Consider the following 57017-nt stretch of genomic DNA (forward strand, 5'->3'; position numbering starts at 1 on the left):
CGATTGGATGGCGATGCCCGGGGCTCCCGCGGCAAAGGAATGCCGGGTGCCCGGACGCTGCACCAGTGCCGTCGTATGCCGCGGCTCCACGGTCAGCAGCGTCACGCAGTCGTGCTGGTCCCAGACCGCGACAAAGGCCGTCATCATCAGGTCGTTGGCCAGTGCTGTCAGCTCCGGCAGCGCCGCCGACTGCAGGTCCCGCGAAACACCCCGGGCCAGCGCGGCCAGGCCGGGCCCCGCCTGCACCCTGCCAGCCGAATCGCGCATCAGCAGCGAATGGTCCTCGAGCGTGCGCAGGATCCGGTAGGCGACCGAGCGGTGTACCCCCAACGCCTCGGACAACTCGGCGATCGTCATCGGCGACGGCGCCTCCGCCAGGATCTCCAGGGCCCTGATGCCGCGCGACAGGGTCTGCGAGTGCGCCGGGGCGGGTTTGATGGGGGTCTGGCTCATCGGTACATCCTCTGGAAAGTCCTGCACGGGAAATGCGGCGGGAACCGGTCACAGTGCTTGTGCCGGCCCTCACAGGTCCCATTGTTCTATATCGGGACAAAGCGTCCAACTATAGAACGCAGCGCCGTGCTTGGCAGCTTCTTTGGAGTGAGGGGCGCTCACGGGCTCCGGTCGATCCCGCAGGAGAGCGCCGTCGTGGCGCACCCCGGCAGCGTTTGGGCGTTATGGAAATGATATGGCGGCGCTATGTGTGGCCCGTCACTGTCCGGTAATATGGCTCCAGTCACATTACCGACCGTTCGGTAACCGTTCTGTGAATTCAACGGAGAAAATATGTCAACGTCAGAAGAGCTGGCAGGCAACCTCAGCCCAGCAGCCCGCCGTGAAGAGCGCAAGGTGCTCGCGGGCACCTTGGTCGGTACCACCATCGAGTGGTACGACTTCTTCATTTACGCGCAAGCCGCCGGCCTGGTGCTGGCTACGTTGTACTTCGCGCCGCTGTCCCAGGAGAGCGCCGGCCTGGCGCAGATCGTTTCCTGGGCCTCGCTGGGTATCAGCTTCCTGTTCCGCCCGCTTGGCGCCATCGTCGCCGGCCACTTGGGCGACCGTTTGGGCCGGAAGATGATGCTGGTCTTCACGCTGGTGCTAATGGGCGCCGCGACATTCCTGATCGGCGTGCTGCCGACCTATGGGGACATCGGGATCACGGCCCCGATCCTGTTGGTGTTCCTGCGCATCCTGCAGGGATTCTCGGCCGGCGGCGAATGGGGCGGCGCCGCGCTGATGTCCGTGGAGCACGCGCCGGTCAACAAGCGCGGCTTCTTCGGTGCCTACCCGCAAATCGGTGTTCCCATCGGCATGATCCTTGCCACCGGTGTGATGTGGCTGATGACCACTATCCTCAGCGAGGATGCCTTCCTTGCGTGGGGCTGGCGCGTACCGTTCCTGTTCTCGGTCGTGCTGATCCTGGTCGGCTACTTCATCCGTCGCTCCGTGTCCGAGTCCCCGGTCTTCAAGGAGATGCAGGAGCGCAAGAAGGAATCGGCCGCTCCGCTGGGCCAGCTGTTCAAGCACAACTGGAAAGAGGTCATCCTCACCGCGCTGATCTTCATTGCCAACAATGCCGCCGGATACCTGCTGATCGCGTTCTTCGCTTCCTACGCCACCAAGCCGGCGGACGCCGGAGGCCTGGGGATGGACCGCCCGTCGGTCCTGCTGGCCACCACGCTTGCTGCTTTCGGCTGGTTGATCTTCACCATGTACGGCGGAATCCTCTCCGACAAGATCGGCCGCATCCGCACCTTCCAGATTGGCTACGTGTGGGTCCTGCTGTGGCAGATTCCCATGTTTATGCTCATCGACACCGCGAGCATTCTGCTGATGGGCATTGCGATGTTCGTGCTGACCATCGGCCTGGGCCTGTCCTACGGCCCGCAGTCGGCCCTCTATGCCGAAATGTTCCCGGCCAACGTCCGATACTCCGGCGTTTCCATCGGCTACGCCATTGGTGCCATCCTCGGCGGTGCCTTCGCTCCGTTGATCGCCGAGTTGTTGTTGGGCCGGACCGGAAGCACGATCTCCATCGGGATCTACATCATGGTGCTGTGCGTCATCTCGCTCGTGGCGGTCTCCGTGGTCAAGGAGACCAAGGGCAAGAACCTGCGCGTGGAGGAAGCACACCAGGAGTACCTGCAGCAGCACCCCGAAGCGCGCGAGAACCGCTAAGTCGCGCCAGTCACCAGAGGCCACCAACTAAGGCCTCCGCGGGACTGCAGAGACGGACCGCCGCCGGCAGGGATGCCGGCGGCGGTCCGCTGTTCTTTAACCTGGCGGCGGCAGCCGCTACCGGGGCAGCGCTGCCATGACCTCGTCGTCGCTGACCTGGCCAAAGTATTGGTAGGCCTCGCCTACGGCTCTGAAATTGCGTGGCTGGCGCAGGCAGATCACGGCATCGGCCAGTTTCTGGAGCTCGGCACAGGCCTGCGGCGGGCCCACCGGCACCGCGACGACGATCTCGCGGGGGTCGCTCTGCCGTACGGCGTTGATCGCAGCCTTCATGGTGGCGCCGGTGGCCAACCCGTCATCGCAGAGGATCGTGGTCCGGCCGCGCACCTCTGCCGTCCGGCCCTGGAGATACGCTTCCTGCCGCCGCTTCAGTTCGGCCCGTTCCCTGTCCTGGACCTCCTGCAGCCGCTGTTCGCTGTAATTGCGGCGGCGCAGTTCTGCCACTATCGGTTCCACCATGACGACGGCGGTGTGCCCGCCATGGGCGGCCAAGGCACCGAAGGCGACCTCCGGCTGGCCCGGAATGCCTAGTTTGCGGACGATGAGCGCGTCGAAGTCGGCGGCCAGTTCTTTCGCCAACACCGCGCCCACCGGGACGCCGCCGCGCGCCAGGCCGAGCACGGTGACGTCGTCGCGGCCGCGGTATGCTGCCAGTTCGGCCGCCAGTTGCCGGGCGGCATCGGGTCGATCGGCGAAAGGGGCAGGTGCTCCGCTCAACAGTCCCACAATTTCAGTATCCTCTTGCGTTTCCCGGCTCGCGAGGGGGAGCGAACGCCCGCCGCGGCGGCGAAACGTGACGTGGCGGGCGTTCGGCCGGCCCAACGAAGCGGCTATTGCTCGACAGCCTGATAGACCGCTTAACCTGCATGGGTAGTTCTCCCCATCGCGGGTCGAATGCCCGCGGGATATGCTCGTGACAACGGTGGGGCTCGGAACGGGGGCCCGCATCGCGTCGGCTGGACTTGGGTCCGGCCGTGGAAGAGCCGGACCCGCAGGATTCCCCCAACGCCTGCCGCTCCGGCTCTTTCGTTTAACGCGACTGTCGCCGCAGGCGCGCGGTTTGGCAGCGGAGCCGTCCCGGCGTATGAATGGTAGGTGACCCAAGCCTCCGACCCCGCTCCCGAGAACCGATCAGCGCCCCGACCGGCCGGCCCCGACGGCACCGAGGCCGGCTTCGTCCCCGACCCCGGCCGGTGGCGGATCCTGGCCGTGCTGCTGGTGGCCATCTTCATGTCGCTGGTGAGCGTGAGCATCGTCAACGTGGTGCTGCCGTCCATCCAAACCGGACTGGGCGCGTCGGACTCGGACCTCCAGTGGGTGCTCTCCGGCTATGCGCTGACTTTTGGGGTGGTGCTGGTGGCCGCCGGACGGGCGGGCGATATTCTGGGCCGCGGCCCGCTGTTCATCGCCGGCGTCGCGCTCTTCACGCTCTCCTCGGTGGCCGCCGGACTCGCTCCGGATCCGCTCAGCCTGAACATCACCCGCTTCGTGCAGGGCCTGGGGTCGGGGCTGCTGAATCCTCAGGCCGTGGGGATGATCCAGCAGTATTTCCGCGGTGCGGAACGCGGCCGTGCCTACGGGGCACTCGGCAGCGTGATTGGCGTGTCGGTGGCCGTCGGGCCCCTGTTGGGCGGAACGATCATTGAGTTCGCCGGTGTCCAGGACGGGTGGCGCTGGACCTTCCTCGTGAATGTACCGGTCGGGATCCTGGCCATCGTGCTGGCGCTGATGTGGTTCAAACCGCGGCACACTGCCGTTGACCCTCCAGGGGAAGCAGACCGCGAAGGCGCCCCCGGCCTGCCCCGGGTAGCCAAGCCCGAACGCGACCTCGATCCCGTCGGGGCCGTGCTGCTGGGCCTGTCGGTGCTGGCGCTGCTGCTGCCCTTCGTCGAACGCGGGGCCGGTGCATGGATCTGGCTGCTGCTTCCCGGCGGCGCGGGACTGCTGGCGCTGTGGGCGTGGTGGGAACATACTTACAGCCACCGCGGGCGCAGCCCGATGGTCGACCTGCGGATCTTCCGCACCCACAGCTTCTCCGCCGGCTCGCTGATCGCCGGCCTGTACTTCATGGGCGTGACCAGCGTGTGGGTGCTGGTGGCGCTCTACATCCAGCAGGGGCTGGGCGGCAGCGCTCTGGAGGCGGGGTTGATCGGGCTGCCTGCCGCGCTGCTCGGCGCCTATTCGTCGCACTGGTCCGGCAAGCGGGTGCTGGAGCGTGGGCGGCAAATGATCGTCGCCGGGATCCTCTGCGCGTTGCTGGGGCTGGCGTCGACCATCGCCGTCATCCAACTGGAGGCAGCCGGGTTGCTCAGCATCTGGTGGATGCTGCTGACGCTGTCGTTCATCGGCATGGCGCAGGGCCTCATTATCACCCCCAACCAGACGCTGACTTTGGCCGACGTGTCGTTGGAGTACGCGGGGAGCGCCGGGGGAGTGCTGCAGACGGCCCAGCGCATCGGCACCGCCGTGGGCATCGCGGTCATCACCGCCGTCGCCTTTTCCGTCCAGGCCCGGTCAGGCTGGACCGAGGCGATCACCGCCGGACTGGCCGTCACCGCCGCGTCCGTTTTCGCCACGCTCGTCATCGCCGGAACCGACGCCCGCCGCGCCTCCCGCAGGTCCAGGCCGCGGCGGGGCTGAGCCGGTCAGCTCAGCCGGACCTCGACCTGCCCCTCGCGGACGCGTGTTTCGTAGGCTGGCTGCTCGGAGCTGGCGGGGCCCCTGACGATGCTGCCGTCTGCCAGGCGGAAGCGGCTGCCGTGCCAGGGGCAGGTGATGCACCCGTCGTCGACCTGTCCTTCTGCCAGCGGCCCGCCCATGTGGCTGCAGACGCTGTCCAGCGCCCGGACGGTGCCATCGCTGCGAAACAGGACCAGCGACACGTCGCCGGCGTGCGCCAGCTGCGGCCGGCCCTCGGCCAGTTCGCTCTCCGCCAGGACGGGGGTCCACTCGACGGGACCTTTCCGCCACGCCGTGTGGTTGACGTTGACGCCGCGGGCGTAGCTCAGGTGGCCGCCCAGGTAGCCGCCGGACATCACCAGCCCGAAGCCGCCCAGCGCGAGCACCTTGGCCAGCCCCCGGCGCTCGCCGCGGCGGGCCAGGAAGGAAGCGGCGAAGCACACCAACGCAGCCGAGTTGGATGCGGCGTGCACGATGCCGAGCCGGCGGTCCTCGCCCTGCGTGTCCGACCAGTCGTTGAGCCCGGCCCACGCCGTGGGTACGGCCGTGAGAATTCCGGCGGCCACCAGGAGGTCGGCCGCGGGCTCGGCACGGCGGCCGCCCACCGTGTCCAGCAGCGTGGACATGGTCCAGGCACCGATGGGAAAGTCGGTCAACAGCGGATGCAGCGGGTGGCCCACGAAGCTGCCGCTGAGGACGTTCCTGATCGGCCGGGGTCTGACGATCCTGCCCACCAGCCCGGCCACCGGTTCGGCGACCTTGTCCAGAGCCTCGGTACGTTCTATCCGTGCAACGACGGTACGCAGAATACTCACGCCGTTTCCCCCATCCCCTAGAACGGTCGGCATCCCGGACCGCCCCGTCGGCCGGGCGCCGGCACCGCGTGTAGGTGCCAGTGTGGCATCCGGCGGCGGGGCGGGCAAGGCCACAGACGCCGCTGGGCGGCTTCCCTGCGGAAGCCGCCCAGCGGCGTCGTCATGCGGTCGAAGACCGGGACTAGACCTGGTTGCCGATCTTAAAGCCCTTCGACGCCTGGCCGCGGAAGGTGCCGTCCTCGTCGTCCGCCCGGGTGAAGGAGAACCCGTCGGCGCCGATGGTCACCTCCATCTCGGAGTTGTCGGTGCGCTCGATGACCTCCTGCGGGTTGCCGTCGAGGTCGAGCACAAGGGACGCCTCGGTGTACCAGGACGGAACCACCGGGTTGCCCCACCAGTCGCGGCGCTGGTTGTCGTGGACATCCCAGGTGATGACGGGGTTGTCCGGGTCGCCGGTGTAGTAGTCCTGGGTGTAGATCTCCACGCGGTGGCCATCGGGATCCAGGATGTACAGGTAGAAGGCGTTGGACACGCCGTGGCGGCCGGGACCGCGTTCGATCCGGTCGGACATGCGCAGGGCGCCCATCTTGTCGCAGATCTGGATGATGTTGTGCTTCTCGTGGGTGGAGAAGGCCACGTGGTGCATCCGCGGACCGTTGCCGCCGGTGAGGGCGGTGTCGTGCACCGTGCCCTTGCGGTGCATCCAGGCCGCGTAGGTCACGCCGTCGGAGTCCTTGATGTCCTCGGTGACGCGGAAGCCCAGGTCCTCCAGGTACTTGCGGCCGCGCGGGACGTCCGGGGTGACCTGATTGAAGTGGTCCAGGCGCACCAGCTCGCCGGCCGAGTAGAGGTCGTAGCGCATGTGCAGGCGCTCCACGTGGTCCACCTCGTGGAAGAACTCGTACGGGAAGCCCAGCGGGTCCTCCACGCGGACGGAGTCGCCGATGCCCTTGACGAAGCCTTCCTTGCGGCGCTCGGTGCGGCAGCCCAGCTCCTGGTAGTAGGCCTCGGCGCGGTCCACGTCCTCCGGGGACCGCACGCGGTAGGCGAAGGCCGCCACCGCGGCGATCGGGCCCTTGCGCAGCACCAGGTTGTGGTGGATGAACTCTTCGAACGAGCGCAGGTAGATTGCCTCGTCGTCTTCGTGGGTCACGTGCAGGCCCAGCAGGTCCACGTAGAAGGCGCGGGACTTGGCCAGGTCGGTGACCACAATCTCCATGTAGGCGCAGCGCAGGATGTCCGGGGCCGGAACCGAGGGCTTGGGGATTTCGTTGCTCATAATTCTCTCCTTCGAGCGGTAGGGGTAGGTGTCAGGCGTCCGGGATGGCGGCAGCGTCTTCGGCCTTGCCGAAGACCGGGTTGTGCACCTCGCCGAGGTTGATGTGCACGGCCTGCTGGTCGGTGTAGAAGTCGATGGAACGGTAGCCGCCCTCGTGGCCCAGGCCGGACGCCTTCACGCCGCCGAACGGGGTGCGCAGGTCGCGGACGTTGTTGGAGTTCAGCCACACCATCCCGGCCTCGACATTCTGGGCGAAGTTGTGGGACCGCTTCAGGTCGTTCGTCCAGATGTAGGCGGCCAGTCCGTACTTGGTGTTGTTGGCCAGTTCGAGGGCCTCCTCGTCCGTATCAAACGGGGTGATGGCCACAACCGGACCGAAGATCTCCTCCTGGAAGATCCGGGCGTCCGGTGCCACGTCGGCGAAGACGGTCGGCTGGATGAAGTTGCCCTCCGGGAACTCCGCGGGACGGCCGCCGCCGGCGGTCAGGCGGGCCTCCTGCTTGCCGATCTCCACGTAGGACATGACCTTCTCGAAGTGCTCCGGGTGGACCAGGGCGCCGACCTCCGTCGTCTCCTCGTGGGGGAGTCCGACCTTGACCCGCTTTGCCTGGGCGGAGTAGCGCTCGACGAATTCGTCGTAGATGCTCCGCTGGACCAGGATGCGCGAGCCCGCGGTGCAGCGTTCGCCGTTGAGCGAGAAGACGCCGAAGATCGTTGCGTCGATGGCCGCCTCCAGATCGGCATCCTCGAAGACGACGGCGGGGGACTTGCCGCCCAGCTCCATGGAGAGGCCCTTCAGGTACGGCGCCGCGTTCGCGAAGATGATCTGGCCCGTGCGGGATTCGCCCGTGAAGGAGATCAGCGGGACGTCCGGGTGCTTGACCAGGGAGTCCCCGGCGTAGCCTTCCTCGCCGTAGCCGTGGACGATGTTGAAGACGCCCTCGGGCAGGCCGGCCTCTTCGAAGATTCCTGGCCACAGGGACGCGGAGAGCGGGGTGAACTCGGCTGGCTTCAGGACCACGGTGTTGCCGGTGGCCAGCGCCGGACCCAGCTTCCAGGACTCCAGCATGAACGGGGTGTTCCACGGCGTGATCAGGCCCGCGACGCCGATCGGCTTGCGGTTGACGTAGTTGGCCTGGCGGCCGGGAACCTTGAAGGCGTCGTCGTGCTGGGCGACGATGAGGTCGGCGAAGAAACGGAAGTTCTCCGCCGCGCGCTGGGCCTGCCCCAGGGCCTGCTTGATGGGCAGCCCGGTGTCGAAGCACTCCATCTCGGCCAGTTCCTGGCCGCGGGACTCGACGATGTCGGCGACCTTGTGCAGCACGCGGGAGCGCTGGCGCGGCAGCATGGTGGGCCAGGGGCCGTTCTCGAAGGCGTCCTTGGCGGCGGCAACGGCCGCGGCAACGTCGGCTACCTTGCCGGAGGCAGCCTTGATGTACGGCTTGTTGGTGACCGGGTCCAGCACGTCGAAGGTGTCGCCGTCGATGGAGTCGACAAGCTTGCCGCCGATGTAGTGCTGCAGGTGGGTGGGCAGGTTGTCCGGGACAAAGTGCTCGGCCATGATGGTCCTTTCCATGGGGGTTGAATGGTCGGTAGTCGGTGAGGTCTGGGCTGTGTGTGGTGCTTGGCCGCTGACGACGGCGGGGTGTCGCCGTCGGCAGCGGTCGCGGCCTACAGGGGCGAGGGCGGCAAGCCGTCCGCGGCCAGGTAGGCGTTGAGCGTGTTGGTCCGGTGTGCCCGGGCCGCCTTCTCCACTTCGCCGGCGCTGGCACCGGCGTCGATCAGATCCAGCAGTTGCTCGTGTTCCTCGACGGAGGAGCGGGCACGGCCGGGGATGTGGCTGAAGCTGGAGGCCCGCATGGCGTTGAGCCGGTTCCAGCCGCGGTGCACCAGGTCCAGGATGTGCGGGTTGGGGCAGCGTTCGTACAACCCGGCGTGGAACCGGTCGTTGAGCTGGGTGAAGCGGCGCGGATCGAAGTCTTCCAGGCAGCGGCGCAGCTCGGCGTTGACCGCTCGCGCCTCGGCCAGGTCCGCGGCGGAGAGCAGCGGCGCGGCCAGGGCCGTCGCCGCGCCCTCGATCACGGCCAGCGTCTGCATGGTGTGCAGGTACAACTCGGCGTCGACGGCCGCGACCGTCGCCCCGATGTTGCGCTCGAACGTCACCAGGCCCTCGGCCTCCAGCCGACGGATTGCCTCGCGCACCGGTACGGTGCTGCAGCCAAGCTCCGCGGCGATGGTCCCGAGGACCAGCCGGTAGCCGGGCACCAGCTCGCCCTTGGCGATCCGCTCGTGCAGCAGCTCGTAGGCCTGTTCCGACTTGCTGGGGGCCAGGGTCGTCACTTCGGCTGCTCCGCGACCCATGCCTCGTAGCGGGCGCGCCATTCGGCGTTCATCGGGAACAGGCCCTCGATCTTGTGGCCCTCCTTGACCATCTCGAAGACGAAGCTGTCCTGGCGTTCCTGTTCGACGACCTCGTCCGCGATCTCGGCGGCCAGGGCCGGCGGAATCACCAGGATGCCGTTGTCGTCGGCCACGATGATGTCGCCGGGCTGGATGGTGGTGCCGCCGCAGGCGACCGTCACGTCGGTGTCCCACGGCACGTGCTTGCGTCCCAGCACCGCCGGGTGGGCACCGTTGTAGAACGTCGGGATGTCCAGCGCCGCCACCTCGGAAAGGTCGCGGACCCCGCCGTCGGTAATGATGGCCTCTGCGCCGCGTACCTGGGAGCGCAGGGCGAGGATGTCCCCGAGGGTTCCGGATCCCTTCTCGCCGCGGGCCTCCATGACCAGGATCTCGCCCGGACCGAGCGCGTCGATGATGCGCTTCTGCGCGTTGTAACCGCCGCCGTGCGACTTGAACAGGTCCTCGCGGTTGGGCACGTAGCGCAGGGTACGGGCGGTGCCGATGACCTTCTGGCCCGGCTTGGTGGCCAACAGGCCGTCGACGCTGACGTTGTTCAGCCCGCGCTTCCGCAGCGCGCCGGAGATGGTGGCGGTGGCGACCGACAGCAGCTTGGCCTTGACGTCCTCGGTCAGCGCGGACTTGCCGGTGATTGCCGGCGCCAGCCCGGCCGCTTCCTCGCTGCCGAAGGCATCGATCCGGTCGGCGTCGGTGATCTTGGGAGTGTTGCCGAAGGACGCGAATTCCGCTTCGCCCTGGGTGACGGTGGTCGACAGGCGGCCGGTGCTCAGCCCTGCGGCTTCGTCGGAGACCTCGACCTCGACGACGTCGCCCGGCACGATTACGGAGGAGCCGGCCGGGGTTCCGGTAAGGATGATGTCCCCCGGATGCAGCGTCATCAGCTGCGACAGGTCGGCGATAATCCGGGCGAAGGAGAAGATCAGGCCCGCGGTGGTGTCGTCTTGGACGACCTCGCCGTTGACCCAGGTGCGGATCCGGAGGGCGTCCGGGTTGACCGACGCCGCGGGCAGCAGGGACGGGCCGATCGGTGTGAAGCCGTCGCCGGACTTGGAGCGGACGTTGGAGCCCTTGTCGGCGTACTTGATGTCGTAGACGCCCAGATCATTGCTGGCGGTCACGTGACCCACATGATCCCAAGCCTCGTCGATGCTGATACGGCGGGCAGGCTTGCCGATGATCAGGGCAATCTCGCCCTCGAAGGCCAGCAGTTCGGTGCCAGCGGGGCGCTCCACGGTGCCGCCCGAGAGGGCCAGCGAGGAGGAGGCCTTCATGAAGTAGGAGGGGTGCGCCGGAACCCGTCCGCGCTGTGCCGCCCGGGAGTTGTAGGACAGGTGTACGGCCAGCACTTTGCCGGCGTCCTCCAGGATCTGGGTATCCACCGTTTGCAGCGTGCCCGCGGACTGGGTGACGTTGGCTTCGGACAAAGCTTCCTCCTGTGAAGTACGAAATCGTATATGATCCATCATGGCCTGTGGCGAGGGCCACGTCAAGAACGTGGGGGACATTTTCTTGAACGACCGGTCGGCCGAACCCGATGTGCTGCGTGCCTGTCTGCGAAGGTCACGGTGGGAGCAGTTACCCGTCAGAAATGCCAACCCGCATATCTTGCATCTCCCGGGGAACCGCCTAGAGTAAATGCATATGCATGGATTTGCGTGCGTACCGCTCAAGGAAGTGATTGTGTAATGAAGGCTTGGCAGTTTACAGAAATCGACACACCTCTCTCGCTCAATGAAGTTGCCGCACCGGAACCTGCTGCGGATGAAGTTGTCCTGGACATCAAGGCCGCCGGGCTGTGCCACAGCGATGTTGGATTCATTGACGGCACCTTGACGTCGCTGCTTCCGTTCCGGCCTATCACGCTCGGCCATGAGATCGCCGGTATCGTCTCAGCGGTCGGTGCGGATGTCACGACCTTCTCGGTGGGGGACCGAGCCGTTATTCCCGCCGCGATCGAAGGCCCCGGCACCTCGCTTGACGGGGGCTTCGCAGAAAAGGTGAAGGCCCCCGCACGGTTGGTGGCACCGTTGCCGGACGGCGTCCCGTTTGATCAGGCGGCGGCCGCGACGGATGCCGGTATGACTTCCTACCACGCCATGATGGTTCAGGGCAGACTCAAGCCGGGGATGAAGGTCGGGGTTATCGGCCTGGGTGGTCTGGGATCACTCGGAGCGCAGACGGCGATAGCCAACGGCGCAGAACTTTACGTGGCCGAAGTCAATGAGAAGGTGCACCCGATGGCACTCGAGATCGGTGCCACAGCAGTAGCCAAGGACATTCGGGATTTTGCCGACAAGGAACTGGACCTGGTAGTCGACTTTGCAGGCTTCGGCACTACAACCGCCGGTGCCGTCGACATCGTTCGTCGCGGTGGCCGCGTCGTCCAGGTGGGGCTCGGACGGAGCGAAGGCACCATCAACCTCCAGCAGCTCACGCTGAACGAAGTCGAGCTGGTCGGTTCCCAGGCAGGAACACTGCAGGACTGCGCCGACGTGCTTCAGCTGATGGCGGATGGAAAACTGTCGGCCCACATCAGCCAGATTTCCTTCGACGAAATCGGAGAAGGCATCGGCAAGTTGGCTCGCGGCGAGGTTATTGGCCGGCTGGTCGCTTTGATCGACTGATCCAGCGAAGTCCGCGGTTCCTGGACACACAACACAAGGCACCTCCAGCCCAAGTTGGAGGTGCCTTGTGTTGCGTTCAATGCCTCGTTTAACCCACGCTGGGAGCGCGGTTCGGCGGTGCGGGGATAGCCACGTTCCCCGTGATGTGCCCGCCGGTACGCTCTTCGATCGCCCCGGCCGAGTCCGAGCCGGTCGTACCGTTCAACAGCGCAGGTGACGCCAACGCAGGGGATGACAACACGGGTGCCGTCGCTACGATCTGCTCCGGCAGCGGCGCCTCCGCCAGGTTCCGCAAACTCAGGGCCACTTCGTGCGCGGTCGGACGAGCCTCCGGGTCGCGGCGGGTCATCCGGGTCAGCAGGTCCGCCCAAGCGGCGGGGAGGGCGTCCGGAATCTCGGGGTCGCGCAAGAGCCGGGCAAGGGCCGCTTCCATCGGTGTGCCGGAGAATGCCTTTTCGCAGGTAAGGCATTCGAGCAGGACCAACGCCAGCGAGTACACGTCACTGGCCGCGGTGACGGGGTTGCCCAAGGCCTGTTCGGGGCTGAGGTAGTTCGCGGATCCGATGGTCGCACCCTGGGCGGTGGCCATGGTGGCTTCCACCATCCGGGCGATGCCGAAGTCGGTGAGCTTGGGGTGGTGCCGCGTATCTTCTGTGTGGCCGTTGGCCAGCAGAATATTGGCCGGCTTCACGTCCCGGTGCACGACACCCTGACTATGGATGTAGTTCAGCGCGTCGGCCAAATCTGCCCCGATCTGCGCGGTCTCCACCTCGGAGAGAGGCCCGCCTTTCAGCCGCCGCCGCAGGTCGGACCCTTCAATCAGTTCCATCACCAGGTAACTGGTGGTCGCGCCATCGTCGGCTGTGTGCAGTCCGGCATCCAGCAAAGTCACCAAACCGGGGTGGTTCAGCGTGGCCAGCAGCAGGGTTTCGGTGTGCTGCCGCCGGTACTCGTCATCGTCCGGCGTCGTCGGTGCGAACATCTTGACCGCCACGTCGCGGCCCAAAGATTCGTCCACGGCCCGATACACGGACGCTGCCCCGCCGGTGCCTATGAGCTCCCGTGTCCTGTAGCGCCCGCCCAGGAATACCTCCATCAAGCCTCCACGCCCCAGGAATTTACGTTCATCGAGAATTGTACCGACCAAAAGCTCCGTTGGCGGCACCGAAAAATGCGCGAACGGTTAACCAGCGAGGAATTCGATGGCGGCGGTCTTGAAGGCCCGGGAGGTCACGGCATTGGCGTGCGTACGTGCGGGCAGCCACATCAGCTCCGCCGCGTCGGAGAGTGCAGCCAGCTCCGGTGCGGTGACCGCCAGATCGTCCTTGTCGCCGGCCACCAGGAGCACCGGCATCCTCGGCACGGCCTCGGTCGGGACGAAGGGTTCGGTTTTGATCGCCTCAATCATGGTCATCAGCGCGAAGATGTCGTTCGACGGCACCAGCTTGGCCATCCGCAAAAGCTCGGCGGTGTTGACGTCCTCGATGGGCGTCCCGTCCGCCAGGAAGCGCTGGGCAGCGCGCAGGTCGAAGTCCGCCAAGGGGTCGCTGCTGCCGGGTCCGCCGAGCACCATCCGCCGGACGAGTTCCGGCTGGGTGGCGCCGAACTCCCACGCCAGCCGCGCTCCCAGGGAGTAGCCGATCAGGTCAACCCCGGTGTCGGCGTCGTTCTCTTTCAGCGGACGGACCTTGGCGTCCTGGACCAACTGCAGCAGGTCGGCGCGGATCCGGCTGGGGGCGTAGGCGTCCATTTCTTCGGGAGCGGCGCTTTCGCCGTGGCCGGGAAGGTCCACCGTGACCACGCGCCGGCCGGCCTGGGTCAGCGCCGTAATCCAGCCGGCGTCCTCCCAGTTGAGTTTGCTGGAGGAAGCGAAACCGTGCAGCAGGATCACCGGGCGGCGCGGGCCCTCGGTCCTTTCGGCGGCCTCGTGCACCTGGACGTGCAGGCGCGGATCGAGGCCTTCAACGGTGTGCTGCGGGGTGTTTCCCATGCTCAGTCCTCGTCGTCGAGCGCCGCCGTCAGGCGGACGCGGCGCTTGGGCGCTTCTTCCTTCGGTACGGTGCCCACAATACCGGCGGTGTCATCGGGAACCTCGAAAACGATCAACGGTTCGCCCACCTTGATGATGTCGCCGGGTTCCCCATGGATTTTCACCACTTTGCCCGCCTGCGGGGAGGGCAGTTCAACGGCGGACTTGGTGGTCTCCACCTCGACCAGCGGGTGGTTGCGCTCGACCTGCTCGCCCTCGGAGACGAGCCATTCCAGCACGGTTGCCTCGATCAGGCCCTCACCAAGATCCGGCAGGGGGAACGTAATTTCAGCCACGGCGATACTCCAATACTCGCTGGATCCCGAACAGGATGCGGTCAATGTTGGGTACGTACTCGTCTTCCAGGTCTCCCGAAGGGTACGGTACGTCGAATCCGGTCACGCGCTCAACAGGTGCCCGCAGGGTGTTGAAGCAGCGCTCGGTAATCAGCGCGGCTACTTCCGCACCCAGGCCGGAGGTCAGCGGTGCCTCGTGCACGACGACGGCGCGGCGCGTCTTGGCCACGGAAGCGGCCAGTCCTTCGGCATCGATTGGCTTCAGCCAGCGCAGGTCCAGCACCTCGATCTCGATGCCGTCCTCGGCGGCGAGCTCGGCGACCTGCAGGCAGCGGGCCACCATGGCGCCCCAGGCCACCAGGGTCAGGTGCCTGCCTTCGCGGACGATCCGCGAGCCTTCGGGGGAGTAGCCGTCCGGCTCGGGGGAGGTGTCCACCGGCCCCTTCTGCCAGTAGCGGGACTTCGGCTCCATGAAGATCACCGGGTCGGGCCGCGTGGCCGCGTGCTTGAGCAGGTGGTACGCCTCGTTCGGGCTGGACGGGGAGACCACCTTCAGGCCGGGTACGTGGGCGAACAGCGATTCCAGCGACTCGCCGTGGTGTTCGGGAGCGCGGATGCCGCCGAAGCTGGGTACCCGCAGCGTGATGGGCATCGGCATGGTGCCGCGGCTGCGGTAGTTCATTCGGCCCACCTGGCAGACAATCTGGTTGATCGCCGGGTAGGCGAACCCGTCGAACTGCACCTCGGGGATCGGGTGGTAGCCGGCCATGGCCAGGCCCACCGACATGCCGAGAATGCCGGATTCGGCCAGCGGGGTGTCGAAAACCCGAGCTTCGCCGAACGTCTTTTGCAGGCCATCGGTGATGCGGAAGACGCCGCCGAGCTGTCCGACGTCTTCGCCCAAAACCAGTGCCTTGGGGTTGTCCTCCAGCACCTCTGCCAGCGCGCGGTTCAGTGCCTGCTGCATGGAGAGCTGTTCGACGGCGGTGACGTGGCCGGGTTCCACCACGTCCGCGGATTCCTGCTGGGCGCTGGTTTCTGTGGTGTTGTCGAAGGCGGCTTCAAGGTCGCTCAGGGTCTTGTGCTCAGACATGCTCGGACTCCTCCCGCCAGGCGCGTGCCTGGGCCTTCAGCGCGTGTGTGGGTTCCTGGTAGACGAAATCGAACATCTCCGTGCCGGGACGGGAACCAAGTGCCGCCACGCCTTCCCGGATCTGTTCTTCTTCCGCCTTGGCGGCCGCGAGCACCTCGGCGAAGAAGTCCTCGCCGGCGATGCCCTCGGCTTCCAGCCGGGCCCGCATACGCAGCAGCGGATCCTCGCCGCCGTCGGCGCGTTCCTCGGCCAGGGTGCGGTAGCGGCCGGGGTCGTCGCTGGTGGAGTGCGGGCCCCGCCGGTACGTCATGGCTTCCACGACGGCCGGCCCGTTGCCCGCCCGGGCATGGGCGAGGGCGGCGGCCGTCGCCTGGTGGACAGCCACGGCGTCGTTGCCATCCACCTGGAGTGACGGCATGGCGTAGCCGGCCGCCCGGGCGGCAACCGAGCCCCCGGCCACCTGGCGCTCCGTCGGCACCGAGATTGCAAAGCCGTTGTTCTGGATGAAAAAGACCACGGGAGCCTTCATGACCGCGGCGAAGTTCATGGCTTCGTGGACGTCGCCCTGCGAGCTGGCGCCGTCGCCGAAGTAGGTGATGGCCACGCCGAGTTCTCCGGCCGGGGCGCCGGAAAGCGTCTGCCCGTGCGCCCAGCCGACGGCGTGCAGCACGGAGCCTGCCACGACGGCTTGGATCGGGGCGAAACGGGTGGCCTGGGGATCGTAGAGCCCGCCGTGCCAGGTCGCCTTGTGGGTGGACATGTACTCGACCATGTCCACGCCCACCGTCCGGGCCACGCCCATCTCGCGGTAGGTCGGGAAGACGAAGTCGCGGGACATGTCCAGCGCATACCCGCTGCCCACTTGGGCGGCTTCCTGTCCGAGTTCCGGTGCGTAGCCGGGAATCAGGCCCTGGCGCTGCCACCGAATGGCCGATTCGTCCAGGTGGCGGACCGACACCATCAGCCGGTAGAGCTCCTTGAGGTCCTCTGCGGACAGGTCGGGCCGGGCCGACGGGTCCAGGGAAAGAACGCTGCTCATGCCTGCTCCTCCACGTAGTTATGGTGCCGCCGCCTCCCCGCGGGGGAGGAGCGCGACGGCTTCACTTGCTTACGGTGACACTAATCACCCGACGTGGAGTGCGCAATCTGCCATGCGATCACCAAACAGTGTGCACAGTTAGCTGCCCCTGATGGCAAAAGCTATAAACAGGTTGCATACCGCTAACGGCGAGGTGAACTTTCGGCTGGTGTTCGGCGCGCGGCAATTTTTGCAGCTGCAGCTATCGCGGCGATCAGCACCAGGGTCGAGAGCAGCTGGATTCCCGTTGTCGGGGAGAAGAAGCCCAGCACCAGGATTGCGGCCAGCAGGGCAAGGCCCGCGTACGTCATCGCCGGGAAGCCGCGCATCCGGAACGGCAGTTCCGTGCCTTCGCGGTCGGCCCGGCGGCGCAGCACCAGTTGGGACAGCAGGACCATTCCCCAGACCACCAGGCACGTGGACCCGACGACGTTTAGCAAAACCGGCAAGACGCGCTCGGGGAACAACAGCTCGAGTACGGCCGCCACAAAACCAAACGCCACGGACGCCATGACCGCCCTGACGGGAACCCGCCGGGTGCTGAGCCTCCCGAGGGAAGCGGGCGCCTCGTTCCGTTCCGAGAGGGAAAAGATCATCCTGGATGCGCCGTACAGGTTGGCGTTGAGCGCCGAGAGCAGCGCTACCGCGGCGACCAGGGTGATGGCCACATCCGCACCGGGGATCTGGGCGATCGAGAGCACCGCTGCAAAGGGTGAGGCCAGTGCCTCCGAATCCCAGGGCACCGTCAGCGCGATCACCAGCACCGAGCCGAAGTAGAACACCAGAATGCGCCAGACGACGGTCCGGATGGCCTTCGCCACGCTAACTCCCGGGTTTTCCGTTTCCGCGGCGGCAACGGCGACGATCTCGGTCCCGCCAAAGGCGAAGATCACCACCAGCAGCCCGGCACCGATGCCGGCGATGCCGTTGGGGGCGAAGCCGTCCTCGCCGAAGATGACGCCCAACCCGGGCGACGGGACGTTGGGCAGCCAGCCGAACAGCAAGGCCGCGCCGATGGCGAGGAATGCGAGGATGGCGATGACCTTAAAGATGGCGAACCAGAACTCGAATTCTCCGTAGTTGCGCACCCCGAACAGGTTGACCGCGGTGAAGACCACCATGAACACCAGCGCGAGCAGCCAGACGGGCAGCGCCGGCCAGACCGTGGCCAGCAAGCCCGCGGCGCCCACTGCCTCGGCCGCGATCACCACCACCAGCTGCAGCCACCAGAGCCAGCCGATGGTGGCGCCGGCGGTGCGGCCCAGCGCCTTCTCGGCGTACGTCGAGAAGGCGCCGCTGCTGGGGTTGGCGGCGGCCATCTCGCCCAGCGCCCACATCACGATGATCACCAACGTGCCCGCGAGCAGGTAGGAGATCAACACGGCCGGACCGGCGGCCTGGATGCCCGCTCCGGAGCCCAGGAAGAGCCCGGCACCGATCGCGCTGCCCAGTCCCATCATGATCAGCTGGCGCTGCTTCATCCCGTGGCCGAGCCCGGCGGGCGGTCGGGCGCTCGGGTCGCGGTGGTGAGTGGCGGTAAAACGCGGCATCGACTGTCCTGTCGTTTGGCGAAAGCAGCCCGTAAGCTGACAATTTGTCTAGCAGTGTCCCACAACTGGCGGCACCGAACCCGAAAGGACGCACAGCGTCATGCAGATCGACTCTCTCGATGCCGACATCGTTACGCTGTTCACGGAGGACCCGCGGATGTCCGTTCTGGAAGCGTCCCGGGTGCTGAAAGTAGCGCGTGCCACAGTACAGGCCCGGCTGGACAAGATGCAACGCGCAGGCGTGACGGCGGGCTGGGGGCCGCGGCTTTCGCCCGAGGCACTGGGGTACGTGGTGCGAGCCTACTGTTCGTTCGTGATCCGGCAGGAGTCCGGGCACGACGCCGTGGCCGCCGCGCTCGCCGACATTCCCGAGGTGCTGGAGCTGCACACCGTCTCCGGTGAAAGCGACCTGCTGGCTTGTGTCGTCGCCCGGTCGAACGCGGATTTGCAGCGCGTGCTCGACCAGGTCATGGCGACCAATACGGTGCTGCGTTCGTCGTCCGTGATCGTGCTTAACAGCCACTTCCGGGAGCGGACCCTTCCGTTGGTTCAGGCCGCCGCCGATCCCCGCTGACCCCGGAGGAAAGGGCGGCGCCGCCGTCGTCGACGTCGACGTCCCGGATGACCGCCACACGGCCGAGCCCCGCGGCGGTTCCGGCCATCACCGCGCAAATGGCAGGCAGCGGAGCCGTGCCCGGAGCCAGCAGGGCGGCGGTTCCCCACGTGAGTGCGGCCAGCCCTGCTGCAAATACCAGCACATGCACCCACTGCCGGCGAACCGGGCGCAGCAGCAGGCCCAGCAGCAGCGCGAAGGGGGCGCCCAGCAGGGCGGCGAAGAAAAAGCTGATCGTCAGCACCAGGCCCCAGAAGCTGAGGGCAGCGGAGTGCGGCGACGACAGCTCGTCGATGATGCTCAGGACCAGCGAAATGACGAACCACGCCCCGACGGCGACCAGCCAGCCCTTGATGAAGGCGTAGCGGCCAAGGATGACGCGATGGTGCGGCGGGCGTTCCTTCCTGCCATACCTGCGCCTGAGGATTTCGTTGTTGTCCGGTGGTACGAACCGCCGCCGTCCCCGTGGGTGCATGGCTGAAGCCTAGCCCGGGGAGTCCGGCGCCACGAGGGCGGCCACGCCGGAATGCCGCCGTGCGTCCATTCCTTCGTGTCAGTCGGAGGTTGTCGGCTCCGGCTTTTCCAGGCCGGCGAAGGGCGCAAGGTCCCGTCGGAAGTTCTCGATGTCGCGTTCAGACAGCGCGGTGGCGCCGTAACCCAGCGTGATCGATCGAGGTGCCCACCCGTGCTCCGCGGCTTCTGCGGCTGCCTCGCCGTACGGGTCGCGGGACACATCCACCAGGGTGATCGACAGCCACTGGGAATCTGCCTGTGCCGCTCCGCTCCACACCCAGTACTCGTCCGGATCATCGGTTCCGAAGCGCTCACGCTGTTCCCGCTGCCAGGTTTCTTCGTCGCCGTGCGGCGATGACTGGTGATCGAAAACCAGCGCATCGAAATCATGGTCCGCGAGTATCCCGTTCACCATGTCAACGATGCGCTGCCAGTCTTCAGGCGCCGGGGGAGCGGACCCGCTGATGCGGTTGGTGGAGTTGTAGGTGGAATACGCGGACTTGCCGCCGTACCCGTTTCCCTCCTGCGGATACCAGCCCGCTTCCCCGTCGCCCCGCCAGCGCAGCCCGTACTCTCTGCTGAGCGCGGATTCCACGTCGGACAAAAGGGCTTCCGCCAGTGATTCGGCTTGCTCTCGGGTAGGCCCAGACAGTATTTCTTCGGCTGAAATGTGGGCGTGGCCCGGATAATCACGCCAGTCCACAGTCGTCTCACGACCGCTCGTGTCGATGTAGGTGGTGGTGGGCGAGGCCGAACAACCAACGAGCAGGGCGACGACGAAAAGCCAAAGACCCGTGGGCACGGGCGGCGCGGGCCGTGCTGTCTGCATCCAAACCCTTCGACGAGGTTTGCCAATAAGTTCCCACGGTAGCGGGGGAAAAGCAGTAGCGGTACGAACACGCGGGTCATCCAGAGATACAAGGGCGGGAGGCCTGCCCGGTCCGCCATGATCCCGGCGCCGTCACAAATCGCCGGCGTTGGGGTGTGATTGGGTCAACATGACCATAACCGGCTAGAATGAGTTCTAGTCACTGTGACTTTTACTCGAAACCGGGGAGGAGGCGGCCATGCCGATTCACGCGGCCAATGTGTCGGAGCGGGCGCAGCAGCCCCCTGAACTGGCCATCTCCACGGTCATCTTCGCCCTCCGTCCGGACCCGGAGGCGGGTCGCCCCACCTTGTGGCTGCCGCTGGTCCGCCGCACGCGGCAGCCGTTCCGGGACCTGTGGGCCCTGCCCGGCGGTCCGTTGAGTGCGGCCGAATCCCTCCAGGACGCCGCGGCCCGGAACCTAGAGGAGACCACCGGCCTGCAGCCGAGCTACCTGGAGCAGTTGTATGCGTTCGGCGGCCTGGACCGCTCACCGGCGCAGCGGGTGGTCTCCATCGTCTATTGGGCGCTGGTGAAGCCGGACGAGGCGGCACTGGCCCGCGAAACCGAGAACGTGCGCTGGGTCCGCGCCGATGAACTTGGCCAACTGGCGTTTGACCACAACCAGATCGTGGACTACGCGCTGTGGCGGCTGCGGAACAAGGTGGAATACAGCTCCATCGCGTATGCCTTCCTGGGATCCACTTTCACACTGGCCCAGGTCCGCGAAGTGTACGAGGCCGTGCTGGGCAAGCAGTTGGATCCCGCCAACTTCCGCCGCCAGCTGCGGGCGACCCCGGACATCGAACCGACCGACGAGTACCTGCAGGGCGGCCGGCACCGGCCGCCCCGGCTCTACCGCTACACCGGCAGCGCCGCGCAGCTCAGGGGCAGCCCGCCCGCCTAACCCGCTCCCCAGCGCACCCGTGGCAACAGTCCCGCGGCAACCGCCCCGCAGGCCGGCAAGGCCCCCGCACCCGCCACCCATACCCGCAGTCCGCCACGGATTTCCCCGACCTGACCCCCTGCCCAACAACGGAGAACACCATGTCATCGGTCAACAGCACCATCCAGCTGATCACCCGCGAGGAAGCGCTTGCCGGCTCCCGCGCGCCCGCCGCCTCCACCTGCACGCCCGATCTGGCCAAGGGCCCGTGGGCCTTCGACACCGCCGCGGGCAGCGGTGCCTGGGCGCCCTCCTACGGGCCGGGCGCGTCGATGGCCGATCCGGCGCCGGCCGCCACCCCGCGGCAGGGCGAAATCCCGGCAGAATACCGGCTGGCCGGCGATGCGGAGCTCGAGGAGCGGATCCTGGCCGCCAAGGCCAAGCTGGGCGACAAGCTGGTCATCCTCGGCCACTTCTACCAGCGCGACGAAGTGGTCAAATACGCCGATTTCGTGGGCGACTCGTTCCAGCTGGCGCGGGCCGCCAAGGAAAAGCCGGAGGCCGAAGTCATCGTGTTCTGCGGCGTGCACTTCATGGCGGAAACTGCCGACATGCTCTCCGGCGAAGACCAGGCCGTGATCCTGCCGAACCTGGCCGCCGGCTGCTCCATGGCGGACATGGCGGACATCGACTCGGTGCAGGCCTGCTGGGACCAGCTCGCCGGCGTGCTCGGCAGCGGTCCGGACGCCGACGGTAAGGTCCCAGTCATCCCGGTCACCTACATGAACTCGTCGGCCGCGCTCAAGGGCTTCTGCGGAGAGAACGGCGGGATCGTCTGCACCTCCTCCAACGCCGAAACCGTTCTGGAGTGGGCCTTCGAGCGCGCCCACCGGGTCCTGTTCTTCCCCGACCAGCACCTGGGCCGCAACACGGCCAAGGCCATGGGCGTGCCGCTGGAGCAGATGCCCATGTGGAATCCGCGCCAGTCCCTGGGCGGCAACGACGAGGCGGCGCTGCAGGAGTCGCGCGTGATCCTCTGGCACGGCTTCTGCTCCGTGCACAAGCGCTTCACCGTGGACCAGATCGAGAAGGCACGCGCCGACTACCCGGGCGTCCGGGTGATCGTGCACCCCGAATGCCCCATGCCGGTGGTGGACGCCGCGGATGAGTCCGGTTCCACCGACTACATCCGCAAGGCCGTGGCCGCCGCCACCGAGCCGACCGTCTTCGCGATCGGCACCGAGATCAACATGGTCAACCGGCTGGCCGCCGAGTACCCGCAGCACACCATCTTCTGCCTCGACCCGGTGATCTGTCCATGCTCCACGATGTACCGGATTCACCCGGGCTATCTGGCCTGGGTGCTGGAAGCCTACGCCGGAACCGGCCAGCTGCCCGGCGGTGAAGTCCTCAACCGGATCACCGTGCCCGATTCGGTGGCCGTTCCCGCCCGCGTGGCGCTGGAACGGATGCTGGCAGCCAGGCCGTGAACCTCGAACCGGCCAGGCGCGTGGCGGTGGTGGGGTCCGGCATCGCCGGGCTCTACGCCGCCGCGCTCGCCGCGGAACGCCCGGACACGGCCGTCACCCTGATCACCAAGGGCGGGCTGGCCGAGTCCAACACCTGGCACGCCCAGGGCGGAATCACCGCGGTCACCGCGCAGGGAACCGCGGCCGGCGATTCCGTCGCGGCGCACATCGCCGACACCCTCGCCGCCGGCGCCTTCATGAACGACGACGGCGCCGTGCGCCTGCTGTGCGCAGGTGCGGCGGCGGAAATCGCCACCCTGGAAGAGTGGGGCGTGGACTTCGACCGACACGGCGGTGAATTGTCGCTCGGGTTGGAAGGGGCCCACTCGGCGCCGCGGATCCTGCATGCCGGCGGTGACCGCACCGGGGCAGGCATCGCCGAAGTGCTGATCCGCGTGGTCCGCGGCCTGGCGGAGGCGGGCCGGCTGGAGATCCTTGAGCACACGATGGTGCGGCGGCTGCTCACGGCCGGCGCGCGCGTGGCGGGCGTGGAGCTGATGCCCATGGGAGCAGGCGCGGTGCCCGACTACCTGGACACCGACGTCGTGATCCTCGCGACCGGCGGCGCCGGGCAGCTGTACCCCGCCACCACCAACCCCGCCGCCGCTACCGGCGACGGCGTGGCGCTGGCCTGGGAAGCCGGTGCGGTCCTGGCTGACCTTGAGTTCATCCAGTTTCACCCCACCCTGCTGGACCCGGCGGCGACCGGCGGCAGGGCCTTCATGATTTCGGAGGCGGTACGCGGCGAAGGCGCCGTGCTGGTGGACGCGGCGGGGGAGCGGTTCATGCCGGCGCTGCATCCGGACGCCGAGCTGGCGCCCCGTGACGTGGTCTCGCGCTGCATCCACAACCAGCTCCGGCTGCAGGAGGACAACGGGCTGCTGCCGCAGGTCTTCCTGGACGCCACCGGACTCGAGCGGGAGAAGGGCGCCGGTTTCCTGGCGGCGAGGTTCCCGATGATCGACGCCACCGTCCGTTCCCTGGGCTTCGACTGGACGCGGCAACCGCTGCCGGTGCGTCCGGCCTCGCACTACTGGATGGGCGGCGTGCGGACCGACCACGAGGGCCGGACCTCGGTGCCCGGGCTGCTGGCCGTGGGCGAGGTCGCCTGCACCGGAGTGCACGGGGCCAACCGGCTGGCCTCGAACTCGCTGCTGGAAGGCCTGGTTTTCGCCCGCCGTGCCGTGCGCACGATGGACGGACCCGAGAGCGTGCCGGTGTTCGGTGCCGTCCCGCTGGACGTCGGTGCCCCGGCGGGCCGGCGGGTGCCTGCCGAGGCCCGCGCCGATCAACAAGACGCACCGGCCGGAACCACTGCGTGCACCCGGCAACAGATCCAGGCGGTGATGGCGGCCGCCGCCGGCGTGGTCCGCGACGGGCCAACGCTGCGGGAGGCCGCCCGGCAGTTGGCGCGGTGGCATGTGCCCGTCACCGACGCCGCCTCGGCTGAGGATGCCGCACTGCTGACCGTGGCCCGGCTGGTGGTGGCGGCCGCCGGTGCGCGGCGCGACAGCATCGGCGCCCACTACCGCAGCGATCACACCCAGGCCCCGGCGCACCGCCGGCATCTGGCCTATGTGAACGCCGCCGCGGTCCCCGTCCCCGCCGCCTTTTCCCCAATGTCTTCCCCCACGTCCCAGCCAGTCCTGCAGGAGCAGCCATGAACCATATCCAGCCGATCGACCGGACCGCCATGGAGCGGATCGTCGCCGGGGCGCTCTTCGAGGACGCGCCGTGGGGCGACGTCACCTCAGCTACGCTGATTCCGGCCGATGCCACTGCCACGGCGGAGCTGGCCGCCCGCGAGCCCGGCGTGTTCTCCGGCGGTCCGGTGCTGGCCGAGGTCTTCCGCCAGGTGGATCCCGACGTGCGGGTGGAGCTGAAAACCGGCGACGGCGCCGCCTTCGGGGCCGGCGAGGTGCTGGCCGTCCTGACCGGAAACGCCCGCTCCATCCTGCTGGGTGAACGGGTGGCTTTGAACCTGCTGCAGCGGATGAGCGGCATCGCCACGCAGACCGCGGCCTTCGTCCAGGAAGTGGCCGGTACGGCGGCCCGGGTGGTGGATACCCGCAAGACCACCCCCGGCCTGCGGGCGCTGGAGCGCTATGCCGTGCGCTGCGGCGGCGGACACAACCACCGCTATTCGCTCTCCGACGCAGTGATGGCCAAGGACAACCACCTGGCCGTGCTCACCGCCGACGGCAGCCGGGACCTGACCGAGGCGCTGCTGGAGGCGAAGGCCAGGCTCCCGCACACCGTCCACTTCGAGGTGGAGGTGGACAGGGCCGAGCAGATCGAGCCGGTGCTGGCCGCGGGCGTGGACACCATCATGCTGGACAACTTCAGCGTGGACGAACTCCGCGCAGGCGTTGCCCGGGTGGCCGGACGTGCGATCGTCGAGGCCAGCGGCAACGTGCGGTTGGAGACCGTCGGCCGGATTGCCCGGACCGGCGTGAACGTCATCTCGTCCGGCGCGCTCACCCACAGCGTGCGGTCGCTGGACCTGGGCCTGGACATCCGCATTGCCGCGGGGCAGGCGGCCGAAGGGGCATCGTCGTCGTGATCTATCTGGACGCTGCGGCGACCGCCCCGGTGCGCCGCGAGGTGCTGGAGGCCATGTGGCCGGCGCTGACGCAAGACTTCGGCAACCCCTCGAGCCATCACACCGTGGGAGAGGCGGCGCTGCGGGCACTCGATTATGCCCGGGGCACGGCCGCCGGGGTGCTGGGCTGCCGCCCCGGCGAGATCATCTTCACGTCCGGCGGGACCGAGTCCAACAACCTGGCGGTCAAGGGCATTGCGCTCGCTTCCCCGCGGGGCAGGCACGTCGTCACCAGCGCCGTGGAACACCCCTCGGTGCTGGAGGCGGTCGACTACCTGACCCGGTTCCATGGCTTCGAGGTCACCCGGGTGCCGGTCGATGCCGCGGGCATGGTCCGCGTGGACGAATTGGAAGCCGCGCTGCGCGACGACACCACGCTGTGCACGGTGATGTACGCGAACAACGAGGTGGGCACCATCCAGCCGGTGGGGCGCATCGGCAGGCTCTGCCGGGCCGCCGGGGTCCCGTTCCACACCGATGCCGTGCAGGCGGCCGGCTGGCTGGACCTGGACGTCGCGGCGCTCGGGGTGGACGCGCTCAGCGTGTCCGGTCACAAGCTGGGCGCGCCCAAGGGCTGCGGGCTGCTGTATGTCTCCGGCCGGGTCCCGCTGGAGCCGGTGCTGCACGGCGGCGGGCAGGAGCGCGGCAGGCGGTCCGGGACGGAGAACGTTGCCGGCGCGGTCGCCGTCGCCACCGCGTTGTCGCTGGCCGGGGGCGAGCGGGCGGCCGACGCCGACCGGCTCACGCGCTACCGCGACTACCTCATTGACACCGTCCTCCGGGAACTGCCCGGCACCATGTTGACCGGTCATCGCACCGAACGGCTGCCCGCCAGCGCCTCCTTCTGTTTCCCGGGAACCTCCGGCGAGGCGGTGCTGCTGGAACTGGAACGCCGCGGGGTGGTCTGCTCCAGCGGGTCGGCCTGCGCCGCCGGCTCGGACGAGCCGTCCGCGGTGCTGCTGGCGATGGGAATCGAACCGGCCGTGGCGCAGACCGCGGTGCGGCTGACCTTTACGGCCGGCGTGAGGGAAGCCGAGATCGCCCTGGCGGCCCGCTCCGTCGTCGCCGCCGTCCAGGAGGTCCAGGCGCTGCGGCGCTAAGGTTCCCGACGACGCCCCGGGACACGGCGCGGTCCTATACCGGACCGGTCCTCCCGCTGGGTACGGTGGAGTCCTCACGGACCGGAGGGGAGCGCAGCATGATCAGGCGAAGGATGCCGGGCCGGGGTGCCGCCGCGGCGCTGTGCGTGGCGCTCGTGTCCGGCTGCGGCCTGCTGCCCGACGACGGCGGCGCGTCGGCCGGAGCGAGTGCGTCGTCGTCGGGTGCGGCCGGCGGGGACGCAGCCGGACAACCCGCGGCGCCGCCCGGCAAGGAGCCCGTGCGGAAAGCGACGATCGACGGCTGGAAGGTCTACACCGATCCGGACCGAGTGATTAGTTTCGAGGTTCCGGGCGAGTGGGTGGTGCAGCGGCAGGTCAAGCCCACCCAGCCCTCGGACGACGGGCTGCACCTGGACATCCGGGACTCTTCCGGCAAGCTGGCCGCCGAACTGCACACCCGGCTCAAGCTGCCCAAGGCCGCCTGCGAGGGCGCCGTCACCGAACTGCGGGTGCTGGTCAGCGAGCCGGCGAAGGTGCCCGCCGTGCCGTCCGACGACACGGTCGAGCCGCTGTTCGTCTACCGGACGCTGCTGGGCTACCGGTACTTCGGGTCGATGGGGCTGACCGACAAAACGGCCGGCGACGGCTTCCAGGCCTGCCTGGTGGAAAACACCGTCAACGGTCCGGAACCGGTCGGCACCTACTCCTTCGGCACGGCCGTCCGCCACGGCACTCCGGCGCCCGGCGACGAGACCGGGCTGCTGGATGCCTACGGCCTCATCGCGGAGGCGGAGAGCTACGTCTCCGGCAAGCACTTCAAGACGCTGCGGCAGGTCATCATGACCCTGCAGGTCGCTGAAGATCCGCCCGCCTGAGCTGCCGGCACCCCGCCGGGTGGCTTCAATCGTTCGCCAGCCCGGCCCGAAGCTTGTCGGTCAGCTCCTGGAGCTGTCCGAATTCCTCCTCGGACAGCAGCGGGGCGAGCATCGAATGCAGGTGCTTGACGTGCTGCCGGCCGATCTCCTTCTGCAACGCGCGGCCCTCGTCTGTCAGCGAGATCTCGATGCCCCGCTGGTCGTTGCGGGCCGTGCGCCGGAGGACCAGGCCCTTCTTCTCCAAGCGGTCGACCATCCGGCTGAGGCTCGGCTGGCTGATCAACAGTGCCTCGTTCAGCTCGTTCAGCCGGCTCCAGCCGCCCGGGCACCGGCTCAGGTTGAACAGGACGTCGTACTCGCGCATGGCGAGTTTCCTGAACTCGGGCAGCTGCTGCATCCGGCGCATTACCGCCACTTGGGTGCGGAACAGCGATTCCCAAGCAGCCGCCGTCGTCCTGATCTCAGGACCGGATGAATCAGCCATGGGACACCGACTCGGCGGGCGCTTCCTTGGCGTCGCGGGCGGCCTTGCGGCTGGCGTGGGTCGGGGCTTCCGGTACATGCGCCGGCTTGCGGGCGGCGAACTCCTTCTTCAGCACCGGGAGAACCTCTTCGCCGAACAGGTCCAGCTGTTCCAGCACGGTCTTCAGGGGCAGTCCCGCGTGGTCGATCAAGAACAACTGGCGCTGGTAGTCGCCGAAGTAGTCGGCGAAGGCCAGGGTCTTCTCGATCACCTGCTCCGGGCTGCCGACGGTGAGCGGGGTCTGCGCGGTGAAGTCCTCCAGCGACGGTCCGTGGCCGTAGACGGGTGCGTTGTCGAAGTAGGGGCGGAATTCGTTGACCGCGTCCTGCGAGTTCTTGCGCATGAAGAACTGTCCGCCCAGGCCCACGATGGCCTGGTCGGCGGTGCCGTGGCCGTAGTGCTCGTAGCGCTCGCGGTACAGGCCGATGAGCTGCATGTAGTGCTCCTTCGGCCAGAAGATGTTGTTGGCGAAGAAGCCGTCGCCGTAGTAGGCCGCCAGCTCCGCGATCTGGGGCGTGCGGATCGAGCCGTGCCAGACGAAGGGTGCAACGCCGTCCAGGGGTTGGGGCGTGGAGGTGTAGTTGTGCAGCGGGGTGCGGTGCTTGCCCTGCCAGTTGACGACCTCTTCGTCCCAGAGCTTGCGCAGCAGGGCGTAGTTCTCCACCGTCAGCTCCAGCGAGTCCTGGATGTTCTTGCCGAACCAGGGGTAGACCGGGGCGGTGTTGCCGCGGCCCAGCACCAGGTCCACGCGGCCGTCGGCCAGCTGCTGGAGCATGGCGAAGTCCTCGGCGATCTTCACAGGATCGTTGGTGGTGATCAGCGTGGTGGCGGTGGACAGCGTGATCCGCTCGGTCTGCGCGGCGATGTAGGCCAGCAGCGTGGTGGGGGAGCTGGAGAAGAACGGCGGGTTGTGGTGCTCGCCGATGGCGTAGACATCCATGCCGATGTCTTCGACCTTCTTGGCAATGGCGACCGACGCCTTGATCCGCTCGCGCTCGGTGGGCATGCGGTTGGTGGTCGGGTCCAGGGTGACGTCGCTGACGCTGAATACGCCGAGTTCCATAATGTACCTTTCGTGGTGCTTGCTACGCATCAGTTTACATGCATTTGCATTCACTGTTGTTAACGGCAGGCACGCGGGAAAATTCCGGGACAGGTTGTCGGACCGGTCACCGTGCCACGGCTGGTCCCGGAATGGCTTTCCCGGCATGCGCACCGCCGGCTTGATGCGGCAAGGAGCGGGGCCGGGGTTACGTCGACGAGCGACCGAGCAGGGGGCCGATCGAGTTGTCGACCAAACCCAGCGCCGACGCTATGGCCATGTGCATGTCCAGGTACTTGTAGGTGCCGAGGCGGCCCCCGAAGAACACGTTCGGTTCCTGCCCCGCGAGGCGACGGTACGTCCTGAGCTTGTCCCGGTCCTGGCTGGTGTTGATCGGGTAGTACGGTTCGTCGTTCGCGCCCGCCGTCCGGGAGTATTCGCGGACGATCACGGTGCGGTCATCGGGGTACTGCCGTTCGGGATGGAAATGGCGGAATTCGTGGATGCGGGTCCACGGGACGTCTTCGTCGGCGTAATTCATCACGGGCGTGCCCTGAAAATCCGCGATCGGCAGGACTTCCTGCTCGAAGTCCAGGGTGCGCCAGGACAAGGCCCCGGCCGAGTATCCGAAGTAGCGGTCCAGCGGCCCCGTGTACACGACGGGCACGTCGGGCGGGAGGTGCGGACGGACGTGGAAAAAATCGGTGTTCAGTTGCAGGTCGATCAAGGGCGACCGGAGAAAGCCGCCAAGGAAGGTGCCGTAGCCCTCCGTCGGCAGGCCCTCGTAGGTGTCGGTGAAGTAGCGGTTGTCGAAGGTGTAGCGCACGGGCAGCCGCGTGATGATGTCGGGGCTCAGTTCCCGCGGGTCGGTCTGCCATTGCTTGGCCGTGTAGCCGCGCACCAGGGCCTCGTACAGCGGTCGGCCGATCAACGAGACGGCCTTCTCTTCCAGGTTGCCGGCCGCCGAGGCCGGTACTTCCTGCGCCTGGTGGCGGATCAACTCCCTGGCCTGGTCCGGCGAGAGGTGGCGGCCGAAATAGGCGCAGATCGTGCCCAGGTTGATGGGCATCGGATACACATTGCCCTTGAAGACCGTAAACACGCGGTGCTGGTAGCCGGTGAATGAAGTGAACCGGTTGACGTAGTTCCAGACCCGTTCATTCGACGTGTGGAACAGGTGCGCCCCGTACCGGTGGACTTCGATCCCGGTCTCCGGTTCCTCCTCGGACCAGGCGTTGCCGCCCGGGTGGGAACGGCGTTCAAGTATCAGCACGCGGGCCCCGTACTCACGTGCGGCGGTTTCGGCAACGGTCAGTCCGAAGAGGCCTGCGCCGACGACAATGAGGTCGGGACCGTGGTCTCCGGCCGCTACCATTTCAGCGCCTCGGCGGTCAGGCACGGGGCCGGGGTGCCGCAGGTTGCGCATTCTCCCTGTTCGTCGCCGGCCGGCGGATGAAGCATGAGGCCGGCGGAAATCCTCGCCAGCAACGGTGCCCGAAGGTACGGCGTGGCCGAACTAACGGCTGCCTCGGCGAGCGCCGGAACGGCAGGGCCGGTCAGGCGTCTCCTGCCCAGCGCGGCGTCCTGCAGGCCGGCTATTGCCGCGCCGACTCCGCGTTCGTGGGCGCGTTCCAAATCCTCCACGTCGGAGCGTTGGCGCTCGGCCCCCGAGCTCATGCCGTTTCTTCTTCCGCCAGTTCTCCTGCCGCGGCTCCCTGAGAGATCAAACGGTGCATTTGTCCGGCAATCGCATCCCAGCCGAGGAGTCTCTGCAAGGGCCGCATGCGCCGGTCCCGTTCGGCCGGGGAATCACCCGGCGCGGTCTGGATGGCATCGGCGAAGCCTGCGGCGTCCTCCTGGATGTGGACGAGCCCCCGGTACCCGGCGACCACATCCGGAACGGGCGTCGACACCACGGGAAGGCCGGCGGCCAGATACTCGAGGGTCTTCGTCGGGCTGATCGACCGTGTCGCCTCGTTCATGGCGAAGGGCATCAAGGCCACGTCGAATTCGGCCATGACGGCGGGCAACTCGGCGTATTCCGCCATTCCGGTGTACTCGATGTTTGGAGCCTGCGGCAGCGTGGCCGGATCGATCTTGGCGACCGGTCCCACGATCCGAAACAACCAGTCGGGAAGCATCGCGGCGAGCTCCTCCAGCAGGCCAAGATCGAGCCGCTCGTCGATGACGCCCACGTAGCCCGCCACCTTCCGGAGGCCGGGCGCCCGCTCCTCGCGGAGCAGCCGGGAGGTTTCATAGTGCGCGGCGTCCACGCCGCTGGGAAAGAGATGGCAGGAATCGCCCACGTAGCGGCTGACGCTGCGGTGCAAGGAGGCGCCTCCCGCAAAGACCACATCGGATTCCGCCAGCGCCTGGCGTTGCCGGGTCTGCATGGCTTTGGGGGCATGGCGAAACGACGCCAAATCATCCATGACGTCATAGCAGAGGGCCCCGGGCTCGAGCGCGCGCGCAATCTCCAGCGCCATCGGCGTATAGATCAAGACGTCGGGCGAGGCCGGCCGTGCGTGGGTCGCCAGCAAGTGGCGGAACAATGCGCCGTATTCTTCCGCGCCGGGTGCGTCGAATCCCGGGGCGGCCAATTGCCCGTCAACCGAGGGAATTTCAAGCCATACCCTGGTGATGCCGTCCACGTCCTGGTGCCGCAGGACCGGTTGTTCGACCTTGGCCGGCAGTGGTTCCTCCAGAAACCATGTGCGGGCACCGGTCCGGGTGCGGGCGGCGGCAAACCGGGAGACAAGATGTTGCGGGCGCTGCCAGACCCAGGTCCACCTCAGGTGGGACAGCACGACCAAGTCAGGGTCTTCCAAGGGGTTCATCCTGTGTTCCTCTTCGTCGGCGTTGCGGGCGGGCGGGACGATCTCCTCTTCGGGAGGATCGCGCCAGGGCCAGTGGCTCATCTGGGGCAGCAGCCCCCGGAGCTGGCTGTCGCACGGCGGTTGAAATCGGTACGCGGGCAGGTCGCGGCTGGGGGTTCCGGATGCCGCTGCCATCCAGGCGTCCGTGAAGCAGGTGGTGGCCGTCCGGCTTCCCCACGCGGCGGCGCCCACGACGCCGACCGGGTCCGGGCGGCGGGCGGCGCGGGCGAGCATGGAGTCCCAGTCGCAGGAGTCTACGAAGGGAAACCAGCAGTACCCCTCGAGCCGGATCCCGCGGGAGAGAGCCAGTTCGTACTGTTCAAGGGTGTATCGCAACCAGGACGCGCGGTCGGAGGCCGTTCCCCGGATGTTGGTCTCGCTCAGGAGCATCGGCAGCCCGTAGCGGGAGCCGTAGTGCTCGGCCACGGCCGCAAAACCCAGCGGGTGGGGCGATGGCGCGTGGGCGCGGGACTCCTCATACCACCATTCGGAGTGGCAATAATAGTCGAGGCCGAGAACGTCCACCCGAACGGGGTCCAGGTGAAGCAAGTCTTCGCCGCCGTGCTTGACGATCTCCCTCAGGAAGGGGCGGCCCTCGGTCAGATCGTGTCCGAGCACCAGATCCAGCAGCACGTGGCGCCGGTCGTTGGCGAGAGCCGCGTACTCCGCCGGGCCACCCGCAGTTCCGTCATGGTGTTCGCAGGTATCCACCCAGACGTGGCGGGCTTCGGGCAGCAGCTCCGACCAGCACCTGGCCGCCTCCGCGATGGCCGGCAGGACGTTGCGAACGAGGCGCACAAAACCGTCGATTCCCCTGTCGTAGGGCGGCCACAAGGCCTCATGGCCGCAGAGGAAAAGGGTGGCGAAGGGCTCATTGAACAGCGTGTATGACGTCAGCCAGGGATAGCGCCGGGCCACGGCCTCTGCATACCGCAGGAAAGCGGGCGCAAACCTCCGGTCCCTGAAACCGTCGTCGAGCCACTGCGGGTAGCTCGTGTGGTGCACCAGGTCGACGATTGGCTCCATGCCGCGGACCCGCAGGAACTGGAGCTGCCGGTCAGTCTCGGACCAATCGAACACGCCTGGCTCTGTTTCCACGCGGTGCCAGCGAATCGGAAACCGCACGCTGCCTACGCCTGCTGCGCGCATGTGGTCCAGGTGGCGGCCCCAGTGGGCGTAGCTTCCGGTCAGCTCCGCCACGTCCCGGCGGTGTACCGGCAGGTACGTACTCTCAAATGCGCCGACAAAGGGAACAGCGGCAACGCTGCCAGGCACGGAAGGGAGGCTCTCGCCCAGATCCGACACATCATTCTCCCGGTCCGGAGGATCTTAGTGCCAGCTGCTCGACACGAGTAGGTACATAAAACTCGAATTTCCCGGCAAGAGGAACCCCTTGCAGCTGGTTCAACGTTTCATTGAATGGGATCGGCCGGCCGGGCAGGCCGATAACCTCGGGGTAGAGAGAGGGGAAGTACCCGCGCCGCTAGGAGCGTCTCGGCGGGCCGGCACCCTCCGGCTTGAGAGGGGAGGTACCCGCGCCGCTACGGGGCCTGGCCGCCGGAGCGGTCCTTCACGTGCCGGCCAAGCGCGGCCAGTATGCGTTCCAGGCTGACAGCCACGGATCCTGCCGCCGTGGCGGGGGACTCCGCGGACACCGAGCCCGCGACGACTCCGGTGAGGCGGTGCTGTGCATCGCGCGCGGCCTCCAGCTTGTCCGGCAGGTCCTCGGCGGTCATGCTCCTGATTGCCTCGGCCGTGGCGTCCAGGGCGTTGGCCATCGGTGCCAGCACGGGGTCGGGAAGATGCAGTGTCTCGTCCCAAATCACGGCGGCGAGCACCTCGGTCATGTCCTGGGTATGGAAGGCTGCACGCTCCAGCGTGCGTAGATTCCGCCAATCGGTGTCCAGGTCCCGGTCGTGGAACTTGCGCCGCGGATTGGCCTTGCGGCTGCGGTCGGCGGCCTGCACGGCCTGCCGCACCTGGTTGCCCAAGCGGGTGATGCTCTCGCCGTTCGTCGCCCAGTCCTTGTGTTCCGGCGGCCAGTTCTCCCGGAGCGCCTCGGCCATGTCCTCCAGCTGCCGGGCGAGGTCGGACTGCAGCTGCTGCAGGCTGCGTCCCACCGCGTTGAAATTCAACGGCGGGAACAGCAGGAAGTTCACAGCGATGCCGACGGCCACCCCCACCGCCATCTGCACCGCATAGCCGAGCGAGTAGTCGCCGGCATTGGACCCGCCCACCAGCAGGACGAACAGCGCGGCCATGGGAACCCATTCCCGGCCCGCCCCGAGCCGCGGCAGCCCCGCAACCAGCACGCCCAGGAACACCAGCAGGCCCACGGTGACGAAATGCGGGCCGACCGTCAGGAGCAGGAGCATGGCCAGGCCGATGCCCAGCAGCAGCCCGGCCAGCGTCTCCGCGGAGGTCTTGACGGAGTCGGCGACGGTGGAATACATGCTAATCAGCGCGCCCAGCGGCGCGTAATAGGGGTACTGGTCCACCTCGCCGGGCAGCCGCAGGGCGATGAACCAGGCGATGGCGCACGCCAACGCGGTCTTGAACGCCAGCTGGACCCGGCGCCACCCGCCCATCTGCTGGCCATACTTGCGCAGCGGGGCGGGGAGCCGGTCGGTGAGCCGGTCCAGGCGCCCCGGCCCGGCGGGCATGGTTTCCGGTTCTGGCATGTTCAGCACCTCCACGGTTCCGGGTTAGCCGGATCAGCGTCCGGCCGGAACCAGTTCTGCCTCGAGTGTATTGCGCTGGTATGCCCGACGCTCGCGCCGGCCTTCGACCAGCCGGTACAGCACCGGCACCAGCACCAGCGTCAGCGCGGTGGAGGACACCAGGCCGCCGATCACCACCACTGCCAGCGGCTGCGAAATGAAACCGCCCTCACCGGTTAGTCCCAACGCCATCGGCGTGAGCGCAAAGACCGTGGCGAGCGCCGTCATCAAGATGGGCCGCAGCCGGCGCCGTGCGCCGTGCGTGATCGCGTCCGCCACGTTCATGCCGGGCCGGCCGTCGTGGGGGCGCCGGTACTGGTTGATGAGGTCGATCAGCACGATCGCATTCGTCACCACGATGCCCACCAGCATCAGCATGCCGATCAGCGACGGCAGCCCCAGCGGAATCCGCGTGATCACCAGCAGCCCGATGGCCCCCGTGGCCGCAAACGGAATGGAGACGAGCAGGATCAGCGGCTGCACCAAGGACTTGAACGCGGCCACCATGATCACGTAGACAATGGCGACGGCGGCCAGCAGCGCCCAGCCCAGCTGTTCAAAGGACTCGGCCTGCTGGGTGGCCGCGCCGCCCAATTCCGCCGTGACCCCGGCTGGCAGGTCGGCGCCGTCCAGTGCGGCCGCCACCTCGCTGCTGAGGGCACCCAGGTTCTCTCCCTCCGGGGTCACGGAGACGACGGCGGTGCGTTCGCCGCCGCTGGCGCTGATCGACGTCGGCACGTCGGTTTCCTCGACCGTGGCCAGGTCCGTCAGCGGCACCGGCCCCGCCGCCGTGGGCACCTCGACGCCGCGCAGTTCCTCGACGCTGGAGAAGTCGCTGCCTTCCCCGATCAGCACCGGGAAGTCGGTGGTGCCGATCCGCACGGTGCCGCCGGGCAGCGGGCTGATCGAAGACGCCAGCAGGCCCGCGACCTGCTCCTCGTCCAGCCCGGCGGCCACGGCCTTGGCCCGGTCCACGGACACCTGGACCACCGGCTCGGCCGCCGAGAGGTTGCTGGACACCTCTGCGGCCCCCGGCACCTCCCGCAGCAGCTCCACCAGCCGGTCGGAGGCGTCCCTCAGCTCCTCCGGGCCGTTCGCGGAGATCTCCACGTCCACGGTGCTGGAGGTGCCGAAGCCCCCGCCCTGAGTGCCCAGCGTGAACGTCGCCTCGCCGGGCAGCTTTTCGACGGCGGAGCGGACCCGGTCGCGCAGCGCCGCCTGGTCAATGCCTTCCTCGGTGATGACGGTGTACTGGGCCACCGAGGCACCCGCGGAGAGGAACGTCCCCAGGCCGCCGCCGGCGTTGCCCATGGTGACCTGGACCGCCTCGATCCCGTCCATCCCGGCCAGCAGCTCCTCGACCGGGGCGGCCGCCTCGTCGGTGGTCTCCAGGCTGGTCCCGGCCGGCATCTGCTGGCGCAGGCTGAAGCTGTTCTGTCCGCTGTCGCCGAGCAGGTTGGTCTGCAGCAGCGGCACCATGGCGGCGGTGCCGGCCAGCACCAGCAGGGCGGCCACGGTGGTGATCACCGGGTGCCGCTGGGTGCCGGCGAGCACCGGCAGGTAGCCGCGCTGCAGCAGCGAGCGGCGTTCCTTCTCGGAGGCCGCCGCACGCACTGCGGACGTGTCGGGGTGTCGCTCCGCGGGGGATTTGACGAACCAGTAGGCCAGCACCGGCACGATGGTCAGCGACACCGCCAGGGACGCGAGCAGGGCCAGCGCGGTAGTGATGGCGAACGGCCGGAACAGTTCGCCGGCCAGATTCCCGACGAACGCGATCGGCAGGAACACCGCAACGGTCGTCAGGGTGGACGCGGTGATGGCCCCGGCGACCTCGCGGACCGCCGCCAGGATGGCGTCGCCCTTGGGTTCGCCGTAGTTCAGGTGCCGTTTGATGTTCTCGACCACCACGATCGAGTCGTCCACAACGCGCCCGATGGCGATGGTCAGCGCGCCGAGGGTGAGGATGTTGAGCGAGTAGCCCAGCGCATTGAGGCCGATGAACGTGGCCAGCAGCGACAGCGGGATGGAGATCGCCGTGATCAGCGTGGAGCGTACGGAGAGCAGGAAGACCAGGATGATCAGCACCGCGAAGCCCAGCCCCAGCAGGCCCTCGGTGGTCAGGTCCTTGATGGACGTCTCGATGAACGGGGCCTGGTCGAACACCGTGGTGATCTGCGCGCCGTCGCCCAGTTCGGCCTCCAGTTCGGGCAGCAACTCGCCGATGGCGTGGGAGATGGCCACCGTGTCGCCCTCCGGCGTTTTGGTGACGGCCAGGGCAAGCGTCAGCTCGCCGTTGGTCCGGGTGATCGAGGTCTGCTCGTCGTCGGCGATGTCGACGTCGGCCACCTCGCCGATGGTGGCAGGGTCGGCCGGCGCAGGGTCCGGTGCCTGGCCGGGCTGGTCCGGTGCGGGCACGGTGTCGGGCACGGGTACCTGGCCCTGCTCTGTCCCGCTGCCCGGCGGGGCGGGCTGGCCTTGGCCGGGGAACTGCCCGGGTGCCCGTCCCGCCTCCGGTGCGGAGGGCGCGGAGGGCTGCTCCGCCGTCGTCGTTTCAGCGGGGGAGAGCGGCAGGTTTTCGATGGCCGCCAAGCTGTCCAGCGGGCTGCCGATCTGCACGGAGAGGCTCTGGCCGTCCTGTTGCACGGCGCCGGCGGGGACCAGGCCGCCGCTGTTGGCCAGGCTGTCCACAATGGCGGAAACGCCGACGCCGGCCTCCGCCATGGCATCGTCGTCCGGCACTATGGCGATGTGCCGGCCGGGGCCGCCGGAGACCTCGGCCCCGCGCACTCCGGGGATGTTCTGCAGCCGGGGCACCGTGAGGCGGTTCAGCTCGGTGCTCAGCTCGCTCAGGGTCAGGTCGGAGGACACCGCCATGAAGACGATGGGGAAGTCATCGATGCTGCCGGCCAGCGACAGTGGCGAGACGTCGTCGGGCAGTTGCTGGCGGACGTTGGAGATGGCACGGTCCACCTGGCTGCGTGCCCGGTCCAGGTTGGTGCCGTAGACGAACGTCAGGTTGACGGTGGAGAACCCGTTGCGCGACACCGCCGAGGAGGACTCGAGGCCCTCGACGGCGGTGAGCGCGCGTTCGAGCGGTTCGCTGACCTGCTTGTCCACTACCTCCGGCGACGCGCCGGGCATGGAACTGACAACGGTGATCCGCGGGAACTCGAGCGAGGGGATGAGTTCCTGCTTCAGCGAGCCCATGGTGATCACGCCGAAGACGGCCACGAAGACCGTAATCAGCGCGATCAACGCACGATTCGCCAGGGACAGCGTTGCCAGCTTGTGCATGGCTTGAAGCTTAGTTCAGCGGTCGTACGGGGCGGACGGGGATCATGCCAGTTCGAGTACCCGGTCGGTGTCGGCGGTGATTTCGGCCAACAGCGAGGGGTTCTCGTTCAGGTTCACGCCGTAGCCGGGGAGCATGTCCTTCAGCTTGGGTTCCCAGCTCTTGAACTCCAGCGGGAAGCAGCGTTCCAGCAGGCTGATCATGATCGGCGCTGCGGTGGATGCCCCGGGGGAGGCGCCGAGCAGGGCGGAGATGCTGCCGTCGGCGGACGCGATGACCTCGGTGCCGAACTGCAGGGCGCCGCCCCGCTTCGGGTCCTTCTTGATCACCTGGACACGCTGGCCGGCGGTGATCAGCTCCCACTGGTCGCCGGCGACCTCCGGGTGGAAGGCGCGCAGGGCCTCGTTCTTGCCTTCGCGGGTCTTGAGCACCTCGGTGACCAGGTACTTGACCAGGCCGAAGTTGTCCTTGGCCACGGCCAGCATGGGCACCAGGTTGCTCGGGCGCACGGACGTGGGCAGGTCCAGCAGCGAGCCGGTCTTGAGGAACTTCGGCGAAAAGCCGCCGTACGGGCCGAAGAGCAGGGAGCGCTTGCCGTTGACAAAGCGGGTGTCCAGGTGGGGCACCGACATGGGCGGGGCGCCCACGGAGGCCTGGCCGTAGACCTTGGCGTGGTGGGCGTTGATGACGGCCTCGTCGGTGCAGCGGAGGAACTGTCCGGACACCGGGAAACCGCCGTAGCCCTTGGACTCGGGGATGCCGGAGCGCTGCAGCAGGTGGAGGGCGCCGCCGCCGGCTCCGATGAACACGAAGCGCGCGTTGACCTTGGTTTTTTCGCCGGTGGCGTTGTTCCTGATTTCCAGGGTCCAGCGGCCGTCGGTATTGCGGGAGACGTCCAGCACCCGGTGGCCGTAGTTCAGTTCCACGCCATGGGCGGTCAGGTAGCCCGCGAGCTTCCGGGACAGGGAGCCGAAGTCCACGTCGGTGCCGCCGGCGACGCGGGATGCGGCCACGCGCTGCTGCGGATCGCGGCCCCGCATGATCAGCGGCGCCCACTCGTTGATGACGGCGTGGTCTTCGGAGAACTCGATCTGCTCGAACAGCGGTTCCTGCTTCAGCGCTTCGTGGCGGCGCTTGAGGTAGTCAGCATGGTCATCGCCCCAGACAAAGCTCATGTGCGGCAGCGGGTTGACGAATTCCCGGGGCGACGAGATGTGGCCCTCGCGGATCATGTGCGACCAGAACTGGCGCGAGACGTTGAACTTCTCGTTGATGCCCACGGCCTTGGCGGTGGGAACGGAACCGTCCGCCGAGGCGGGCGTGTAGTTCAGCTCGCAGAGCGCGGCGTGTCCGGTGCCGGCATTGTTCCACGGGTCCGAGGCTTCCAGACCGACCTCGTCCAGGTTCTCGAACAGGCTAATGCTCCAGTCCGGCTGCAACTGCTTGATGAAGGAGCCGAGGGTGGTGCTCATGATGCCGCCGCCAATCAGCGCGACGTCGACGTTCTGGGATGATCCCGAGGGAATGTTTGCAGTCAACTTCAATCTCCAATAGCAGCTGTGCCAGCAATTAGAAGCCTAGCGCCCTGCGCCAGCGAGACTAAAATCTGCCGTCTTCGATGTGACCCAGTAGACAGACGCGGCGGGATCTCCAACGTTACAATTTTCCGCCCGAGGCGGCCCGTCACCTACGCACCGGGCGCCGCAGCCGGCGTCAATCCTGCCCCAGCTCGATCTTGTTGTAGACCTCGTCGAGCATCGGGCTGGCCGGGTAGCTCACGACCCGGGGCCCCATGGCCAGGGCGGAGATGGGGAACGCGAGCGGCACCGCGGGGACCGCCCGCGCCAGCTGCTCGTTGATGCTGTAGTAGGCCTGCACGCGGTCTTCGCCCTCGGGGAGGGTCTTGGCACGGGCTATCTTGCTGCGGATCTGCGCGCTGTCGTAGCCGAACTCCATCGACTTGCTGCCGAAGAGCGGGCCCACGAAGTTGTCCGGGTCGCGGTAGCTGCCGCTCATGCCGGACAGGTGGAGGGCATGGTCGGTGGAGCCCTGGATCGTGTCGAGGTAGCCCTCGTCCCAGGGAATGGGCACCGGCTTGATATTGATTCCGACGGCGGTGAGCTGGCGGCTCAGCTCCGCGTACACCTTTTCGGGGGTCGGCAGGTAGGCCCGCGTGACGCCCAGCGGATAGTAGAAGGTGAGTTCGGCGCCGTCGTACCGGGCGTCGGCCAGCAGTTCGCGCGAACGCTCCGGATTGTATGCGTAGTAGGGGATGGTCTCATTCGTCACGCCCAGGCTGCGCGGGATGAACTGCATGGCCTCCTTGGTGCCCTGCAGGAAGAAGCTGTCGATCAGCGCCTGCCGGTCGATCGCGTGGGCGATGGCCTGGCGCATGGTGATGTCGTCCAGCCCGTCGGCCGCCTGGTTCATGCCGAGGTAGACCACGGAGAACGGGTCACGCTGCAACACCTGCATGCCGGCCCGCGCCAGATCCGCGTACGTGGCCGGGGTGACCAGGTCGTAGCCGTCGATGTCCCCGGCTTCCAAGGCGCGCAACCGCGTCATCGGATGCGGGAGCGCCTTGAACACCACGGTGCGCACGTCGCCGGCGGCACCCCAGTAGCCCGGGTAGGCGGAGAGCACCACGCGGTCCCGTTCCCAGTTGGCGAACGTGAACGGGCCGGTCCCCACCGGGGCCAAGCCGTAGCGGGATACCTTGTGGCCGCCGCGGTCCTCCGTCAGCCGGTCGGCCGCCCCGGCCTTCAGCGCCGCCGGAGAGGAGATGGCAAAGGCCGGCATGGCCAGCGATGCGACCAGGCCGGTGAACCGGCGGGTCAGGTTCAGCTGCACTTCCAGCGGGCCCAGCACCTCGCAGCTGTGGTAGAGCGATTCGTCCTCGTCCTCGGCGAACGCGCCGAAGACCGACCGGAAGGCCAGCCCGCCTTCCACCGGCCGGGCGTCGCCGGGGAGCCGGTACCAGCGTTCGAAATTGGCGCGGACCGCTTCGGCATCGAACGCCGTTCCGTCATGGAAGGTGACACCCGGGCGCAGCCGAAAGCGGTAGGAACGGCCGTCGTCCGCTTCGCTCCATTCGGAGGCCAGCCGCGGCGCCGGAACGCCCGTCGCCGGGTCCACCCCGACGAGTGTTTCGAGGATCTGCCGGGTCACCCGGTAGGACTCGGTATCCAGTGCCAGCGCCGGATCAAGGGTCACCGGGGCGGCGGCAATGCCCATGGTGAAGGTGGTGTCCGCGGGCGAGGCCGTCGGCGGCTCGCTGGCCGGGGCGGTTGACGGGGCGGGCCTGCCCGGTTCGGGGGTGCAGCCGGTGAGCAACACAGCCGCTGCCGCTGCGCCTGCCTTCAGCACGGTGCGGCGCGCGGTGGGTGGTGTCACGCTTCAGGCTCCTCGGGGCAGGCGGGGATGATCCTCAAGTCTAATCGACTCCCGTCCTCGACCCCGCGCGGCGAATTCCCGATGAGAGATAGGCCACATCCGCGCGTCTTTGGGGCAGGATGGGACCATGACCGAACATGCCGACGACGCGGCCCTGCTCGAGGTACGGGACCTGGCCGTTGCTTTCCGCACCACCTACGGGCAAGTCTCTGCGGTGGAGGGCGCCTCGCTGCGCCTGGAACCGGGCAAGACCCTGGCGATCGTGGGTGAATCCGGATCCGGGAAGTCCACCACGGCGATGGCCGTGATCGGGTTGCTGCCGGATAACGGACGGGTGACCGCCGGGAGCATCCGCTTCGACGGCCAGGAGCTCGTGGGGATGCCGGAGCATCGGATGCGCACGATCCGGGGCCGCCAGATCGGCCTGGTCCCGCAGGACCCGATGTCCAACCTGAATCCGGTCACCAGGATCGGCTCGCAGGTGGCGGAGACCCTGCTGGTTCACGGCATGGCGACCAGGCGGGACGTGGACCGGAAGGTTGTGGAGGTCCTGGAGGCTGCCGGACTGCCCAACGCCAGGGAACGCGCCAAGCAGTACCCGCATGAGTTTTCCGGCGGGATGCGCCAGCGCGCCCTGATTGCCATCGGCCTGGCCTGCCAGCCGCGGCTGTTGATCGCCGACGAGCCGACGTCGGCGCTGGATGTGACGGTGCAGCGCACCATCCTGGACCAGATCGAGTCGATGACCCATGAATTGGGGACGGCGGTGCTGCTGATTACCCACGACCTGGGGCTGGCGGCCGAACGGGCGTCGGAACTGGTGGTGATGCACCGCGGCAAGGTGGTGGAGACCGGGCCGGCACGGCAGCTGCTGGAGGATCCGCAGCACCCCTACACCCGGGCGCTGGTGAAGGCGGCGCCGAGCGTCGCCGCCGTGCGCCTGATGCCGGGGGCGTTTACCGGGAACGCGGCGGTGCGGGCCGAACGGGCGGAGCAGGTCTTCCAGGAACACGTCGCCGAGGCTCCCGCGGCCGCCGAGGCGCAGAAGACGGACAACATCGTGGAACTGCGCGACCTGACCAAGGTGTACAAGATCCGCGGCCAGGCCGAGGACTTTTACGCGGCGAAGAACGTGACGCTGGACATCCCGCGCGGACACACGGTCGCCATCGTCGGTGAATCGGGCTCCGGCAAGACCACTACCGCCCGGATGCTGCTGAAGCTGATCGAACCGACCAGCGGCACCATGACCTTCGACGGAATGGATGTGGCCAACCTGACCAAGGCGCAGCTGCGGGACTTCCGCCAGCGGGTGCAGCCAGTGTTCCAGGATCCGTATTCGTCCCTGAACCCGATGTTCACCATCGAGCGGATTGTCGAGGAGCCGCTGTCCACCTACAACCGCGGCAGCGCGAGGGAACGCTCGGTCCGCGTGCGCGAGCTGATGGACGAGGTGGCGCTGCCGCAGAACATGCTGCGGCGCTACCCGTCCGAACTCTCCGGCGGCCAGCGCCAACGCGTGGCGATTGCCCGCGCCCTGGCCCTGAAGCCCGAGCTGATCATCTGCGACGAGCCCGTCTCCGCGCTGGATGTGCTGGTGCAGGCGCAGATCCTGAAGCTGCTGGGCGACCTGCAGGCGGAGCTGGGCCTGAGCTACCTCTTCATCTCCCATGACCTGGCCGTGGTGCGGCTGATCTCGGACTACGTCTGCGTGATGAAGGACGGCGAACTGGTGGAGGCGGCCAGCTCGGAGGAAGTGTTCACCAACCCGCGGCACCCCTACACGCGGCGCCTGCTGGCGTCCATACCGGGCAACGAACTGGACATCCAGGCGGAGGATCCGGAGATTGCGTCCTGAGGATACCGGGCCCGGGGCCGTCCCGGAGCCCGACGACCACCGGCCGGAAGGCTTCGGCTTCCGGACCGGGGTGCGCAGCGCCGCGGTGGCCATCGGCTTCGCGGTCTTCGTGCTGGTGATCGGCACGGTGCTGCTGGCGGTCGGGGCCGTCATCTTCATCGGCGAGGGCAGGTGGGGCGCCCTCTGGTGGCTGGCGGCGCTGGAAGTGCTGTTCATCGCCGGCTTCGCCGCCATGATGCACATGGCCCGCCAGCGACGGCGCCAGGACGGCGGAGCCCCGCCGGCCACCCTGGCCGGCTGATCGGCAGCTGCCGCTACTTGGCCCGCGTCTTGGGATCCAGCGCTTCCCGCAGGGACTCGCCCAGCAGCGTGAAGCCCAACGCGGTGACGGCGATGCACAGGCCGGGCAGGAACGCCAGCTGCGGCGCGATGCCCAGTTCTGCCTGGGCGTAGGTGAGCATGCGGCCCCACTCGGCGGTCTGCGGGCGCCCGCCGCCCAGGCCGAGGAAGGAAAGCGCCGCGGCGTCGATGACGGCGGTGGCCAGCGTCAGCGTGGCCTGCACGATGACCGGACCCACGCTGTTGGGCAGCTGGTGGCTCATGATGATGGTGCCCCGGCTCAGGCCCAGCGTCTGCGCCGCCAGCATGTAGTCCGCACTGCGTTGCGAGATCATCGACGACCGCAGCAGCCGCGCGAAGATCGGCAGCTGGGCCACGCCGATGGCGATCATCACCGCGTACGCCCCCTGCCCCAGGATGGCCGCGATGGATACCGCCAGCAGCAGGTTCGGCACGGAGAGCAGGATGTCGACGCCGCGCATGATCACGCTGTCGATCCAGCCGCCGAAGCCGCCGGCGAGGATGCCCAGCAGCATGCCCCCGGCCAGCCCCATCGCGGTTGAGACGACGCCGATCAACAGCGAGGCCTGCGCGCCCCAGATGAGTTTGCTGAACAGGTCCCCGCCGAAACGGTCCAGCCCCAGCGGAAATCCTTCCACCTCGCCGAAGCCGGGAATGTGCGTGGGTGTGATGTACGTGCGGCCGGGCAGATCCTGGCCGCCATAGGGTGCCAGCACCGGCGCCAGCACGGCGGTCAGCACGAACAGGCCCACGATGACGGCGCCGGTGATGGCCTGCGGATTCCGACGGAGCCGCCGGAACGCGTCCTTCCACAGGCTGGTGCCGCCGGGCCCGGTGCCGGCGGGAGCGCCGGGTGCACCCGGTGGCTCCGGGGTGGTGCGGATGTCGCCGCCTGACTGCGGCGGAAGCGTTGTGCTCATTTAAACACGCACCCTCGGGTCGATGATGCTGTAGGAAACGTCCACGACCAGGTTGATCAGCGAATACAGCACGGCGATGAAGATGATGAACCCCTGCAGGACGGGGTAGTCCAGGTTGAAAATGGCGTCGCGCAGGAACCGCCCGATGCCGTTGAAGGCGAAGACCGTCTCGGTCAGCACGGCCCCGGAAATCAGCAGCCCCAGCTGCAGGCCGATGGTGGTGGTGACCGGCAGCATCGCGTTGCGCAGGATGAACCGGTTGCGGATGGTCTTCTGCAGCAGGCCCTTGGCGCGGGCGGTGCGCACGTAGTCAGCATTCTGCACCTCGAGGACAGACGCCCGGGTGATGCGCACGATGATGGCCAGCGGGATGGTGCCCAGCGCGATCCCGGGCAGCGCCAGGTGCAGCAGCGCATCCCAGGCGGCATCCCATTCGCGGGTGAGCAAACCGTCGAGCACATAGAAGTCGGTGACGTGCGTGGCGTTGATCCTGGGGTTCTGCCGGCCGTCGGTAGGGAACCACGGCAGCTGGATGGCGAACAACCACTTGAGGATGAAGGCCAGGAAGAAGACCGGGACGGTGATCCCCACCAGCGACAGCACGACGGAGGAGTGGTCGGGCCACTTGCCGTAGTACCTCGCGGCCTGGTAGCCCAGCGGAATGCCGATGCCGACGGCGATGATGAGGGCGACGATCGTCAGCTCCACCGTCGCCGGGAAACGGGTGGCGAACTCCGTCAGCACGGGCCGGCCGGTGAGGATCGAGGTGCCGAAATCGCCCTGGAGCAGCTTGCCCATGTAGACGAAGTACTGCTCGATCAGGGGCCGGTCGAAGCCGTAGAGTTCGTTGATCCGTGCCACCGCCTCGGGTGTGGCACGGTCGCCGAGCAGCGCCGTGGCGGGCCCGCCGGGCAGGCTGCGGACCCACAGGAACAGCAGCAGGGAAAGCCCGAAGAGCGTCGGGATGAGCAGCGCGATGCGCTTGATAATGACTCTGAGCACAGCGTCCTTCCGGATCCCGGTCCCGGCGTTGCGCCGGATGCGGTGGAAATTGCCTCTTCGGCGGCAGGCCCGGCGCCGCCCGCTCGTAGTTCGGGCCGGGGGCCTGCCTGCCGGGATCCGCGGTATGCGGACCCCGGCAGGACGGGGTTACTCGCTGAGCTCGATGGCGTTGAACACCTCGTCGTTCACCGGGCTGGCCGGGTAGGAGGTAACCCGCGGGGCGAACGCGAGCGACGGCGCCGGGTGTGCCAGCGGGATCGCCGGGAGGTACTGCGCGATGTCCTCGTTGATCTCCTCGTACAGCGGCGTCGCCTCTTCGATGCTGCTGGTTTCACGTGCCTTGGACAGCTTGCCGAAGAGCTCCTTGTTGTTGAAGCCGAACTCCGGCTTCTCCTGGCCGAAGAAAACCCCGACAAAGTTGTCGGTGTCGTTGTAGTCGCCGGTCCAGCCGAGCAAGTGGATGTCGTGGTCGGCGCTGGCCTGGATGCGGTCCAGGTAGTCCGGGGACCACTTGTCCGGCTGGGCCTCGATGGTGATGCCGACCTCCTCGAGCTGGGCGCTCAGGTTGGTGAACACCTGTTCCGGCGTCGGCATGTACGGCCGGGACACCCCGGTCGGGTAGTTGAACATCAGCTCCAGGCCGTCGCCGTAGCCGGCCTCTTTGAGCAGCGCCCGCGCCTTCTCCGGGTCGTACTCGTAGGTGGTGACGTCGTCGTTGTAACCGTTGACCGTGTCCGGAACGAATTGCGTGGCGACCTTGGTGCCCTCGGGCAGCGTCTGGCGGACCAGCGCGTCCTTGTCGATCGCGTGGGCGATCGCCTGCCGGACCTTGAGGTCCTTCAGCGCCTCCTGCTCCTGGTTCATGCCCAGGTACAGAATGGTGAACGGATCGCGTGCAATGACGTTGAATCCGGCGTCGGCCAGCGACTGCGTGTCGGCCGGCGCCACCAGGTCGTAGCCGTCGATGTCCCCGGCCTCCAGCGCCTGCCGGCGGGCATTGGGGTCTTCGATAATGCGGAAGATGATCTCCTGGACCTGGCCCTGTTCGCCCCAGTAGCCGTCGAAGGCGGACAGCTGCAGGGACTCGCCGACCGACCAGCTGTCGAACTTGAACGGGCCGGTCCCCACCGGGTGGCCCATGGCATATTCGCTCAGCTCCGGCGCCTCCTCCGAACCCCCGACGTCGTCGGCTTTGAACTTCTGCAGGGCGGTGGGGCTCTGCATCGCGAAAGCCGGCAGCGACAGCGCCGGAATGAAACCGGCGAAGGGCTGGGCCAGGTTGACCGTCACCTCGGTGTCACTGACCGCCTCGCAGGAGTCGTAGACTGCGGTCTCGGGGGAATCCGAGTAGCCGCGGAACAGCGAGCCGTAGTAGTAACTCACCGACTGGGACTGCTGGATCCCCTCGAAGTTGTACCAGCGGTCGAAGTTAAAGCAGACGGCATCGGCATTGAAGTCGGTGTCGTCGTGGAACTTCACGCCCTCCTTGAGCTGGAAGGTGTAGGAGAGCCCGTCGTCGGACATCTCCCAGGATTCAGCCAACAAGGGTTCAGGGTCCGGTGTTCCTTCCTTGACGCCGACCAAACCCTCGAAGATCTGGCGGCTGACGCGGAAGGACTCGCCGTCGCTGGCGAAGGCCGGATCCAGCGACTTGGGATCCGACGACGCGGCGAACACGAAGGTCGGATTGACTCCCTCCGTCTCGCCCTGCGCTCCGCCGCCGCGCTCGCTCTCGGCACAGCCGGACAGGACGAGTGCGCCGGCGGCCAGGCCGGCAATGACCGCTCCGGCGCGCCGGCCGCTTCGCTGGCCTCCGGAAAAGATGTCAGTAAATGACATGGACTGCTCCTCGGGGACGTGAGGTGTGACGCCGACTTTGTGTACGGCAGCCGGCGGAGGCGCGGTGGCGCGTCCGCTTGATGAGAGCTTAGTCACATGTCTGATTGAAAGCATCGGTTTCAGGTTCGGCGGTTGGGCCAAAACCATCACAATTTGGTGACGAGTCCCGCGCCTGATGGCGCGACGACGGCGGTGGAGGCCTCCGGGCCCCAGGGCCCGGAGCGGGCCGTGGAACGCCAGGAGCCCCGCAACTGACGCTGCGGGGCTCCTGGTGATGGTGCGCAAGGCGGGACTTGAACCCGCACGTCCGAGGACACTGGAACCTAAATCCAGCGCGTCTACCAATTCCGCCACTCGCGCATTCGTTCCGGGCATGCCGGAACAGGAATCAGTCTACCGGCACGGCGGCACTCGTCTGGCGGGGACTGATGCCTCGTGCAGACGCCTAATTGTCCAGGCCGAGGTCGCGGCGCAGCTTGGCCACGTGGCCGGTGGCCCGGACGTTGTACTGAGCCAGCGCCACCTTGCCCTCGGGATCCACCACGACCGTGGAACGGATCAGGCCCTCGTAGACCTTGCCGTAGTTCTTCTTTGCGCCCCAGGCCGCGTACGCCTCGGCTACGGCATGGTCTTCGTCTGAGAGCAACGGAAAGTTCAGTTCTTCCGTCTCCGCGAACTTCACCAGCTTCGGCAGCGGATCGGGGGAGACTCCCAGCACCGCGTATCCGGCGCCCTTCAACGAGTCGAGGCTGTCGCGGAAGTCGCAGGCCTGCTTGGTGCAGCCCGGTGTCGAAGCTGCGGGATAGAAGTAAACCACAACGTTTTGGCCACGATAATCGGCCAGCGAGACGGTGTTGCCCGCCGAGTCCTGCAGCGTGAAATCCGGCGCGGTGTCGCCGGTCGACAGTCGTTCGGCCATGGGGCAGCTCCTTAGGGATCCGGGGTTTCACACCAGCATAGCCAAGACAGTCCTCCGGCCGTTCCGACTACGTACGTATACTTGAGTGCATGCCGGATTTGAAGAATTGGCCGATGCCACGGTTGCTCTCCACCGCCGCCCGGCTCGTCGAGCACGAATGGAACGACAAACTGGCCGGCCTTGGCCTGACCCACGCCGGCGTCATTGCCCTTGAGGTGCTGGCCGCCGAAGGGGAAATGACGCAGGCGCAGCTGGCGACCCGCGTCCGGGTGCAGGCACAGACCATGGGCAAGACCCTGGGCAGGCTGGAGGTCCACGGGCACATCATCCGTGCCCGCAGCGATGTGGACCGCCGGCGGCAGATCGTGCAGATAACCGACGAGGGCAAGCGGGCCCTCAAGCATGCCGCCGAACTGGAGCGGCTGCTCAGCAGCGGCAGCGGCGACCAGATGGATGAGCTCAAGGAGCGGCTGACGGTGATCATCCGCAGGCTGGGCAACAGCCGCTTCGGTATCGGCGCGGTGGAAACCATCGACATCGCCGAGATCGACGGCTACGAGGACGGCGACTGACCCGCCGGCGTCCCGGTCGGCCTGAACCCGGCATCCTCAAGGCGCAGCCGGCGCTGCACTAGGCGCTCCCGTGCTGCCGACCGGACGGCGGCAGCGTAGGGCCATGGAAAACACTGCTCCCTTCGGCAAAGGAGAGTCGCAGCGGGTTTAGGGAACGGTGCGGGCTGAAGTGAGAGCGGTCTTGAGGATATGAATGTCTTGTTCAGTCGTTCCTCCCGAGATCCCGACACCGACTCTTTCGCCTCGTTGGAGCTGTACAGGTGCCCCACCGCCGAAGGCGATGAGTTTGCTGCCCGAGTTCACGGCCAGGCCGTAAAGGGGCTGCCCTGGTTGTACTTGCGACGTGAGTTCTTCTGTTTCCACGTTGAACGAGGCGGCTGTGTAGGCCTTGCGGAAGGCCATGTCCAAAGAGTGGAGGGGTGCGCCGTCCATGCGATGGAGAAGCACCGGGTTGCCGTGGATGTCAACGACACTGACGACGATGCGGATTGCCAGTTGTTCGGCTGCTTCTTCGGCGATGGCGGCGATCTTGATGACTTCCTGCAGCATCATGGGGGCCTTCCTGGATTTGCTGATCCTTAGTCGTCCTCATGGGGAGGTTCCGGGTGTGGGGGAGGCGGAGCTAATGAGTTGCCGGTGCTTCAGTTCCTGCCACACCTCGACGGGGATCCGCTGACTCAGCCATTGGTAGTTCTGCTCTTGTTGAGTGATGGTGCGGGCGCCGAGGCAGACGTTGGTGACGGCAGGGTGGGCGGCGCCAAATTGCAATGCCACCGCGCCCAGAGGCACTCCGTGGCGGTCGGCTACCTCTTGGTAAGGACGGATCTCGCTGAGGGTTGCACGCGTTGCCGGAGCGTAGTCCATGCGGGCTCCGGGTTTAGGGCCGGTGGCTAAGATGCCTGATCCAAAGATTCTGCCGTTGATGACGGCGATCCCGCGTCGCAGGCAGAGTGGGAGAAGCTCGTCCTGCGCCTCGGCGTTCAGTAGGTTGTAAGTACCGGCGATCAGAATGCAGTCAATGTCGGCTGCTTCTGCCGCTGCCATGCAGACATCGACCTCGTTGACGCCTATGCCCACGGCCCGCACTACCTTTTGGTCCCGCAGGGATAACAAGGCTTTGAACGCGCCGTTTAGGGCTTCCTGAAATCGGCGGGGTTGGTCGGCGCCGTGAGTCCAACGGTCCGTGTCGTGAACCAGGAGCACGTCGAAGTAATCCGTCCCCATCCGCTGCATGCTGTCTTCGACCTGGCGCATCACACCGTCGTAGGAGTAGTCGTATTCGATGCGGAACGGCGGGGTGTTGCACCAGGGGGCGGTACTGAAGGTCCCCGGGCTTGCGGGTTTTAGGGTTCGCCCGACTTTTGTGGCCAAGACGAACGTTTCTCTGTCCTCATCGGCGAGGACATCGGCCAGCCGGTATTCGGCAAGGCCATGGCCGTACATGGGTGCAGTATCGAAGAACCGGACGCCCGCGTCCCAGGCATGACGTACCAGTGCCCGGGCATCCTCTGTAGGTATGGGGGTGCGCATGTTTCCAAGAGCCACTGAACCGAATCCGGCAAGTGTGCAAGACCAGTCGAGCCGCCCGAACCCGCGCCGTTGCGTGGGAGCGTACGGTGCCATGGGTGTCTTCCTCAAGGTGGATCAACGTGCTGGGTGCCCGGGGAGGTGGTGCCGCGTCGTTGGCCGTGGGGAACCTTCACCGGTTCCTTCGGCGGCCCATTTCATAACGGTCCCACCTCCCCTGTACCGCGGTTTAGCGGGCTGAGGCGTCTGCACTTACTGAGGCTTCCTGTCCCGCCGCCCGGGATGAGCGTTCGACGAGGGCAGCGAATTCATCGCTCGACATCACGTCCGCGTACTGAGCCTGGATGTTGCGCAGGGATTCCCAGTACTGCCCGTATCCTTCGGGTGTTTCGTGGTCGAACTCGGGGTTGCGGCCGTGGGTGTTGAGGGGAATGGCCGTGCCGGAATCGGCCACGACGATCACTTTGTATCCCCTGTCGAAACCGTCGCGTGCCGTGGTCGGTACGCAGTTGGCGGTCGAGGAGCCGACGATCACGAGGTACTCGGCGCCGTCCTGCTGGAGGTACTCGTTGAAGGCCGTTCCGTAGAAGCTGCTGTTGCGGTGCTTTTGGAAGACCGGTTCGCCCTTTTGCGGTTCGAAACCTTTGCAGAGTGCGCCGTTCCACGTCCCGTGGTTGAAGGGCGAATCGGACTCTCTCCAGGACGGGTACTTCAGCCCCCAGATGCCGATGTCGTAGCCTTCGGGGTGCATGCCCCACATGGACCAGACGACCTTGATTCCCTTTTCGCGTGCGAGTTCGATCATTCTCTTGGCCGGCCCGAGGGATTCCTGCCCGGAGGGCGCTCCACCGACGCTCTGAATGTAGTCTGCCCCCTCCGGATCGAGGCAGAGATTCTGAATGTCGAGCGCATGGACCACGGTCTTGCTTAGATCTATGGTCTCGGGGATGAAGGTGTAGGAACGGTCGACGTATTTGTTGAGCTTGTCTTCGTAGGCGGTCATTGTCTTTCCTTTACTTACTGGATTCCTCGGTACGGTCCGATGAAGCTGAAGCCGCCTCGGCGGCTTGGCTACCGGCAGGGTCTTCGCCACCGTCAGTCACGTCTTGTTCCGGGCCGTGCTTGAAGCCCGGGACCAGTTCCTCCCAGTCGTATTCCTGGATGAAGTACTCGGCCGTGCTGTAGGTGCCGTCCATGGTGTCGCGCAGGTTTTTTGGCCCGTCGAAACCGACCATTTTCCAACCCATCTGGTCCTTGTTTCCGCCGTAAACCGGGTCGGCATAGAAACCTTGGCGGACATGCAGGCACAGGGTGTCAAAGAAACTTTTGTCTTCATCGGTGTTTCCCTGAAGCCGCGAGTAGTACACCTCCATCGAGGTCAGCGAGACCGGCACCGGTTTGGGAGCGCCGCTGACCTGTTCCAGCACCTGGTCTTGGACTTCTTCGGTCGCGTCCTTGAAGGACTCCGCCCGCAACTCGCGCGACCGGCGGTCGAGTTCATGGACCCCTTCGCGGTAGAGCCGCTGCAGGTCGGCGATGCGTGCCCGGGCGGATCGTGCTTCCGGACCGGCCAGGGCCAGGAAGCCGGTCCCGTCAGCCGCCGCATAGAGGTAGTCGATGCCTGAGAGGTAGCGGTCGATGAAGACGATCACCCTCGCCTCGCGTGCCCCTGGATCATGGTCGGTGGGCATGACGCGTGCGCCGGCGGCTTCTATGGTTTCCCACTCGTGGTCGGTGAAGAACAGTTTTTCGTCCGAGTCGGGGTCGATGTGGATCGGGACGATTTCCCAGTCGGCTTTCGAAACCATCGTGTCTTCCTTTCTGCGATTCTCTAACGCGCGGCAGTTACAGCCGCTAGCTGCGGCCCTTGAGGTAGGTGCCGGCGATGTAGTCTGCGCAGCGCCAGGAGTGGGCCATGATCGTGAGCGTGGGGTTGACGCCCATGGCGGTGGGGAAGCCCGCGCCGTCAAGCACGAAGACGTTGTCCACCGAGTGAGCCTGGCCCCATCCGTTCAGCACCGACTTGCCGGGGTCGGTTCCCATTCGGACCGTGCCCTGCTGGTGGCAGGCGTTGCCGGTGAATTCGTCTCCAAGGTAAACGGGGGTGGTTTTCGTTGCCCCGGCCGCCTGGAGGATTTCCACGTTTTTGTCGATCTGCCATTTGCTCATGGCGATGTCGTTGGCGTGGGGCTTGTTCGTGATCCGCGCTACGGGCAGGCCCCAGGCATCCTTGATGTTGGGGTCGAGGTCGACCCGGTTGGTCTCCTGGGGCATGTCCTGGAGGATGAACCCAATCTTCATGGAGTAGTCGAAGTAATTTCGGTCGGCGTCCTTCATGGCTTGGCCCCAGGTCGGGCGGCCGGGCATGATCGCGTTGATGGCCTGTCCGATCTGCGTGGTGGCGATGATGCCGCCGCCGATGTGGCCCCTGCTTTCGTCCGTCTCGTAAAAATGCGTGGAGCCGCCGCTTTGGTAGTTTCCCGTCCAGCCGCGCAGCGGTTCCTCGATGTCCTTGTCGAACAGTCCGACCGCGAAAATGTATTCGTGGAAGGTGGCGTTCTTGCCGACAAGGCCGGAATCGTTCGCGAGACCTTCGGGGAACCGGTTCGACGTGGACAGCAGCATGAGCCGCGCCGACTCGATGGCGCCGAGCGCCAAGACAACTACGGCGGCGTCCTGTTCCACCTCACGGCCCTCGGGGTCGATGTAGACGACGCCGGTGGCCCGGCCGTCCTTGCCCAGTTTGACTTCCCTGACGTAACTGTCGGCCCGTACTTCCAGGTTGCCGGTGGCGAGGGCTTCGGGGATGTACGTCGTCGCCACGCTGGACCGGGTTTGGGTGGGGTCACCGTACTGGTTCCAGAAACTGGTCCGGTTCACCGCCGCCCTGCCCAGGGCGTTGCCTTCGGTCAGGTGGGACATCGGCAGCGGGAAGGAATTGATGCCCAGCTTGTTGGAGCCCTCATAGAATTTCTTGCCGAACCGGGTCGGAGGCAACGGCCCGCTGGGGTACGGCTTGCTGCGGAAGCCTTCCCCCCGGTCGGCACCGGTAAGGCCCGAGATGCCGTAGCTCCATTCAACCTTGGTGAGGTATGGTTCCAGGTCCTCGTAGCGGTAGGGCCAGTCGGCCAGGCTCGCGCCTTCCAGATCCCCGTGGAGGGAGTGGAAAATGAAGTCCGATTCCCTCGGCCGGGGCATCCAGCCGGCCATGTGGCTCGTTCCGCCGCCGACGTTTGAGGGCACGGGGGAGAAATTGAAGATCCGGGCTTCCGAGTTTTCGTCCCGGCGCACCGTCCTGGGCATCAGCTTCACGTCCGGCCACAGGTAGCTGCGGTTCTGGAACTTCAGTTCGTCGCCGGAGTAGTGTTCCTCCGGGCGCAGCCACGGGCCCTTGTCGAATCCGACAACTGTGTAGCCGGCTTCGCTGAGAACCTTGACGGCGGGCCCGCCCCCCGCTCCCAGTCCGACGACGACGACGTCCACCGGGTCCATTTTTCGATTGCTGCTCACAGTAGAACCTCTCAGTTCGGTCGTTGTTGGGGAAGGCCTAGTAACTTCCCTCGCCCTGCTGGCTTTCCTGCAGGACGGCTTGGTGCCACTCGACGTTCGTCTTGTCGACGACATCGGTCGGGATGCGGACGAACTGGTTTACTTCCATGCCCAGAAGCTCATGCGCGAAAAGGGTTTCGATCATGCTGTGGCCCATTTCGACGCTGTTCACATCGACGGTGGCGGTGAGTTTGCCGGCTTTGATGGAGTCCATCCCCGAAATCAGGCCGTCAGCACCGATGGTGATGATGCCTTCCTGCCCGTCCCAATGCTTGAGACCGCGTGCGTCGATGGCCTGGGACGCGCCGAGCGCCATGTCTTCGTTTTCACCGTAGATCGCGTTGACATCGGGGTTTTTGGTCAGCAGGTCCTGTGCGGCCCGGAGACCCTTGTCCCGTACGTAGCCGCCGTCGGCCTGTCCGACGATCTCGATGCCGGGGTACTCCGAGATGGCTTTCTTGAAGCCCTGCTGGCGCAGCTTGGTCCAGTCCGATCCGGAGGGCCCCATGATCTGGATGACCTTGCCTTTGCCCTTGAGTTGGTCGCCGATGTATTGCCCGGCGATGTAGCCGGACTGCCAGCGGTCGTCATAACCGATGTTCGAGACGGTGTTAAGACCTCCGGTGGGGTCCTCGGCTTGGGAAGGATTGGCCAGTTCTTCAGTGGAGTTGAACTGGTAGAAGTCGACGCCCTCTTCCTGTCCGCGGCCGTACAGTTCCTGCATGGTCGCGGCGTTGGCGGCAGAGCAGACGAAGACCGCATCGAAGTCCCGGGCGATATACCCCTGGACAATGCCAAGGGTTTCCGTGCCTGAATGGGCGTCGTTGAGGGCGCCCTGCCGCTCCCAGGTCCATTTCACACCGAACCGGTCCTCGTATTCCTTCATCTTGTTGAAGGCCGCTTTTTCGACCTGGGTGTAGAACTCGGAGAGGATCGGGGGAGCAAAGCCGACTTTGATTTCACGGCCGTCCACTATTTCGCGGATGGCGGCATCGGCGGCCGAGTCCGGGTTGACCGCGGCACCGGCGCCTCCGCCCCCGCCTCCACCGGTGCCGGTCGGCGTCTCGACCGTGGTGCAGCCGGTCAGGATGAGGGCTGCCGCGACTGCTCCGGAGGCGAGGGCGCTGCGGGTCCGGGCGTACCGACGGCGGCCTGCGGGCCCGGTGGTGTCAGTTGTGGACATTGTCTTGCCTTTCATTTTTGATGGTCCCCGCAGCAACGGGGAGACCGGGGAAGCTGGTTTCGGCTACACGGGGGCGACGTCGAGCACAACGGCCCGCCGTTGCCGGACCCGGGCGTTGATGATGGCGCTGATCCGGTTCGCGAGGACGGCGATGATTAGAATCGAGCCAATGACGATCTTTTGATAGCTGGACGGAACGCCCGCGAGGTTGATGATGTTGATGGTTGCGGCCAGCGTGATGGCGCCGAGCACGGCTCCCAGGATGCGGCCCCTGCCGCCACTGAGCGCCGCACCGCCGATGACGGCGGCAGCGATGGCCTGGATCTCGTAACCGACACCGAGGTCGGCCGGGACGTTGGTATTACGGCCCGCCAGGATGACGCCGGCGATCGCGGCGCATAGCCCGCTGATGACGTAGGCGATGATACGGACCCGGTCCACCCGCACGCCGGACTGTACGGCGCCGGTCCGGCTGCTGCCGACCGCGAAGAGGTGTGTCCCCAGGCGGGAGGATCCCAAAATCCCGCCAAGGAGCAGCGCCACGATGAGGGATATCACCATGGGCAGGGTGAGGGCTCCGGCCAGCGGGCTCAGGCCGCCGATGACATAGAACTCGGGGACCATGTAGCCGATGATGGGAACGCCCTGGGTCCAGATGTAGAGGATGCCGCCGGCGAAGCCGAGCATTGCGAGCGTGGCAATGAAGTCGGGCAGCCCGACCCGGGTGACAAGCAGGCCGTTGCCGATCCCGATCAAGGCCCCGGCAAGCAGCGCTGCGAGGATCGCGGCGAACAGCGGCATTCCGGATTTCATCGTCTCGGCTGCCACCCCCGCGCAGAGTGCCATGGCTGCGCCGATCGAGAGGTCGATGCCTCCCGCGATCAGGACGACGGTCATGCCCATGGCCAGGATCATGACCGTGATGCTGCTGTTGAGGATGTTGAACAGGTTTGACGGAGCCAGGAACACCGGCAACGTGAACGCCGCAATCAAACAGGCCAGTACCAGCATGGCCAGGACGCCGAGGGTGGGGTCCAGCAGGATCCGGTCGACGATGCGGCCGACCAGGCCGGTGTTGCGTTTGGGGGTTGAAGTGCTCATGGTCAGTCCTGCTGTTCGGTCACGAACGGACGGGAACCCGCGGCCGGCTTCTGTGCCTGCTGCTGGGCCGGGGCCGGGGGAGTGTCGTGCGGAGTGTCGTGCCTGGGGGGCGCGTCAAGACGGGAGCGTTTGCCCATATTGAGTGCGTATTGCTGGACGCGGCGGTCGAAGACCACCCCGGCGACGATGCAAAGGCCGGTAACGATGCTGAAGTAGACGGGGTCGACGCCGTTGAGGCGCAGGCCCTGCTGCAGGGTTGCCAGCAAAAGGCCGCCGACGACAGCGGCCCAGACCGAACCGCGGCCGCCGGCAAGGCTCACGCCTCCCAGAACGGCGCCGGCGATGGCAATGAATTCGTAGCCGCCGCCCAGGAAGGCCTGTACGGCGCCGAGGCGGGAGGCAATGAGGACGCCGGCTGCTCCGGCGAGCATGCCGGAGACGATGAAGGTGCCCATCCTGACGCGGAGGACGTTGACGCCGGCGACGTTCGCCGCGTCGGCGCCGATGCCGATGGCATATATGCGCCGGCCGAATACCGTCTTGGCCAGGAAAAGCTGCATGATGACCAGCAGGATTGCGGCGATCCAAAAGGCGCTCGGGATGCCCAGGAAACTGCCGTAGACGATATCCGAAAAGCCCGGCGTCGTCACGCCTTGGAGAGGTACCTGTTCTGTCAGGACGATGAGCAGCCCGCTGGCGATGTTCAGCGTGGCCAGCGTGACGATGAAGTCGTTGATACCGAACTTCGTAATGAGCCATCCGTTGAACAGGCCGAATGCCGTGCCGGTGGCGACGCCCACGAGGACGCCCACCAGTGTCGGCGCCCCGCTGAGCAAAGCCCACATGGTCGTTCCGGCACTCAGCCCGGCTACCGTGCCGACGGACAGGTCGATGCCTCCGGCCACGATGACGATTGCCACCCCGACGGTAATCAGCAAGACGGGGATGGCGTTGTTAATGTAATCGGTGAGGCTTTCCGGTTGCAGGAAGACTGGCGACATCAGTTGGAACACGATGACCAGGACGATCAGGGCGACCGCGATCGGAACGCCGCTGGTCGAAAGTGTGCGGGATACGGCCCGTTGAAATTTCATCATTCGCTCCTGCCGGCGGATAGCGCCAGAATTCTGTTCTTCACGCCCTCAAAGTTTCCGGCGGCCAGTTCCTGTTGCAGCGAGGTCACCGAACCCACCAGCCGGCCTTTTTTCAGGATCAGGACACGGTGGCTGAGTTCCAGCAGTTCGGCGATTTCC

50 protein-coding genes and 1 tRNA gene (2 of these 51 only partly in view) are annotated in these 57017 nt (G+C 66.9%); 13 read left to right on the forward strand and 38 right to left on the reverse strand.

Going from position 1 to position 57017, the window contains the following annotated elements:
- On the reverse strand, positions 1–453 hold the 5' portion of the coding sequence (locus AC5RTY_RS09485; protein WP_494012403.1) for an IclR family transcriptional regulator. 261 nt of this gene lie to the left of the window's left edge; 453 of the gene's 714 nt are visible here — the first part of the coding sequence; the start codon lies at positions 451–453; its stop codon lies beyond the left edge, outside the window.
- Positions 454–786: 333 nt separating this feature from the next.
- On the opposite strand from AC5RTY_RS09485, the gene AC5RTY_RS09490 reads away from it, so the two are divergent.
- Positions 787–2178, forward strand: coding sequence for an MFS transporter (locus tag AC5RTY_RS09490; protein WP_494000088.1), 1392 nt, complete (start codon positions 787–789; stop codon positions 2176–2178).
- Between the two features lie 117 nt (positions 2179–2295).
- On the opposite strand, the gene AC5RTY_RS09495 is transcribed toward AC5RTY_RS09490, so the two are convergent.
- A complete protein-coding gene (locus AC5RTY_RS09495) occupies positions 2296–2964 on the reverse strand; it encodes a phosphoribosyltransferase (protein WP_494139441.1) in 669 nt (222 codons plus the stop codon).
- Positions 2965–3333: 369 nt separating this feature from the next.
- Here AC5RTY_RS09495 and AC5RTY_RS09500 point away from each other — a divergent pair, with 369 nt between their 5' ends.
- Positions 3334–4878 (forward strand): MFS transporter, encoded by a 1545-nt coding sequence (locus AC5RTY_RS09500; RefSeq protein ID WP_494012400.1) that lies wholly within the window; start codon positions 3334–3336, stop codon positions 4876–4878.
- 5 nt (positions 4879–4883) lie between these two features.
- Here the strand turns inward: AC5RTY_RS09500 and AC5RTY_RS09505 are convergent, their stop codons facing one another.
- From AC5RTY_RS09505 to AC5RTY_RS09525, 5 genes are all read right to left on the reverse strand, one after another.
- The gene (locus AC5RTY_RS09505; protein WP_494012399.1) at positions 4884–5732 is read right to left on the reverse strand and encodes a Rieske (2Fe-2S) protein; all 849 of its coding nucleotides are present in this window, start codon (positions 5730–5732) and stop codon (positions 4884–4886) included.
- 181 nt (positions 5733–5913) lie between these two features.
- The gene (hpaD, locus tag AC5RTY_RS09510; protein ID WP_494000084.1) at positions 5914–7011 is read right to left on the reverse strand and encodes a 3,4-dihydroxyphenylacetate 2,3-dioxygenase; all 1098 of its coding nucleotides are present in this window, start codon (positions 7009–7011) and stop codon (positions 5914–5916) included.
- 31 nt (positions 7012–7042) lie between these two features.
- Positions 7043–8572, reverse strand: coding sequence for a 5-carboxymethyl-2-hydroxymuconate semialdehyde dehydrogenase (gene hpaE, locus AC5RTY_RS09515; protein ID WP_494000083.1), 1530 nt, complete (start codon positions 8570–8572; stop codon positions 7043–7045).
- A gap of 110 nt (positions 8573–8682) precedes the next feature.
- On the reverse strand, positions 8683–9372 hold the full coding sequence (locus tag AC5RTY_RS09520; protein WP_494000082.1) for a GntR family transcriptional regulator: 690 nt from the start codon (positions 9370–9372) through the stop codon (positions 8683–8685).
- The gene (locus AC5RTY_RS09525; RefSeq protein ID WP_494139492.1) at positions 9348–10820 is read right to left on the reverse strand and encodes a fumarylacetoacetate hydrolase family protein; all 1473 of its coding nucleotides are present in this window, start codon (positions 10818–10820) and stop codon (positions 9348–9350) included. The genes AC5RTY_RS09520 and AC5RTY_RS09525 overlap by 25 nt, the downstream gene beginning before the upstream one ends.
- Before the next feature lie 297 nt (positions 10821–11117).
- On the opposite strand from AC5RTY_RS09525, the gene AC5RTY_RS09530 reads away from it, so the two are divergent.
- On the forward strand, positions 11118–12056 hold the full coding sequence (locus AC5RTY_RS09530) for a zinc-binding dehydrogenase (protein ID WP_494025655.1): 939 nt from the start codon (positions 11118–11120) through the stop codon (positions 12054–12056).
- An 88-nt stretch (positions 12057–12144) separates the two neighbouring features.
- Here the strand turns inward: AC5RTY_RS09530 and AC5RTY_RS09535 are convergent, their stop codons facing one another.
- The 6 genes from AC5RTY_RS09535 to AC5RTY_RS09560 form a co-directional block, all read right to left on the reverse strand.
- Positions 12145–13152, reverse strand: coding sequence for a serine/threonine-protein kinase (locus tag AC5RTY_RS09535; protein ID WP_494000080.1), 1008 nt, complete (start codon positions 13150–13152; stop codon positions 12145–12147).
- An 87-nt stretch (positions 13153–13239) separates the two neighbouring features.
- Positions 13240–14046 (reverse strand): alpha/beta fold hydrolase, encoded by an 807-nt coding sequence (locus tag AC5RTY_RS09540; protein WP_494000079.1) that lies wholly within the window; start codon positions 14044–14046, stop codon positions 13240–13242.
- A 2-nt stretch (positions 14047–14048) separates the two neighbouring features.
- Positions 14049–14381, reverse strand: coding sequence for a biotin/lipoyl-containing protein (locus AC5RTY_RS09545; RefSeq protein WP_494000078.1), 333 nt, complete (start codon positions 14379–14381; stop codon positions 14049–14051).
- Positions 14374–15348, reverse strand: a complete 975-nt coding sequence (locus AC5RTY_RS09550; protein WP_494001271.1) for an alpha-ketoacid dehydrogenase subunit beta — start codon at positions 15346–15348, stop codon at positions 14374–14376. The genes AC5RTY_RS09545 and AC5RTY_RS09550 overlap by 8 nt, the downstream gene beginning before the upstream one ends.
- A 118-nt stretch (positions 15349–15466) precedes the next feature.
- On the reverse strand, positions 15467–16513 hold the full coding sequence (locus AC5RTY_RS09555; protein WP_494139442.1) for a thiamine pyrophosphate-dependent enzyme: 1047 nt from the start codon (positions 16511–16513) through the stop codon (positions 15467–15469).
- 182 nt (positions 16514–16695) lie between these two features.
- Positions 16696–18102: an amino acid permease gene (locus tag AC5RTY_RS09560; protein WP_494139443.1), complete on the reverse strand. Its 1407-nt coding sequence runs from the start codon at positions 18100–18102 to the stop codon at positions 16696–16698.
- 100 nt (positions 18103–18202) lie between these two features.
- Here AC5RTY_RS09560 and AC5RTY_RS09565 point away from each other — a divergent pair, with 100 nt between their 5' ends.
- Positions 18203–18676, forward strand: coding sequence for an Lrp/AsnC family transcriptional regulator (locus tag AC5RTY_RS09565; RefSeq protein ID WP_493979767.1), 474 nt, complete (start codon positions 18203–18205; stop codon positions 18674–18676).
- On the opposite strand, the gene AC5RTY_RS09570 is transcribed toward AC5RTY_RS09565, so the two are convergent.
- Positions 18615–19190 (reverse strand): hypothetical protein, encoded by a 576-nt coding sequence (locus AC5RTY_RS09570; protein WP_494139444.1) that lies wholly within the window; start codon positions 19188–19190, stop codon positions 18615–18617. The genes AC5RTY_RS09565 and AC5RTY_RS09570 overlap by 62 nt on opposite strands.
- 78 nt (positions 19191–19268) lie before the next feature.
- On the reverse strand, positions 19269–20057 hold the full coding sequence (locus AC5RTY_RS09575) for a hypothetical protein (RefSeq protein WP_494139445.1): 789 nt from the start codon (positions 20055–20057) through the stop codon (positions 19269–19271).
- A gap of 238 nt (positions 20058–20295) precedes the next feature.
- Between AC5RTY_RS09575 and AC5RTY_RS09580 the strand changes: the two genes are divergently transcribed.
- From AC5RTY_RS09580 to AC5RTY_RS09605, 6 genes are all read left to right on the forward strand, one after another.
- Positions 20296–21003, forward strand: coding sequence for an NUDIX hydrolase (locus AC5RTY_RS09580; RefSeq protein WP_494012390.1), 708 nt, complete (start codon positions 20296–20298; stop codon positions 21001–21003).
- A gap of 140 nt (positions 21004–21143) precedes the next feature.
- On the forward strand, positions 21144–22472 hold the full coding sequence (nadA, locus tag AC5RTY_RS09585; protein WP_494139446.1) for a quinolinate synthase NadA: 1329 nt from the start codon (positions 21144–21146) through the stop codon (positions 22470–22472).
- A complete protein-coding gene (nadB, locus tag AC5RTY_RS09590) occupies positions 22469–24175 on the forward strand; it encodes an L-aspartate oxidase (RefSeq protein ID WP_494139447.1) in 1707 nt (568 codons plus the stop codon). Before nadA ends, nadB begins: the two co-directional genes overlap by 4 nt.
- The gene (gene nadC / locus AC5RTY_RS09595) at positions 24172–25074 is read left to right on the forward strand and encodes a carboxylating nicotinate-nucleotide diphosphorylase (RefSeq protein WP_494139448.1); all 903 of its coding nucleotides are present in this window, start codon (positions 24172–24174) and stop codon (positions 25072–25074) included. The genes nadB and nadC overlap by 4 nt, the downstream gene beginning before the upstream one ends.
- A complete protein-coding gene (locus tag AC5RTY_RS09600; RefSeq protein WP_494139449.1) occupies positions 25071–26213 on the forward strand; it encodes a cysteine desulfurase family protein in 1143 nt (380 codons plus the stop codon). Before nadC ends, AC5RTY_RS09600 begins: the two co-directional genes overlap by 4 nt.
- Positions 26214–26311: 98 nt before the next feature.
- Complete coding sequence (locus AC5RTY_RS09605; RefSeq protein ID WP_494139450.1) at positions 26312–27088, forward strand: hypothetical protein; 777 nt, start codon at positions 26312–26314, stop codon at positions 27086–27088.
- A 25-nt stretch (positions 27089–27113) separates the two neighbouring features.
- On the opposite strand, the gene AC5RTY_RS09610 is transcribed toward AC5RTY_RS09605, so the two are convergent.
- From AC5RTY_RS09610 to AC5RTY_RS09650, 9 genes are all read right to left on the reverse strand, one after another.
- Positions 27114–27572: a MarR family winged helix-turn-helix transcriptional regulator gene (locus AC5RTY_RS09610; RefSeq protein WP_494000068.1), complete on the reverse strand. Its 459-nt coding sequence runs from the start codon at positions 27570–27572 to the stop codon at positions 27114–27116.
- Positions 27565–28674: an LLM class flavin-dependent oxidoreductase gene (locus AC5RTY_RS09615; RefSeq protein ID WP_494000067.1), complete on the reverse strand. Its 1110-nt coding sequence runs from the start codon at positions 28672–28674 to the stop codon at positions 27565–27567. The genes AC5RTY_RS09610 and AC5RTY_RS09615 overlap by 8 nt, the downstream gene beginning before the upstream one ends.
- Positions 28675–28861: 187 nt before the next feature.
- Positions 28862–30028, reverse strand: coding sequence for a UDP-galactopyranose mutase (gene glf, locus AC5RTY_RS09620; RefSeq protein ID WP_494049780.1), 1167 nt, complete (start codon positions 30026–30028; stop codon positions 28862–28864).
- Positions 30022–30330: a hypothetical protein gene (locus AC5RTY_RS09625; RefSeq protein WP_494000065.1), complete on the reverse strand. Its 309-nt coding sequence runs from the start codon at positions 30328–30330 to the stop codon at positions 30022–30024. Before AC5RTY_RS09625 ends, glf begins: the two co-directional genes overlap by 7 nt.
- Positions 30327–32834: a family 1 glycosylhydrolase gene (locus AC5RTY_RS09630; protein ID WP_494139451.1), complete on the reverse strand. Its 2508-nt coding sequence runs from the start codon at positions 32832–32834 to the stop codon at positions 30327–30329. The genes AC5RTY_RS09625 and AC5RTY_RS09630 overlap by 4 nt, the downstream gene beginning before the upstream one ends.
- 236 nt (positions 32835–33070) lie before the next feature.
- Positions 33071–34210 (reverse strand): FUSC family protein, encoded by a 1140-nt coding sequence (locus tag AC5RTY_RS09635; protein WP_494012382.1) that lies wholly within the window; start codon positions 34208–34210, stop codon positions 33071–33073.
- 33 nt (positions 34211–34243) lie between these two features.
- A complete protein-coding gene (locus tag AC5RTY_RS09640; protein WP_494139452.1) occupies positions 34244–37543 on the reverse strand; it encodes an efflux RND transporter permease subunit in 3300 nt (1099 codons plus the stop codon).
- A 42-nt stretch (positions 37544–37585) separates the two neighbouring features.
- Positions 37586–39079: a malate:quinone oxidoreductase gene (locus tag AC5RTY_RS09645; protein WP_494139453.1), complete on the reverse strand. Its 1494-nt coding sequence runs from the start codon at positions 39077–39079 to the stop codon at positions 37586–37588.
- A 175-nt stretch (positions 39080–39254) separates the two neighbouring features.
- Positions 39255–40934 carry an ABC transporter substrate-binding protein gene (locus tag AC5RTY_RS09650; RefSeq protein ID WP_494012379.1) on the reverse strand — a complete coding sequence of 560 codons (1680 nt, stop codon included), beginning with the start codon at positions 40932–40934 and terminating at the stop codon, positions 39255–39257.
- Positions 40935–41061: 127 nt separating this feature from the next.
- Between AC5RTY_RS09650 and AC5RTY_RS09655 the strand changes: the two genes are divergently transcribed.
- Together AC5RTY_RS09655 and AC5RTY_RS09660 are read left to right on the forward strand one after the other, a co-directional pair.
- Entirely contained in the window at positions 41062–42792 is a 1731-nt protein-coding gene (locus AC5RTY_RS09655; protein WP_494139454.1) for an ABC transporter ATP-binding protein, read from the forward strand.
- A complete protein-coding gene (locus AC5RTY_RS09660) occupies positions 42782–43093 on the forward strand; it encodes a hypothetical protein (protein ID WP_494000058.1) in 312 nt (103 codons plus the stop codon). The genes AC5RTY_RS09655 and AC5RTY_RS09660 overlap by 11 nt, the downstream gene beginning before the upstream one ends.
- A gap of 13 nt (positions 43094–43106) precedes the next feature.
- Here AC5RTY_RS09660 and AC5RTY_RS09665 read toward each other — a convergent pair whose 3' ends face one another.
- The 5 genes from AC5RTY_RS09665 to bcp form a co-directional block, all read right to left on the reverse strand.
- Complete coding sequence (locus AC5RTY_RS09665; protein WP_494000057.1) at positions 43107–44072, reverse strand: ABC transporter permease; 966 nt, start codon at positions 44070–44072, stop codon at positions 43107–43109.
- The gene (locus tag AC5RTY_RS09670) at positions 44073–45074 is read right to left on the reverse strand and encodes an ABC transporter permease (protein WP_493979914.1); all 1002 of its coding nucleotides are present in this window, start codon (positions 45072–45074) and stop codon (positions 44073–44075) included.
- Between the two features lie 147 nt (positions 45075–45221).
- A complete protein-coding gene (locus AC5RTY_RS09675; RefSeq protein WP_494139455.1) occupies positions 45222–46913 on the reverse strand; it encodes an ABC transporter substrate-binding protein in 1692 nt (563 codons plus the stop codon).
- 275 nt (positions 46914–47188) lie between these two features.
- Positions 47189–47273, reverse strand: a tRNA-Leu gene (locus AC5RTY_RS09680).
- Positions 47274–47358: 85 nt separating this feature from the next.
- Positions 47359–47832, reverse strand: a complete 474-nt coding sequence (gene bcp / locus AC5RTY_RS09685) for a thioredoxin-dependent thiol peroxidase (protein ID WP_494139456.1) — start codon at positions 47830–47832, stop codon at positions 47359–47361.
- 113 nt (positions 47833–47945) lie between these two features.
- Between bcp and AC5RTY_RS09690 the strand changes: the two genes are divergently transcribed.
- Positions 47946–48404 (forward strand): MarR family winged helix-turn-helix transcriptional regulator, encoded by a 459-nt coding sequence (locus tag AC5RTY_RS09690; protein WP_494000054.1) that lies wholly within the window; start codon positions 47946–47948, stop codon positions 48402–48404.
- Between the two features lie 147 nt (positions 48405–48551).
- Here the strand turns inward: AC5RTY_RS09690 and AC5RTY_RS09695 are convergent, their stop codons facing one another.
- The 9 genes from AC5RTY_RS09695 to AC5RTY_RS09735 form a co-directional block, all read right to left on the reverse strand.
- Positions 48552–48956, reverse strand: a complete 405-nt coding sequence (locus tag AC5RTY_RS09695) for a GlcG/HbpS family heme-binding protein (RefSeq protein ID WP_494139457.1) — start codon at positions 48954–48956, stop codon at positions 48552–48554.
- A 36-nt stretch (positions 48957–48992) separates the two neighbouring features.
- Positions 48993–50027, reverse strand: coding sequence for an aldo/keto reductase (locus tag AC5RTY_RS09700; RefSeq protein WP_494139458.1), 1035 nt, complete (start codon positions 50025–50027; stop codon positions 48993–48995).
- Positions 50028–50160: 133 nt separating this feature from the next.
- On the reverse strand, positions 50161–50934 hold the full coding sequence (locus AC5RTY_RS09705; protein ID WP_494139459.1) for a cysteine hydrolase family protein: 774 nt from the start codon (positions 50932–50934) through the stop codon (positions 50161–50163).
- A 10-nt stretch (positions 50935–50944) separates the two neighbouring features.
- On the reverse strand, positions 50945–51739 hold the full coding sequence (locus tag AC5RTY_RS09710) for a gluconate 2-dehydrogenase subunit 3 family protein (RefSeq protein ID WP_494000050.1): 795 nt from the start codon (positions 51737–51739) through the stop codon (positions 50945–50947).
- 46 nt (positions 51740–51785) lie between these two features.
- Entirely contained in the window at positions 51786–53441 is a 1656-nt protein-coding gene (locus tag AC5RTY_RS09715; RefSeq protein ID WP_494025674.1) for a GMC family oxidoreductase, read from the reverse strand.
- Between the two features lie 37 nt (positions 53442–53478).
- The gene (locus AC5RTY_RS09720) at positions 53479–54663 is read right to left on the reverse strand and encodes a sugar ABC transporter substrate-binding protein (protein WP_494000048.1); all 1185 of its coding nucleotides are present in this window, start codon (positions 54661–54663) and stop codon (positions 53479–53481) included.
- Between the two features lie 63 nt (positions 54664–54726).
- Positions 54727–55764 carry an ABC transporter permease gene (locus AC5RTY_RS09725; RefSeq protein ID WP_494000047.1) on the reverse strand — a complete coding sequence of 346 codons (1038 nt, stop codon included), beginning with the start codon at positions 55762–55764 and terminating at the stop codon, positions 54727–54729.
- Positions 55765–55766: 2 nt separating this feature from the next.
- Complete coding sequence (locus AC5RTY_RS09730) at positions 55767–56858, reverse strand: ABC transporter permease (protein ID WP_494000046.1); 1092 nt, start codon at positions 56856–56858, stop codon at positions 55767–55769.
- Positions 56858–57017 carry the 3' end of a sugar ABC transporter ATP-binding protein gene (locus AC5RTY_RS09735; RefSeq protein WP_494139460.1) on the reverse strand. The gene runs 1580 nt beyond the window's last position, so only the last 160 of its 1740 coding nucleotides appear in the window; the start codon falls outside the window, past its right edge — the gene reads right to left on this strand; its stop codon occupies positions 56858–56860. The genes AC5RTY_RS09730 and AC5RTY_RS09735 overlap by 1 nt, the downstream gene beginning before the upstream one ends.

Source organism: Arthrobacter sp. Y3224055, from assembly GCF_059090825.1.

Bases quoted from the DNA above. Each gene is read 5' to 3' on its own strand.
- hpaE (WP_494000083.1), bottom strand. From the start codon at position 8,572: ATGGCCGAGCACTTTGTCCCGGACAACCTGCCCACCCACCTGCAGCAC.
- AC5RTY_RS09700 (WP_494139458.1), bottom strand. From the start codon at position 50,027: ATGGCACCGTACGCTCCCACGCAACGGCGCGGGTTCGGGCGGCTCGAC.
- bcp (WP_494139456.1), bottom strand. From the start codon at position 47,832: ATGGCCGAACGACTGTCGACCGGCGACACCGCGCCGGATTTCACGCTG.
- AC5RTY_RS09530 (WP_494025655.1), top strand. From the start codon at position 11,118: ATGAAGGCTTGGCAGTTTACAGAAATCGACACACCTCTCTCGCTCAAT.
- AC5RTY_RS09570 (WP_494139444.1), bottom strand. From the start codon at position 19,190: ATGCACCCACGGGGACGGCGGCGGTTCGTACCACCGGACAACAACGAA.
- AC5RTY_RS09580 (WP_494012390.1), top strand. From the start codon at position 20,296: ATGCCGATTCACGCGGCCAATGTGTCGGAGCGGGCGCAGCAGCCCCCT.
- nadA (WP_494139446.1), top strand. From the start codon at position 21,144: ATGTCATCGGTCAACAGCACCATCCAGCTGATCACCCGCGAGGAAGCG.
- AC5RTY_RS09605 (WP_494139450.1), top strand. From the start codon at position 26,312: ATGATCAGGCGAAGGATGCCGGGCCGGGGTGCCGCCGCGGCGCTGTGC.
- AC5RTY_RS09730 (WP_494000046.1), bottom strand. From the start codon at position 56,858: ATGAAATTTCAACGGGCCGTATCCCGCACACTTTCGACCAGCGGCGTT.
- AC5RTY_RS09705 (WP_494139459.1), bottom strand. From the start codon at position 50,934: ATGACCGCCTACGAAGACAAGCTCAACAAATACGTCGACCGTTCCTAC.
- AC5RTY_RS09615 (WP_494000067.1), bottom strand. From the start codon at position 28,674: ATGGAACTCGGCGTATTCAGCGTCAGCGACGTCACCCTGGACCCGACC.
- AC5RTY_RS09710 (WP_494000050.1), bottom strand. From the start codon at position 51,739: ATGGTTTCGAAAGCCGACTGGGAAATCGTCCCGATCCACATCGACCCC.
- AC5RTY_RS09610 (WP_494000068.1), bottom strand. From the start codon at position 27,572: ATGGCTGATTCATCCGGTCCTGAGATCAGGACGACGGCGGCTGCTTGG.
- AC5RTY_RS09665 (WP_494000057.1), bottom strand. From the start codon at position 44,072: ATGAGCACAACGCTTCCGCCGCAGTCAGGCGGCGACATCCGCACCACC.
- AC5RTY_RS09535 (WP_494000080.1), bottom strand. From the start codon at position 13,152: ATGGAGGTATTCCTGGGCGGGCGCTACAGGACACGGGAGCTCATAGGC.
- AC5RTY_RS09520 (WP_494000082.1), bottom strand. From the start codon at position 9,372: ATGGGTCGCGGAGCAGCCGAAGTGACGACCCTGGCCCCCAGCAAGTCG.
- AC5RTY_RS09575 (WP_494139445.1), bottom strand. From the start codon at position 20,057: ATGCAGACAGCACGGCCCGCGCCGCCCGTGCCCACGGGTCTTTGGCTT.
- AC5RTY_RS09725 (WP_494000047.1), bottom strand. From the start codon at position 55,764: ATGAGCACTTCAACCCCCAAACGCAACACCGGCCTGGTCGGCCGCATC.
- AC5RTY_RS09695 (WP_494139457.1), bottom strand. From the start codon at position 48,956: ATGATGCTGCAGGAAGTCATCAAGATCGCCGCCATCGCCGAAGAAGCA.
- AC5RTY_RS09675 (WP_494139455.1), bottom strand. From the start codon at position 46,913: ATGTCATTTACTGACATCTTTTCCGGAGGCCAGCGAAGCGGCCGGCGC.
- nadC (WP_494139448.1), top strand. From the start codon at position 24,172: ATGAACCATATCCAGCCGATCGACCGGACCGCCATGGAGCGGATCGTC.
- AC5RTY_RS09690 (WP_494000054.1), top strand. From the start codon at position 47,946: ATGCCACGGTTGCTCTCCACCGCCGCCCGGCTCGTCGAGCACGAATGG.
- AC5RTY_RS09640 (WP_494139452.1), bottom strand. From the start codon at position 37,543: ATGCACAAGCTGGCAACGCTGTCCCTGGCGAATCGTGCGTTGATCGCG.
- AC5RTY_RS09625 (WP_494000065.1), bottom strand. From the start codon at position 30,330: ATGAGCTCGGGGGCCGAGCGCCAACGCTCCGACGTGGAGGATTTGGAA.
- AC5RTY_RS09720 (WP_494000048.1), bottom strand. From the start codon at position 54,663: ATGTCCACAACTGACACCACCGGGCCCGCAGGCCGCCGTCGGTACGCC.
- AC5RTY_RS09560 (WP_494139443.1), bottom strand. From the start codon at position 18,102: ATGCCGCGTTTTACCGCCACTCACCACCGCGACCCGAGCGCCCGACCG.
- AC5RTY_RS09540 (WP_494000079.1), bottom strand. From the start codon at position 14,046: ATGGGAAACACCCCGCAGCACACCGTTGAAGGCCTCGATCCGCGCCTG.
- AC5RTY_RS09490 (WP_494000088.1), top strand. From the start codon at position 787: ATGTCAACGTCAGAAGAGCTGGCAGGCAACCTCAGCCCAGCAGCCCGC.
- AC5RTY_RS09565 (WP_493979767.1), top strand. From the start codon at position 18,203: ATGCAGATCGACTCTCTCGATGCCGACATCGTTACGCTGTTCACGGAG.
- AC5RTY_RS09635 (WP_494012382.1), bottom strand. From the start codon at position 34,210: ATGCCAGAACCGGAAACCATGCCCGCCGGGCCGGGGCGCCTGGACCGG.
- glf (WP_494049780.1), bottom strand. From the start codon at position 30,028: ATGGTAGCGGCCGGAGACCACGGTCCCGACCTCATTGTCGTCGGCGCA.
- AC5RTY_RS09550 (WP_494001271.1), bottom strand. From the start codon at position 15,348: ATGCAGCAGGCACTGAACCGCGCGCTGGCAGAGGTGCTGGAGGACAAC.
- hpaD (WP_494000084.1), bottom strand. From the start codon at position 7,011: ATGAGCAACGAAATCCCCAAGCCCTCGGTTCCGGCCCCGGACATCCTG.
- AC5RTY_RS09655 (WP_494139454.1), top strand. From the start codon at position 41,062: ATGACCGAACATGCCGACGACGCGGCCCTGCTCGAGGTACGGGACCTG.
- AC5RTY_RS09555 (WP_494139442.1), bottom strand. From the start codon at position 16,513: ATGAGCAGCGTTCTTTCCCTGGACCCGTCGGCCCGGCCCGACCTGTCC.